Origin of the sequence: Geothrix mesophila (assembly GCF_022808835.1) — a bacterium.
Taxonomy (GTDB): domain Bacteria; phylum Acidobacteriota; class Holophagae; order Holophagales; family Holophagaceae; genus Geothrix; species Geothrix paludis.
The window spans coordinates 210,201-267,871 of record NZ_JAKZLD010000004.1 but is presented as its reverse complement, the minus strand read 5'-3'; the positions used below and the strand labels follow the sequence as shown (position 1 = coordinate 267,871).

General features: G+C 61.8%; 49 protein-coding genes (2 of these 49 cut by a window edge). 18 read left to right on the top strand and 31 right to left on the bottom strand.

The features are described 5' to 3' along the window. The 8 genes from MLG87_RS13575 to MLG87_RS13540 form a co-directional block, all read left to right on the top strand. Positions 1–143: the end of a polysaccharide biosynthesis protein gene (locus MLG87_RS13575; protein ID WP_243295682.1), read on the top strand. It extends 1,792 nt beyond the left edge of the window; the window shows 143 of its 1,935 coding nt (coding positions 1,793–1,935); the start codon falls outside the window, past its left edge; the stop codon is at positions 141–143. Between the two features lie 104 nt (positions 144–247). Continuing rightward, on the top strand, positions 248–1,444 hold the full coding sequence (locus MLG87_RS13570) for a DegT/DnrJ/EryC1/StrS family aminotransferase (protein WP_243295681.1): 1,197 nt from the start codon (positions 248–250) through the stop codon (positions 1,442–1,444). Between the two features lie 2 nt (positions 1,445–1,446). Next, positions 1,447–2,094, top strand: coding sequence for a sugar transferase (locus tag MLG87_RS13565; RefSeq protein WP_243295680.1), 648 nt, complete (start codon positions 1,447–1,449; stop codon positions 2,092–2,094). Further along, a complete protein-coding gene (locus MLG87_RS13560) occupies positions 2,091–2,744 on the top strand; it encodes a PglD-related sugar-binding protein (RefSeq protein WP_243295679.1) in 654 nt (217 codons plus the stop codon). Before MLG87_RS13565 ends, MLG87_RS13560 begins: the two co-directional genes overlap by 4 nt. 12 nt (positions 2,745–2,756) lie before the next feature. Then, positions 2,757–3,704, top strand: coding sequence for an SDR family oxidoreductase (locus MLG87_RS13555; RefSeq protein ID WP_243295678.1), 948 nt, complete (start codon positions 2,757–2,759; stop codon positions 3,702–3,704). Then, entirely contained in the window at positions 3,701–4,963 is a 1,263-nt protein-coding gene (tviB, locus tag MLG87_RS13550) for a Vi polysaccharide biosynthesis UDP-N-acetylglucosamine C-6 dehydrogenase TviB (RefSeq protein ID WP_279341292.1), read from the top strand. The genes MLG87_RS13555 and tviB overlap by 4 nt, the downstream gene beginning before the upstream one ends. A 589-nt stretch (positions 4,964–5,552) precedes the next feature. Further along, entirely contained in the window at positions 5,553–6,341 is a 789-nt protein-coding gene (locus MLG87_RS13545; protein WP_243295677.1) for a glycosyltransferase family 4 protein, read from the top strand. Continuing rightward, the gene (locus MLG87_RS13540; RefSeq protein ID WP_243295676.1) at positions 6,341–7,501 is read left to right on the top strand and encodes a glycosyltransferase family 4 protein; all 1,161 of its coding nucleotides are present in this window, start codon (positions 6,341–6,343) and stop codon (positions 7,499–7,501) included. Before MLG87_RS13545 ends, MLG87_RS13540 begins: the two co-directional genes overlap by 1 nt. Positions 7,502–7,830: 329 nt before the next feature. Here the strand turns inward: MLG87_RS13540 and wzy are convergent, their stop codons facing one another. The 6 genes from wzy to MLG87_RS13510 all read right to left on the bottom strand — a co-directional run bounded on the left by wzy (position 7,831) and on the right by MLG87_RS13510 (position 15,669). Beyond that, complete coding sequence (gene wzy / locus MLG87_RS13535; RefSeq protein WP_243295675.1) at positions 7,831–9,189, bottom strand: O-antigen polysaccharide polymerase Wzy; 1,359 nt, start codon at positions 9,187–9,189, stop codon at positions 7,831–7,833. Beyond that, positions 9,176–10,345, bottom strand: a complete 1,170-nt coding sequence (locus MLG87_RS13530; RefSeq protein WP_243295674.1) for a glycosyltransferase — start codon at positions 10,343–10,345, stop codon at positions 9,176–9,178. Before MLG87_RS13530 ends, wzy begins: the two co-directional genes overlap by 14 nt. Next, entirely contained in the window at positions 10,345–11,691 is a 1,347-nt protein-coding gene (locus MLG87_RS13525; RefSeq protein ID WP_243295673.1) for an oligosaccharide flippase family protein, read from the bottom strand. Before MLG87_RS13525 ends, MLG87_RS13530 begins: the two co-directional genes overlap by 1 nt. A gap of 163 nt (positions 11,692–11,854) precedes the next feature. Then, positions 11,855–14,041 carry a polysaccharide biosynthesis tyrosine autokinase gene (locus tag MLG87_RS13520; protein WP_243295672.1) on the bottom strand — a complete coding sequence of 729 codons (2,187 nt, stop codon included), beginning with the start codon at positions 14,039–14,041 and terminating at the stop codon, positions 11,855–11,857. Next, a complete protein-coding gene (locus MLG87_RS13515; protein ID WP_243295671.1) occupies positions 14,038–14,514 on the bottom strand; it encodes a low molecular weight protein-tyrosine-phosphatase in 477 nt (158 codons plus the stop codon). The genes MLG87_RS13520 and MLG87_RS13515 overlap by 4 nt, the downstream gene beginning before the upstream one ends. A 3-nt stretch (positions 14,515–14,517) precedes the next feature. Continuing rightward, entirely contained in the window at positions 14,518–15,669 is a 1,152-nt protein-coding gene (locus MLG87_RS13510) for a polysaccharide biosynthesis/export family protein (protein ID WP_243295670.1), read from the bottom strand. A gap of 402 nt (positions 15,670–16,071) precedes the next feature. On the opposite strand from MLG87_RS13510, the gene panB reads away from it, so the two are divergent. The 7 genes from panB to MLG87_RS13475 all read left to right on the top strand — a co-directional run bounded on the left by panB (position 16,072) and on the right by MLG87_RS13475 (position 23,281). Beyond that, a complete protein-coding gene (gene panB / locus MLG87_RS13505) occupies positions 16,072–16,935 on the top strand; it encodes a 3-methyl-2-oxobutanoate hydroxymethyltransferase (RefSeq protein ID WP_243295669.1) in 864 nt (287 codons plus the stop codon). A gap of 52 nt (positions 16,936–16,987) precedes the next feature. Then, on the top strand, positions 16,988–17,869 hold the full coding sequence (panC, locus tag MLG87_RS13500; RefSeq protein ID WP_243295668.1) for a pantoate--beta-alanine ligase: 882 nt from the start codon (positions 16,988–16,990) through the stop codon (positions 17,867–17,869). A gap of 320 nt (positions 17,870–18,189) precedes the next feature. Next, positions 18,190–18,570 carry a hypothetical protein gene (locus MLG87_RS13495; protein ID WP_243295667.1) on the top strand — a complete coding sequence of 127 codons (381 nt, stop codon included), beginning with the start codon at positions 18,190–18,192 and terminating at the stop codon, positions 18,568–18,570. 12 nt (positions 18,571–18,582) lie between these two features. After that, positions 18,583–19,128 carry a hypothetical protein gene (locus MLG87_RS13490; protein WP_243295666.1) on the top strand — a complete coding sequence of 182 codons (546 nt, stop codon included), beginning with the start codon at positions 18,583–18,585 and terminating at the stop codon, positions 19,126–19,128. A 93-nt stretch (positions 19,129–19,221) separates the two neighbouring features. After that, entirely contained in the window at positions 19,222–19,620 is a 399-nt protein-coding gene (gene panD / locus MLG87_RS13485; protein WP_243295665.1) for an aspartate 1-decarboxylase, read from the top strand. 244 nt (positions 19,621–19,864) lie between these two features. Next, positions 19,865–21,391: an Rne/Rng family ribonuclease gene (locus MLG87_RS13480; RefSeq protein WP_243295664.1), complete on the top strand. Its 1,527-nt coding sequence runs from the start codon at positions 19,865–19,867 to the stop codon at positions 21,389–21,391. Between the two features lie 267 nt (positions 21,392–21,658). Beyond that, the gene (locus MLG87_RS13475) at positions 21,659–23,281 is read left to right on the top strand and encodes a capsule assembly Wzi family protein (protein WP_243295663.1); all 1,623 of its coding nucleotides are present in this window, start codon (positions 21,659–21,661) and stop codon (positions 23,279–23,281) included. A gap of 334 nt (positions 23,282–23,615) precedes the next feature. On the opposite strand, the gene MLG87_RS13470 is transcribed toward MLG87_RS13475, so the two are convergent. The 5 genes from MLG87_RS13470 to MLG87_RS13450 all read right to left on the bottom strand — a co-directional run bounded on the left by MLG87_RS13470 (position 23,616) and on the right by MLG87_RS13450 (position 29,246). Beyond that, positions 23,616–24,296 carry an HAD family hydrolase gene (locus MLG87_RS13470; protein WP_243295662.1) on the bottom strand — a complete coding sequence of 227 codons (681 nt, stop codon included), beginning with the start codon at positions 24,294–24,296 and terminating at the stop codon, positions 23,616–23,618. A gap of 13 nt (positions 24,297–24,309) precedes the next feature. After that, positions 24,310–24,810, bottom strand: coding sequence for a hypothetical protein (locus MLG87_RS13465; RefSeq protein WP_243295661.1), 501 nt, complete (start codon positions 24,808–24,810; stop codon positions 24,310–24,312). Position 24,811: 1 nt separating this feature from the next. After that, positions 24,812–25,159: a 6-carboxytetrahydropterin synthase QueD gene (queD, locus tag MLG87_RS13460; RefSeq protein ID WP_243295660.1), complete on the bottom strand. Its 348-nt coding sequence runs from the start codon at positions 25,157–25,159 to the stop codon at positions 24,812–24,814. Positions 25,160–25,219: 60 nt separating this feature from the next. After that, positions 25,220–28,144 carry a polysaccharide biosynthesis/export family protein gene (locus MLG87_RS13455; protein ID WP_243295659.1) on the bottom strand — a complete coding sequence of 975 codons (2,925 nt, stop codon included), beginning with the start codon at positions 28,142–28,144 and terminating at the stop codon, positions 25,220–25,222. A 118-nt stretch (positions 28,145–28,262) separates the two neighbouring features. Beyond that, complete coding sequence (locus MLG87_RS13450; protein WP_243295658.1) at positions 28,263–29,246, bottom strand: MraY family glycosyltransferase; 984 nt, start codon at positions 29,244–29,246, stop codon at positions 28,263–28,265. A gap of 454 nt (positions 29,247–29,700) precedes the next feature. Between MLG87_RS13450 and pnp the strand changes: the two genes are divergently transcribed. From pnp to MLG87_RS13435, 3 genes are all read left to right on the top strand, one after another. Further along, on the top strand, positions 29,701–31,875 hold the full coding sequence (gene pnp / locus MLG87_RS13445; protein ID WP_243295657.1) for a polyribonucleotide nucleotidyltransferase: 2,175 nt from the start codon (positions 29,701–29,703) through the stop codon (positions 31,873–31,875). Between the two features lie 139 nt (positions 31,876–32,014). Further along, on the top strand, positions 32,015–32,986 hold the full coding sequence (locus tag MLG87_RS13440) for an NAD-dependent epimerase/dehydratase family protein (RefSeq protein WP_243295656.1): 972 nt from the start codon (positions 32,015–32,017) through the stop codon (positions 32,984–32,986). A 54-nt stretch (positions 32,987–33,040) separates the two neighbouring features. Then, positions 33,041–34,171, top strand: a complete 1,131-nt coding sequence (locus MLG87_RS13435) for a glycosyltransferase (protein WP_243295655.1) — start codon at positions 33,041–33,043, stop codon at positions 34,169–34,171. Positions 34,172–34,181: 10 nt separating this feature from the next. Here MLG87_RS13435 and MLG87_RS13430 read toward each other — a convergent pair whose 3' ends face one another. The 20 genes from MLG87_RS13430 to nusG all read right to left on the bottom strand — a co-directional run. Continuing rightward, positions 34,182–35,144: a glycosyltransferase family protein gene (locus tag MLG87_RS13430; protein ID WP_243295654.1), complete on the bottom strand. Its 963-nt coding sequence runs from the start codon at positions 35,142–35,144 to the stop codon at positions 34,182–34,184. Positions 35,145–35,221: 77 nt separating this feature from the next. After that, positions 35,222–36,544, bottom strand: coding sequence for an O-antigen ligase family protein (locus tag MLG87_RS13425; protein ID WP_243295653.1), 1,323 nt, complete (start codon positions 36,542–36,544; stop codon positions 35,222–35,224). A 40-nt stretch (positions 36,545–36,584) separates the two neighbouring features. Beyond that, positions 36,585–37,481 (bottom strand): glycosyltransferase family 2 protein, encoded by an 897-nt coding sequence (locus MLG87_RS13420; RefSeq protein WP_243295652.1) that lies wholly within the window; start codon positions 37,479–37,481, stop codon positions 36,585–36,587. Continuing rightward, entirely contained in the window at positions 37,474–38,601 is a 1,128-nt protein-coding gene (locus MLG87_RS13415; protein WP_243295651.1) for an SDR family NAD(P)-dependent oxidoreductase, read from the bottom strand. Before MLG87_RS13415 ends, MLG87_RS13420 begins: the two co-directional genes overlap by 8 nt. Then, positions 38,592–39,236 carry an acyltransferase gene (locus MLG87_RS13410; protein ID WP_243295650.1) on the bottom strand — a complete coding sequence of 215 codons (645 nt, stop codon included), beginning with the start codon at positions 39,234–39,236 and terminating at the stop codon, positions 38,592–38,594. Before MLG87_RS13410 ends, MLG87_RS13415 begins: the two co-directional genes overlap by 10 nt. Next, entirely contained in the window at positions 39,229–39,852 is a 624-nt protein-coding gene (locus MLG87_RS13405) for an acyltransferase (RefSeq protein WP_243295649.1), read from the bottom strand. The genes MLG87_RS13410 and MLG87_RS13405 overlap by 8 nt, the downstream gene beginning before the upstream one ends. Before the next feature lie 20 nt (positions 39,853–39,872). Then, a complete protein-coding gene (locus MLG87_RS13400; RefSeq protein ID WP_243295648.1) occupies positions 39,873–41,390 on the bottom strand; it encodes a lipopolysaccharide biosynthesis protein in 1,518 nt (505 codons plus the stop codon). Next, entirely contained in the window at positions 41,391–42,368 is a 978-nt protein-coding gene (rfbB, locus tag MLG87_RS13395) for a dTDP-glucose 4,6-dehydratase (RefSeq protein ID WP_243295647.1), read from the bottom strand. It lies immediately after the preceding gene. Positions 42,369–42,421: 53 nt separating this feature from the next. Further along, positions 42,422–43,258: a dTDP-4-dehydrorhamnose reductase gene (rfbD, locus tag MLG87_RS13390; protein WP_243295646.1), complete on the bottom strand. Its 837-nt coding sequence runs from the start codon at positions 43,256–43,258 to the stop codon at positions 42,422–42,424. Then, complete coding sequence (locus MLG87_RS13385; protein WP_243295645.1) at positions 43,258–43,758, bottom strand: dTDP-4-dehydrorhamnose 3,5-epimerase family protein; 501 nt, start codon at positions 43,756–43,758, stop codon at positions 43,258–43,260. Before MLG87_RS13385 ends, rfbD begins: the two co-directional genes overlap by 1 nt. 2 nt (positions 43,759–43,760) lie before the next feature. After that, on the bottom strand, positions 43,761–44,504 hold the full coding sequence (locus MLG87_RS13380; protein WP_243295644.1) for a sugar phosphate nucleotidyltransferase: 744 nt from the start codon (positions 44,502–44,504) through the stop codon (positions 43,761–43,763). 2 nt (positions 44,505–44,506) lie between these two features. Continuing rightward, positions 44,507–45,487, bottom strand: a complete 981-nt coding sequence (locus MLG87_RS13375; protein WP_243295643.1) for a GumC domain-containing protein — start codon at positions 45,485–45,487, stop codon at positions 44,507–44,509. A gap of 114 nt (positions 45,488–45,601) precedes the next feature. Further along, positions 45,602–49,825, bottom strand: a complete 4,224-nt coding sequence (gene rpoC, locus MLG87_RS13370) for a DNA-directed RNA polymerase subunit beta' (protein ID WP_243295642.1) — start codon at positions 49,823–49,825, stop codon at positions 45,602–45,604. A 77-nt stretch (positions 49,826–49,902) separates the two neighbouring features. Then, a complete protein-coding gene (locus MLG87_RS13365; protein WP_243295641.1) occupies positions 49,903–50,286 on the bottom strand; it encodes a GxxExxY protein in 384 nt (127 codons plus the stop codon). Positions 50,287–50,322: 36 nt separating this feature from the next. Then, a complete protein-coding gene (rpoB, locus tag MLG87_RS13360; protein ID WP_243295640.1) occupies positions 50,323–54,717 on the bottom strand; it encodes a DNA-directed RNA polymerase subunit beta in 4,395 nt (1,464 codons plus the stop codon). Between the two features lie 373 nt (positions 54,718–55,090). Then, a complete protein-coding gene (gene rplL, locus MLG87_RS13355) occupies positions 55,091–55,468 on the bottom strand; it encodes a 50S ribosomal protein L7/L12 (protein WP_243288282.1) in 378 nt (125 codons plus the stop codon). Positions 55,469–55,515: 47 nt separating this feature from the next. Then, positions 55,516–56,004, bottom strand: a complete 489-nt coding sequence (gene rplJ, locus MLG87_RS13350; protein WP_243295639.1) for a 50S ribosomal protein L10 — start codon at positions 56,002–56,004, stop codon at positions 55,516–55,518. A gap of 10 nt (positions 56,005–56,014) precedes the next feature. Next, positions 56,015–56,707 carry a 50S ribosomal protein L1 gene (gene rplA, locus MLG87_RS13345; RefSeq protein WP_243288284.1) on the bottom strand — a complete coding sequence of 231 codons (693 nt, stop codon included), beginning with the start codon at positions 56,705–56,707 and terminating at the stop codon, positions 56,015–56,017. A 123-nt stretch (positions 56,708–56,830) separates the two neighbouring features. Then, on the bottom strand, positions 56,831–57,262 hold the full coding sequence (rplK, locus tag MLG87_RS13340; protein ID WP_243295638.1) for a 50S ribosomal protein L11: 432 nt from the start codon (positions 57,260–57,262) through the stop codon (positions 56,831–56,833). A gap of 166 nt (positions 57,263–57,428) precedes the next feature. Continuing rightward, positions 57,429–57,671 carry the final stretch of a transcription termination/antitermination protein NusG gene (nusG, locus tag MLG87_RS13335; RefSeq protein WP_243295637.1) on the bottom strand. It continues 396 nt past the right edge of the window, so the window shows 243 of its 639 coding nt (coding positions 397–639); its start codon lies off the right edge, out of view; it ends in the stop codon at positions 57,429–57,431.

Sequence of the window (57,671 nt, the reverse complement as noted above, 5' to 3'; positions counted from 1 at the left end):
GGCAGGCCCAGATGCTGCGCTGGCTGCGCCGCCTGGTGCCCACCTACACCCCCTCCGCCCTGGGCCTCGGCCGGTTCGCCGAAGAGAACCGCGACCGCCGCCACTCCGGCGCCAACCCCGTCTACCTCCCGGATGGCGCCTAGCCCCGGCCCTCTTGGCCATCCGCCCGGCCCCCTGAATTTGCCCACCCGATTCGCATTTGCTTGACCTCCCCGCCGCACCTACGGCCCTTTGCCGGAGACCTCCCATGCCCCACACCTTTCCTCCCTGGCCCGCCTACGCCGAAGATGAAGTTGAAGCCGCCACCCGCGTCCTCCGCAGCGGCAAGGTGAACTACTGGACCGGCCAGGAGGGCCGGGCCTTCGAGCAGGAGTACGCCGAGGCCTCCGGCTGCACGTACGGCGTGGCCCTCATGAACGGCACCGCGGCCCTGGAGCTGGCCATCCGCGCCCTGGACCTGCCCGCCGGCTCGGAGATCATCACCACCCCCCGCACCTTCATCGCCAGCGCCAGCGCCGCCGTGGCCCAGGGCTGCATCCCCGTGCTGGCGGATGTGGATCCCGACAGCGGGAACCTCACCGCCGAGTCCATCGCCCAGGTGATCACCCCGCGGACCCGCGCCATCATCGCCGTGCACCTGGCGGGCTGGCCCTGCGACATGGATCCCATCCTGGAGCTGGCCGAGCGGCACGGGCTGAAGGTCATCGAGGACTGCGCCCAGGCCAACGGCGCCACCTACAAGGGCCGCCCCGTGGGCGGGCTCGGCCACGTGGGGTGCTTCTCCTTCTGCCAGGACAAGATCATCACCACCGGCGGCGAAGGGGGTCTGCTCACCACCAACGACGAGCAGGTGTGGCGCCGGGCCTGGGAATACAAGGACCACGGCAAGAGCTTCGACGCGGTCTACCACCGCGAGCACGCCCCCGGGTTCCGCTGGCTGCACGAGTCCTTCGGCACCAACTGGCGCATGACGGAAGTCCAGGCCGCCATCGGACGCCTCCAGCTCCGCAAGCTGGCGGAGTGGACCCGCCTCCGCCGCCAGAACATGGCCTACCTCCTCGATGGCCTGGAAGGCCACCCGGCCCTGCGGGTGCCCCGCCCCGGCCCCGACTTCGGCCACGCCGCCTACAAGGCCTACGTCTACGTCCGCCCCGAGCAGCTGCAGGAAGGCTGGACCCGCGACCGCATCATGATCGAGGTCGCCAACCAGGGCGTCCCCTGCTTCAGCGGCAGCTGCGGCGAGATCTACCGGGAGAAGGCCTTCACCGGGGCCGGCCTGGGCCCCGCGACCCCTCTGCCCGTGGCCCAGCAGCTGGGCGAGACCAGCCTGATGTTCCAGGTCCACCCCGGCCTGAAGGAGGCCCACCACGACCGGCTGCTCCGGACCCTCCGGGGCGCCCTGGAGGCCGCCATGGGTGACAGCTTCTCCGAGGCCGCCGGCTGATCATGTACCCCTTTCTGAAACGCGCCCTGGACCTGGGCATCGCCCTGGTCCTCCTGCTCCTCCTGGCACCCATCCTGGCCCTCACGGCCCTGCTGGTGCGCTGGAAGCTGGGAGCACCGGTCCTGTTCCGGCAGGCGCGCGCCGGGCGCTTCGGTCGCCCCTTCACCATCTTCAAGTTCCGCACCATGACCGACGCCCGGGATTCCGAAGGCCACCTCCTGCCCGACGGGGACCGGCTCACCCCCTTCGGCCAGTTCCTCCGCAGCAGCAGCCTCGACGAGCTGCCCCAGCTGCTGAACGTTCTCCGGGGCGACCTCAGCCTCGTGGGGCCGAGGCCCCTACCGATGCGCTATGTCCCGCGCTACTCCCCCGAGCAGCGCCGCCGCCTCGACTGCCCGCCCGGCATCACCGGCTGGGCCCAGGTCAACGGTCGCAATACCGTGGACTGGGACACGCGATTCGCCTTGGACACCTGGTACGTGGATCACCGGTCGATGATCCTGGATCTGCGGATCCTCACCATGACGTTCTGGCACGTGATCCGCCGCACCGGCATCAGCCAAGAGGGCCAGGCCACGATGGCCGAATTCCAGGGACCGGGGTCTGCCCCCGCCCAGAACGGTGCCCATCCTCACCAGGAGATTGCATGAAACGTGTGGCCGTCATTGGAGCCGGTGGGTTCGCCCGTGAAGTCGCGTGGCTCATCAGGGATATCAACGCCGTTACGCCAACTTTTGATCTGGTTTGCCACCTCGTCAGCGACCTGGACCAGGCCAGCGGCCCACACACGGATGGCATGGTCATGCATGATTTTTCGTGGCTGGAGGAGAACCGATCCGAAGTCGACGGCTTCGTGATGGGAATCGGCACCCCTTCCACCAAGCACCGATTGGTCACCGAGCTCAAGAGCAGGTTTCCAGAGAAGACGTGGCCGAATCTCATCCACCCCACGGTCATGTTCGATGTCGAATCCACACGGTTTGGAGTGGGTGTGGTTCTCTGCGCCGGAAGCATCGCCACCGTAAACACGTCCTTCGATGACTTCGCAATGGTCAACCTGAAATGCACCATCGGACACGAAGCCACCATTGGGGCGTATGCAGTACTCAATCCCACTGTGAATATTTCCGGAAATGTGACCGTGGGGGAGCGGGTCCTGGTGGGGACAGGCGCTCAGGTGCTCCAGAACCTCAAGATCGCCGGGGGGGCAACTGTTGGCGCAGGCTCCGTCGTCACTAAGGACGTACCGGAGGGACTCACCATGGCGGGTATCCCCGCCAAGCCCTTGCATAAAAGCTGAAGGAGCTATCTGTTGAAAATCCTCGTAACCGGCGGCGCCGGATTCATCGGCAGCAACCTCGCGGAGGCACTGCTGTCCCAAGGGCATGCGGTAAGGGTCCTGGACAACTTCTGCGCGGGGGACCGCCGCAACCTGGAGGCCCTCCAGGGCGATCTGGAGGTCATCGAAGGGGACATCACCTCTCCTGCGGATTGCGCGCGGGCCTGCGCAGGCGTGGATGCCGTGTCCCACCAGGCGGCCCTGGGGTCCGTGCCCCGGTCCATGCTGGAACCTGAGCTCTATTCCTTCAACAACCTGCACGGCTTCGTCACCCTCTGCAACCAGGCGCGACTGGCGGGTGTGACCCGCATCGTCTACGCCTCGTCCTCCTCGGTCTACGGGGATCTCGTCGTCAGCCCCAAGACCGAGGCCATGAGGGGCCGCCCCCTCTCCCCGTACGCTGCGAGCAAACAGGGCAACGAGGACTTCGCCCAGGCCTTCCACAACGCCTATGGCCTGACCATGGTCGGCTTCCGCTACTTCAACGTGTTCGGACCGAGGCAGGACCCGCGCGGGGCCTATGCCGCCGTCATTCCCCTGTTCATTTCCAAGCTGCTGAAGGGTGAGGTCCCGACCATCTTCGGAGATGGGGAGCAGAGCCGGGATTTCACCTTCGTGGGGAACGTGGTGCAGGCAAACCTGCGCGCCCTCTTCGGAGAACTGCGCCCAGGCGCCCACCTCGTGAATGTGGCCTGCGGAGAAAGCACCACCGTGAACCAGCTCTATCAGGGCATTGCCACGGAGCTGAACTCTTCTCTTTCCCCCATCCACGCCCCCGATCGCAAGGGCGATATCCGCGACTCCCTGGCAGACGTGAGCCGGGCCCAGGAGCTGCTGGGGTACACCGATTGGACCACGCTCCAGCAGGGCCTGGCGGCCACCGTAGCGTGGTACCAGCAGCATCCGGAGCGCCTGGCATGAAACCTGTCCTTGGCATCATCGGGCTTGGGTATGTGGGGCTCCCCATGGCCGTGGAATTCGGCAAAGCCTTCGACACCATTGGCTTCGATGTCAATTCGCAGCGCATCGAAGACTTGCGACAAGGTCTGGACCGGACCCTGGAAGTGGTTCCGGAGCAGTTGGCCGCGGCCACTCGCCTGAAGGTCACCACGGATCTGGAGGCCCTGCGGGCCTGCACCGTCTATATCGTGACGGTGCCCACCCCGATCGACCGCTTCAACCGTCCAGACCTCACGCCGCTAATCAAGGCCAGCGAGACTGTAGGCAAGGTGCTCAAGAAGGGCGACATCGTCATCTATGAATCCACCGTCTATCCCGGGTGCACGGAGGAGGATTGCGTGCCGGTCCTGGAGCGGGTGAGCGGCCTCGCCTTCAACCGGGATTTCTTCTGCGGCTACAGCCCCGAGCGCATCAACCCTGGCGACAAGGAACACACCCTCACGAAGATCAAGAAGGTGACCTCGGGCTCCACCCCCGAAGTAGCCGATTTCGTCGACGCCCTTTATCGGGGCATCATCACCGCCGGCACCCACAAGGCCAGCAGCATCAAGGTGGCGGAGGCGGCAAAGATCATCGAGAACAGCCAGCGGGACATCAACATCGCCTTCGTGAACGAGTTGGCCCTCATCTTCGACCGCATGGGGATCGACACCCTGGAAGTGCTGGAGGCCGCCGGCACCAAGTGGAACTTCCTTCCCTTCCGGCCAGGGTTCGTGGGGGGGCATTGCATCGGCGTGGACCCCTTCTACCTCACCCACAAGGCCGAAAGCCTGGGCTACCACCCCGAGGTCATCCTCGCCGGTCGGCGCATCAACGACAACATGCCCGTTTTTGCCGCCAACAAGCTCATCAAGCTCATGATCCGCCAGGGCCACCGGATTGAAGGGTCACGGGTCCTGGTCCTGGGCATCACCTTCAAGGAGAACTGCCCGGATATCAGGAATTCCAAGGCTGTGGACCTGGTGAAAGAGCTACAGGATTTCGGATGCGAGGTCACGGTCATCGATCCCTGGGCGGACCCGGAAGAGGTTCATCGAGAGTACGGATTGCCCACGGCGAAGTCCCTTGAGGCTGGGTGTCCCCCCTTCGAAGCCGTGGTGCTCGCTGTGGCCCACCGAGAATTCACCTCATTCGATGTTCATGCGGTGTCCACACCCGGCACCGTCATGTTTGACATCAAGGGCATCCTTCCGCGAGAAAAGGACATCACTCGACTCTGATCCGAGTGGGAAGACCCGGTCACCGCACGAGACTTGTGGCCGGGCATTTGGCAATGTTGAGGGGCTGATGGCGATTGACGGCTGTACGACGAATTCCTCCCATCCCACCCTCGAAGAGGACGGGCGATTCGCCACCGGTTCATTGGCTTCCCCTCGGCAAAGGGTTTTGGTCGCTCTCGAGTACCGGTTCGGATCCGGTCCAGGTGGCCGGGTCCTTTCGGACTCTCACTACGTTTATGCCTTCTGGCAGCGCTATCTGTCCGCCTTCCAGGAAGTGGTGATCCTGGCCAGAGTCGCCAAGGCATGCCCCCTCCCCGACTCCTGGATACCCGTCGAGGGCCCTGGGGTCCGAGTGGTGCCTCTTCCTGACTACCAAGGGCCTTGGCAGTACCTCAAAGCACGCCACCGGATCCTCCGAGCCGTGCAGGCTGCTGTTAAGCAAGTAGATTGCGGCGTTCTCCGGGTCCCTGGACAGGTGGGGAACCTGGCTGAGCCACTCCTCAGGAGCCATGGCCGGCCCATTGGGTTGGAGGTCGTGGGAAATCCCTACGACTCTCTGGCGCCAGGCAGCGTGGATGCCTTTGGAGCCATGTTATTCCGCCATCTCGCGGTCCGTCGCTTGCGGAAGCAATGTACTTCCGCTCAAGCAGTCTCCTATGTCACGGCTGAAACCCTCCAGAAGGCCTACCCCCCGCATCCGGCGGCCTACACCACGCATTACTCCTCCATTTCCCTGCCCGAGCAGGCCTATGCCACTTCCCCCCGACAGTTCGAGGTGGGATCGGCCAATACCCCCGATCTGGCCGCGCCAAGGAAACTGGTCTTCATCGGGTCGCTGGCTCAGTACTACAAGGGCCTGGATACGCTCATGCGCGCCATGACGATCTGCATCCAGCGCGGAGCCACTCTGCAACTCGAGGTCCTGGGAGATGGGTCTTTGCGTGGACACTTCGAAGCCCTGGCAAGGGACCTGCGCTTGAATGACCGCATTGCTTTCATGGGCCAACTGCCCGCGGGACCACCGGTTTGGGAACGGCTCCGTGCGGCGGACCTCTTCGTGATCCCCTCGTACGCCGAGGGCCTGCCGCGGGTCCTCATCGAGGCCATGGCGGCAGGTCTTCCCTGCATCGGCACCCATGTCGGAGGGATCCCCGAACTGATTCCCAGCGAGGATCGCGTCCCCCCCAAGGACCCGGAGCGCCTCGCCTCCCTCCTGATGGAGGTCCTGGGAGATCCAAGGCGCATGAGCGAGATGGCTTCAAGGAACCTACGGGTGGCCTCTGACTACCAAGCGTCCATCCTTCAGTCCCGCCGGGAGGCCTTCTACCGGCATCTGAGCGAGCTCATCCGGACCCCCGATCACCGCCTGGACGACTGATGCGAGTTCTCCACCTGGTCAAGACATCAGATGGGGCCACCTGGGCCGCGCTCCAAGCCGAAGAGCTGACGAAGCATGGGGTCGAAGTCCATGTGGCCCTGCCCTCCCTGGAGGGCCGCACCATCCCCGCCTGGAAACAGGCCGGAGCGATCATTCATGAGCTTGCCACCGATTTTCCCGCGCGGGCTCCGTGGACCTTGCCCCAGACCCTGAGGAGCCTCCGGGCGCTGGTGGACCGGATTCGCCCGGACATCATCCACAGCCACTTCGTGGGAACCACCCTGGTGGCCCGCTACGCCCTTGGGAAAGACCACCCCATCCCAAGGCTGTTTCAGGTCCCCGGTCCGCTGCACCTCGAACACAGCTTCTATCGGAATTGGGAGATCGGATCGGCGGGTCCGGCCGATCGGTGGATCGGCTCCAGTCGCTGCATCCTCCGACACTACGAAGCGGCGGGAATCCCCGGCGACCGCCTGTTCCTGAGCTATTACGGCACGCGAATCGAGTCGTTCAGCACCCGGCGCCCCAACATCCTGCGAGCCCGCTTCGACCTTCCCGAGTCCCAGATCCTCATTGGGAACATGAATTACATGTACCCCCCCAAACGCTACCTGGGCCAGACCCGAGGTCTGAAGGGGCACGAAGACGTCATCGACGCACTATGTGAGGTGCTGCCGGACCATCCTGACTGGACCGGAGTCCTGATCGGAGGACAGTGGGGGCAGCCCCCCGGCCAAGTGGGGTCCTACGAGGCCAAACTGAGACGCAGGGCCGCGGCCTGTGGCCCAGGACGCATCCTGATGCCGGGATTCCTTCCGTCTCATGAGGTTGCCAACCTTTGGGCGGATTTCGACTTGGCCATCCATGTCCCCTTTTCAGAGAATTGCGGAGGGGTGGTGGAGCCCATGCTGGCGGGGGTGCCGACCATTGCGTCTAATGTCGGAGGCTTGCCAGAAGTGGTGGTTGATGAGGTTACGGGATGGCTCACCCCGACTCGAAATCCTCAATCTTTATCTCGAATAATAAGAAAAGCCATGGATAGCAAACAGCTCCGGGACATCGTTGCAACTGCTGGTCAAGCGCAGGCCTCACGCATGTTTAATGTCACGCTTACCAGCAGACAAATTCACGAAATTTACGCACAGCTATTATATTCTTGACATATTCGAAATCATTATAGTCAACAACTATCCCGCTTTTGTATGGTCAATACCAATTGACCGAATGTGCAGGCACCCCAACAACCGTACTGTACGCCAGAATATTTCGCGTCACTACTGATTCAACCCCAACAAGCCCAGATGTGGTTAAATTGGGGCATTGTAACTTCAACCCGATTACAGGCATTTGAGTGAACAATGTTTTTGATATATATACGAGACCCCTCAAGACACGCAGGTGAAAATCTGCCATTCCTCTGTAAATCCTAAAGAATCAAAACGAACACATTGTTTACCAATACCGCGCCATTTCAATATGAATAAAAAACTCAATATTTATCTACTTTAATTGGGCCCACCTTTATTACAAATAATCCAACCAGTAGTCCTACAATCAATTGGGTCAATACAGGTGTAAAAGCGTTACGAATTTGAATAAATAACGGCATGAATATTATACCTGATAACAGTTGAAGATTTGGATGATTGGGCCACGCCTCAATAAGACCAATCATAAAACCAATTAATAGTAAGGCGATTATTACGCCGATAAACCCACCATTTCGGTAACCCTCTGCGATCGGTGAGAATCCATAGGGACCGTAATTCTTAAATACCCATACATTTGAAAGTCGTTGATCCTGATCAGCAGGTAATCTCTTTGCATCAGGTATCATTTTAAGTATTAATCTTTCCGCGGGTGCCCAATAAGAGGTTCCATATAAGTAGGGATTACCTTCTTCATGGGCGCGAACAACAAGAACGACTGGATAAATTGATCCACCCATTTCTGCAACTGCGTCTAAAGGTTTAGCTGTCATTGTACCGCGGCTGAAATTTTTGATACCGCCTACTCTCAGTTGTCCGACCAAAGCGATTAGACATAGAACGGCACCTGCAAGTACTAGTGTTTGCTTTTGCGTAATAAAATTCCTTCTTTTTGCCATTACAGCCATCATTGAGGTAGCAGGGAAAAGAACCTGCCCTCGAATTCCTATTGGAATGGCAACTATCGAGAAAATTATAAATACACCAAAACCAAGCTTCTGCCAATCTGATGATTCCCCTGCACCCAATAAAACGGCTCCAATCCCCAATAATGCGAAGCAATAGGCCATCACCCCGCCCTCTACCTGGGTTAAGTAATCGCCATAGGCACCTATTAATATACCAGCTGCACCGTAATGGATCGATAAAACGAACCAGCCACCTGCACCTATTAGCATTAAGCAAAATCCTGCTTTGCTGAATCTTAATCTCTTTATATAGGCATGATCATTCGAGCCACCTTGCGGTGAGACCCTTTTGCCGATAATCATTCCAATGGCACATGCAATTAACCCAAGTATGGACGCAATAATTGCTTGAATCAAATAAGGTCCATCGAACCATTGCTGAACAAAACTCATCATCTGATTTTGATAATCATATGGCGTCAAAAAAACAATAATCAATCCGAAGTGGAACAGAATAAACACACTTAGATATATCACCGTAAAGGACCACAGATTCCTACCGGTGGTGCGATATATTGCAAGCCAAGTTATAATAACGATTCCAGTGGTTAATAACGAAACGAGTCTCAGATTCAGTCTGATAAATAAACCACTTAACCCCCATACACAGATAAGCATAATAATGAGGAAATTAATTGTGATCAAATCATGCCAATCATTACCTTTCTTCATTGATTCTCCATTGCCCCCAGAGTTCTTCGTGGGCGCCAAGAAATTTTTCTAATGTAAATGGAGTCCCAATAAATTGATTCTGAATTGTCACTCGGTCGTTCGGAGAGTTTAGAATTTCATGAATTTTGTTAGCCCATTGATCATTTGACGATTGAAGAGAATTTATATAAACAGAAGGGAAATATGATGCAATTTCTTGAGATCCAGGAAGATCACTCGCTACCACTGGAATTCCTGCAGCACAGGCCTCCAAGACGACCCCGGGCAGACCTTCCCACAACGAGGGAAAGAGGAGGAGGTCCGCCGCAGCCATCCATTCGTGCACATTACTTTGTTCCCCAACAATAAAAATACGGTTTTTAAGGTTGAGTTCGGTAATCCGAGTTTGAATTCGCCTTTCAATTTCATTGCCCCCGCGGCCCAGTAAAACAAGCCGAGCCATCGGTTCCTTTTTAAAAAGTTCATAAAAAATTTCAATCAATCTCTCATGATTTTTAGGTGGGTCGAACCGACCCACATGAATCACTACACGGTGTTCTGGCGTGAGTTCTAATTTTTTTCGGAGGTCACTACTGGACATTCCTAAAAAATGAGTATGGTCACATCCGTCATAAATAATAAGTTTACGCGGATCTTTATCCCAATCATTCCCCCAACAACGAAGCATTACACCTTTACCCACTGCAATGATTTTTGTAGCATAATGATTCACCATATATCCCATGAACACATTCTGTATTTTTCGACGAAAAGACAGCGTAGATGCCAGCGTACTTCTAAAATGAGCTATTCGACCTCGCACTCCTACGCTTTTTGCCAAACCAAGTATTAACCCAGAAAAAAATGCAACATGTGAATGAATGATATCGTATTCCCCATTTTTTATTAATTTCTTGAACCTCCATGGAAATAAAATTCCAAGACGGCATGGCAAAACCTTCCCGCCGAGTGATTGAATTTCCGCATCCAACTCGCCGGCAAGACCTGATAGAACACAAAAATCTAATTGGTATACATTCGGGTCCAACCGCCGCATCAGTTCTAATGTGCGTATCTCCGCGCCGCCTCGTCCCATTCGGCCAAAGATATTCAATATCTTTACCGGACGCCGTTGCGACAAGTCGTCTAAAGAAGCTTGGGGAATCAAAATTCGCATCAATGAACCTTAACCTCAAGTGTTTTTACCCAACGCCGATACAAAGCCAACATACACGCGGTATAAGCAACAAACTCAATGACACTACCTCCGAGGCAGGCTAGAGCGCCTCCCATCAGTGCAAATCGAGGAACCAACACTTTGCTTAACAGCAATATAGTCAACGCACTAACAATATGAATCGGCAATTGAACCTTAAACTGTCGCATCGCATGAATGGCATTCCCTAAAAATGTATACACGAACAGGATCGCCACATTAAATGTCAAACAGAAAAAAATCAGAGTATGTCCGGCATATTCCGGTCCATAAAGAATTCGCAATATTTTTTGCCCAAAGGCTACAACCAAAAATACACCAATCATTCCAACCAAAGACGCAATTCCAATCATTTGACCAAGGAGACGTAGAAATTTATGCCTCTTTTGTTCCGCATAAAGAATAGCTAACCGGGGAGTAGCTGCATGTCCTAACGCCGTCAGGATAATGCCACCCGCTGCTAGAGGGGCCGCTAATGCTGCAAATATCCCGAGATACTTGGCCCCCAAATACTGCTCCACTGCATATCTCGGGATATTGACATTTAATGATCCTAGTGTTGTTACAACTCCAAGCGGTAAAGTCATCACAATAAGATTTCGAAGCCGACCCCATTCCCATAACGGACGCAGTGTCACTGCCTCATTCTCTCTTTCCAAAGTCCTCTTTCTCAGTGCACTACATTTGGGGATGTCATATATCAGAAGAACAATAAGCCAAGCTAACCCAAGTCCTACTATCCCCCAAAAAACGCTTCTAGTAGTTGCAAATATAAATCCCAACGCCATTAAAGAAAGCATACCTTTGATTATCATGGATATTGCAATTTCGCGCATCTGCTCATGTTGTTGAAGATACCCATAATAGATGTCGCTCATTGTTTCAATAAATTTAGCACACCCCACTGCAACAATGATTGATACATCCTTGCCATGCCCCGTAAGATAAATTACAACTAATACAGCGAGTAATCCCATAATGCTGGAAATGATCCGCACCCCGAGATAGTGACCGAAGCGAAATTCTCCACGAGCATCCGTGGCTTGAACAGAACGAAGTTTCAAATTCAGAAAAATAAAAATGGGTGCCGTTATAGCGAACCCCAATGAAAATTCGCCCAAAGCCGCTGGAGTCCCAAGTCTAGAAATAAGGACTATCCAGCCAAATTGACTTGCAGCATAAATCATATTGCCTAATAACGTCCAAGAAAAGTTCTCTCGGAGGGAAACCTGACGGACAGACATGCCCTTGTATTTGTCCCGAGATTCGGGCAAGAATTTGACCGCACTTTCTTGTGATATGCTCATTAGGCCAACTAAAAATATGTTGTATACCGCTGGTATTTAGCGCATTAAAAATTTAACCTTATAGCGTTCTTGTTAAATCCAAAGTGACTATGCCAAACCCTGGGATTATCGTTAATACATCTGTTAAAAATGAATCTATAGAACAATCGGATTTTCATAATATCTATTTGTTGTACCCATAATGATATGCATAGCGATAATATCGATAACCCCCATCGACTGCGGTTATATCATTAAAGATGCAACCCTTGACCTTGACTCCACCGCTTTCAAACCGCTGGAGGGCAATCTGGAGTTCCTCCAGGGAGTGCATCCGGGCCTTGGCGATGAGGAGGGTGGTGCCCACGTGCTTGGCCAGGATGACGGGGTCGGTGACGGCCAGGACGGGGGCGGCGTCGATGAGCACCAGGTCGTAGGCCCCGGACACCTGCTGGAGGAAGTCCGGCAGGCGGCTGGTCATCAGCAGCTCGGCGGGGTTGGGGGGCAGGGTGCCGGTGGTGATGAGGTCGAGGCCCGGCAGCACGCCCGAATGCAGCACCGCCTTCCAGTCCGCCTGGCCCGAGAGGATCTCGGACAGGCCTTGGCCCCGCTCCAGGAGGCCGAAGGGCCGGTGGAGGAGGCCCTTGCGCAGGTCGCCATCCACCACCAGCACCCGGGTGCCAGACTGGGCCAGCAGGGCGGCGAAGTTGGCGCTCACGAAGGTCTTGCCGATGGTGGGGGCCGGGCCGGTGATCAGCACCACGGGGTTCTTCGCGTCCATCATGGTGAAGTGGAGGCTGGTGCGCAGGCTGCGCAGGCTCTCCACGGCCAGATCCTCGGGCTGGGCCTGGGCCAGCAGGTGGAGGCCCGCCTCCCGGCGCTGCATGGCCTTGTGGATGATCCCCTGCTGGTCGCTGTGGGGCACGGTCACCACCACCGGCAGGTTCAGGCGGCTCTCGATGAGGCGGGGATCCTCCACGCCCCGGTGCAGGGCCCGGCGCAGCAGGGTCAGGCCGATCCCGCCGAAGAGGCCCAGCAGCGCGGACAGGGTGATCACCATGGGCTTCTGGGGCTTGACGGGCCGCAGGCTGGGCAGGGCATGGTCCACGATGCGGGCGTTGCCGATCTCGCCGGCCCTGGCCACCTGCAGCTGCTGGGCGTTGTTGAGCAGGGCGGTGTACATGTCCGTGTCCACCTGGACATCGCGCATGAGGCGCACCAGCTCCTGCTGGGTGCGGGGGAGGGCCCGCACCTTGCCATCGAGCTGGCGGGCCTCGCCACTCAGCTTGGCGATCTGCTGGTCCAGGGTGGCCACCACGTCCGAGCGCTCCTTGTAGGTGCGGAGCGTCTCGTCCTTCTTCTGCTTGAGCGCCAGGAGCTGGCCTTCCAGGTCCACGCTCTGCTTGAGCACCAGCCTGGCCTCCTCGGGCAGGTCCACGGAGCCAGCCTGCATGCGGTACTGGTTCAGCTGGTTCTCGGCGGCCTCCAGCTTGGCCTTGAGCTGAGGCAGCTGCTCCTGGAGGAAGGCCAGGGTCTTGGAGGCCTCCTCGGCCTTGCGCTCGATGTTCTGGCGCACGTACTGGGCGACGATCTCATTGAGGATCTCCGCCCCGCGAATGGGGCTGCGGTGCTCGAAGCTGAGGCCCAGGATGTTGGTCTGCTTGCCCTTCTCGGCCACCTGCAAGTCCCGGCGCAGGGCTTCGATGGCATCGAGGGTGGGCTGGCGGACGAGGCTGAAGCGCTGGCCCGGGGGGGCCACCAGGCGGCGCACCTGGAGGACCAGGGGCTGGCCCTGCCAGGCCGCCTTGAGCTCCTCGCCTTCGTGGCCCGTGGCCAGCACCCGGCCATCGGGATCCTCCCAGTGGAAGGCGCCGTTCTCCCCGGCGACGAGGCGGAAGGCCGTGCCCTGCAGGGGAGCGGGCACCTCGAAGCGCTCTATGCGCAGGCTGGGGGCGTCGAGGCGGCGGCGCACCAGGGCATCGCCCACCAGGGGGTTGAAGGTGGGCTGGGCCACGGTGTCGAGGGCCAGGGCCTCCACCGTGCGGCCCAGCACCAGGTTGCTCTTGAGGATCTCGATCTCGGCCTGGGCCACGGTGGGCTGGTCCAGCAGGCTGGACAGGGCCTCCATGCCCGGGCCGCCCTTGCCGCCCTTCTTGTCCTCCACCTGGAGCAGGGCGTCCACCTGGTAGATGGGGCTCTTGCGCCAGGCGTAGTAGCCCCCCAGCAGCAGGGCCAGCAGGGTGGCGCCCAGGATGAGGTGGCGGCCCTCCCACAGGTTGGCGATGAGCTCGCCCAGGGAGACCTCGTCCCCGCCTCCGGGGCCACGGAGGTCCTGGGCGACGGGACGGGAGGATGGTTCGGTGGCGCTCATGGGTTCCTTGGGGCAAGTCGGGGCAGCCAGCTCTGGATGGCGCCCTGGATGTGTTCGCAGGCGAGTCGGTGGGCGTCGGGGCCGCCCCGGATGGGGTCGGCGATCTCCTGGCTGGCGGTCCCTTCACCATCGGGGGACAGCCAGTGCCCCAGCAGGAAGACCCGGCCCCGGGCGTGGGGGGTCAGAGCCTCGCCGGCTTCCTTCTGGGCCCGGTCCATCACCAGGACCAGGTCCGAGTCCCGGATCAGCTCGGGGCTGACCTGGTGGCCCCGGTGGGCCTCGAGGTCGAGGCCCAGGCCTGCGGCCAGGCGCCGGGTCTCCTCGTGGGCAGGCTGGGCCACCAGGGCCCCGAGCCCGGCGGAGCGCACCTCGACGGCGGGGCCGAGGGCCTTGCGCAGCAGGGCCTCCGCCAGGGGGCTGCGGCAGTGGTTGCCCTCGCACAGGACGAGGATGCGGCGGATGGCGAGGGGCATGGGCTACTGGCTGAGGTACTTGACTTCGGAGGCGGTGGAGGTGAGGGCGGAGACCGTGGGCACGATGAGGCTCACGACGCGGTTCCAGCGCACCAGGGGGCCGGCGTCCACGTAGACCAGGTCCCGGGGCTGGAGGGCGAAGCGGTCCGCCAGCACCATGGCCACGGGGTTGTAGGCGTCCAGGTGGAACACGTCCACGGCGTTCTCGGTCTGGCCGCGCCGGAACACGTAGATGGACCGGGCCTCGGCGGTGGTGGTGTTGATGCCGCCCGCATCGGAGATGGCCTGGGCCAGGGACAGCTTGCCGTGGTAGGTAGGCACGGAGCGGGGGTTGCGCAGCTCGCCCAGGAGGTAGACGGGCTCCTCGTCGCGGTTCTGAACGTGCACCGAGTCGCCGTCCCGGAGGAGGATCTGGCCGATGCGGTTGCCCCGGGTCATGAGCTGGAGGAAGTCGAGGGACCAGGTCCGATCCCCGCGGGAGACCAGGACGTGGCTCTGGTCCGCCGTGGGCAGGAAGCCGCCGGCGCGGTTGACGGCCTCCGCCAGGGTGAAGGGGATGTCGGTGACGTTGTAGACGGCGGGGTTGCGCACCTCGCCGCTGATGAAGACCTTCTGGGACCGGTAGGCGATCACCTTCAGATCCACCTGGGGGCGCTGGAGCACGTCATCGAGCTTGGCGGTGAGGAGGGCGCGGGCCTCCACCACCGTGAGGCCCGCCACCTTCACCCGGCCGATGTAGGGGTAGAACAGGAAGCCGTCCTCGTCCACCACCATGCCGGTGGCGGCATCGGTGCGGTACTGGCCCAGGGGCAGGGTCAGCTCGGGGTGGTCCCAGACGGTGACCATGAGGATGTCCTGGGGGCCGATGCGGTAGGGCTCGACCTTGGCAGCCAGCAGCTCCTTGACTTCCGTGGAGGCCGGGCGGGCCCCGTAGGCCTTGAGGGTCTCGGGGTTCAGGGGATGCAGGGTGACGTCCTGGCCGTTCACCTGGGTGCGAGTCTCCCGCTCGAAGGCGCGCTCGTTGAACTTCATGCCCGGGGCCCGGCAGGCGCCCAGCAGGAGGGTCAGGCCCAGGACGGCCAGGACCGGGAGGCGCCGGCAGAGGGCCGGGGCACCCGGCATAGAGGACGGGTGGATCGGGAGAATCTCAGACATTCCATTCCTATCGGTCAGGTACGAGCTGGAGGCCAGTTTCAACAGAGCCTCATATCGTCTCATCCGCGGCCGGGGATTCACAATTCGAGACTAAGTGACAAGAGGCACAGACCGGGCGGTCCCGGCTTTCGCGCCCTGGGCAAAAGGGGGGTGCCTCGGCGAAAGGTTTTTTTTGCCACCGATTTCACCGATCGCGCTGATTGGGGCTCGGGTGCTTCCCATGCAGCCCATGCTGAGCTGAAGCCGGATATCGCTTTTAAATCACTGAAATCAGTGAAATCGGTGCCTAAACATACCTTACGATGGATGTGCCTCTGCCCCCCTGGGAAACCTGCCCCTCCGGTTCCGGCTTTTTGGTGGTTTCATGGAGGCCCACGGCTTCGACCTTCCAGCGGAGACCCCATGAGCCACCTGCCCGCGGACGCGCGCACCCGCGTCACCCTCCCCCAGCTGCACGCCTGGCACCACGCGGGACGGAAGCTCGTGATGGTCACGGCCTACGACGCCGCGACCGCGCGCATCGCCGATGCGGCGGGGGTGGACGTCATCCTCGTGGGCGACAGCGTGGGGAACGTGTGCCTGGGCTTCGAGAACACCCTGCCCGTCAGCATGGCCATGATGAACCACCACCTGGAGGCCGTGGCCCGCACCCAGCCCACGGCCATGCTGGTGGCGGACATGCCCTACCTAAGCTTCCACCTCAGCGTGGAGGACACGCTCCGGAACGCCGGGGGCTTCCTCCAGCGCGGGGCACAGGCGGTGAAGCTCGAGGGCGGGGCCAAGCGCCTGCCCATGATCCACGCCCTCATCGATGCGGAGATCCCCGTCATGGGGCACCTGGGCCTCACGCCCCAGAGCGTGAACCCCATGGGCGGCTTCAAGGTGCAGGGCAAGCACAAGGGCGACGCCATCCGCCTGCTGGAGGACGCCCAGAAACTGCAGGACGCAGGTTGCTTCAGCCTGGTGCTGGAGGGCATCCCCGCGGACCTGGCGGCCAGGGTGACGGAAACCCTGGAGATTCCCACCATCGGCATCGGGGCCGGCCCCCGCTGCTCGGGCCAGGTGCTGGTCTTCCATGACGTGCTGGGCCTGCTGCCGGGCACTTCGCCGAAATTCGTGCGCCGCTATGCCGAAGGATTCCAAGACCTGCGAGACGCCCTGGCCCTCTGGGCCGAGGATGTCCGCTCCGGAGGGTTCCCCGACGACCGGGAATCCTATACGCTTCCAGAAGCCGTTCGTCCGGTTCTGACCCAGTGGCACCCCTGATCGCGCCCTTGGTAAACTGACAGGCGCTTTCTGAAGGATCCCGCTTTTGTCCATGCGAGTCGTCCGTTCCATTGCTGATCTCCGCGCCCTCCTGAGACCCTTGCGGGACGAGGGCAAGCGCATCGGCTTCGTCCCCACCATGGGATTCCTGCACGAGGGCCACGGGGCCCTCATCCGCCAGAGCGCCGCCCGCTGCGACGCCACGGTGGTGTCCATCTTCGTGAACCCGACGCAGTTCGGCCCCGGCGAGGACCTGGCCAGCTACCCCCGGGACCTGGAGCGGGACCAGAACCTCTGCCTGGAGACCGGGGCCACGGTGCTGTTCATGCCGGAGGTCTCGGAGATCTACCCCACGGGCTTCCAGACCCATGTGGAACCCGGCCACCTGGCCGACACCCTCTGCGGCCGCTACCGGCCCGGGCACTTCCGGGGCGTGGCCACGGTGGTGGCGAAGCTCTTCAACATCGTGCAGCCGGACCTGGCCTTCTTCGGCCAGAAGGACTTCCAGCAGACGGCGGTGATCCGCCGCATGGCCCGGGACCTGAACCTCACCGTGGACGTGGTGGTGGTGCCCACGGTGCGCGAGGCGGACGGCCTGGCCCTGAGCAGCCGCAACACCTACCTGGATGAGGATGGCCGGAAGCGCGCACTGACCCTCAGCCAGGGCCTGCTGGCCGCCAAGGCCGCCTTCGAGGAGGGCGAGCGGGAGCCGGCGAAGCTGCTGGCGCTGGCGCGCTCCCTCATGACCGGGGCGGACTCCATCCAGTACCTGGAGCTGGTGGACGCCCAGACCCTGGAGCCCCTGCAGGCCCCCGTGGACCGCTCCAGCGCCCTCTGCGTGGCCGCCTACGTGGGCAGCACCCGACTCATCGACAACGTCCTCCTGACCCCTCCCACGAACGCGACGGGAACCGGCGGAGGCCAGGGCGCCTGAGCGGCCTCCGGCGAAAGGCTTTCCAGCCACCGATTTCGCCGATGGCGCGGATTGGGGCTCGGATGGATCCCGCATGGGCCGGCCAGAGGCCGCTTCCGGCGTTGCCGGAAGTCATGGGGCCCATGCTGCGCTGGGGACGGGAACCGTTTTTCATCACTGAAATCAGCGGAATCGGTGGCGAAAACATCTTTCCCAAGAATGAGCCCCACCTTTCGGACTATGCGCGTCTCATCCCATGGATCGGGGCGTTCCTCTGGGCCGGAGGTTAGAATGGCGGCGTCCTCCGGACTGCCGTTCGGGGACCCGTTCCGGGAGGTTCCATGCTCGTCCCGATCCTGATTTCCGCGGCTCTCATCGCCATGCCCCAGGGGCGCGGCCATGGGAAGCACGGCAACGATGGCCCTCCGGGGCATGCCCGCGGAGGGGATGGCGTGCCTCCGGGCCTGGCCAAGAAGGGCGGCATGCCCCCGGGCCTGGCCAAGAAGTTCGGCGCCCGGTTGCCCGAGCGCCCCTACATCGCCGTGGACCCCCGCTACACCGACCGGGCCTATTTCCTGATCGATGGCCGCTGGGAGCTGCGCAAGGGCTTCAATGTGGGCCTCCAGGCCGAGGTGCGCGACGTCCTCCGCATGCCCTCCGCGCCTCCCCCGGTGCCCCTGCCCCGGGTGGGCGTGGACCTCCACGTCGCCCTGTTCAACTAGCCAGGAGGTTTGATGCTTCGCCACGTGATGAGCGCCGCCCTCCTGGCGGCCGTTTTCCTGACTGCGCCGCCCGCCACGGCCCGGCCCGACGACCACCGGGGCTGGCGCGGCGAACGGGAGGAACGGCGCGATGATCGCCGGGATGACCGCAGGGACGATCGCCGGGATGATCGCGAAGACCGGAAGTACTGGAAGGAGCGCGACAAGGCCGAGCGCAAGTACTGGAAGGAGCGGGACAAGGAGGCGCGCAAGTACGAGCGCCACCGCTACGAGCGCGATGATGACGACGACCGGGGCGAGCACCGCTACCGCCACTACCGGGCCCCCGTCTGGATGGACAGCTACTGGCGCCCCGGCGACGACCGGCGCTACGTGGCCCTGGTGCCCGGCGACCCCTCCCGGTGCTACGTCTTCATCGAAGGCCGGTGGGTGCTCCGCCAGATCCGCGATCCCCGGGCCCGTCTGGACCTGGAGGGAGCCTTCCGCCTGCCCGTGGCGCCTCCCCCGGTGGCTCCGCCCCGCCTGGGCGTGGACCTTCACGTGGTACTGTTCAACTAGACCAGGTAAAAATCGAGGATGGACCCAGGGTACACCTGGGTCCATCCTTATGCGTTGGCCGGGACTCCCCTGAGAGCCTGGACCGGAGGATGCATGCTGCGCCACTTCCTGCTCGGTAAGATCCATCGCGCCACCGTGACGAGGGCCGATCTGGACTACGTGGGATCGATCACGCTCGATCCGCTCCTGATCGAGGCCGCCGGCTTCATGGAGAACGAGAAGATCGACATCTATGACGTGACCAACGGGTCGCGCCTGTCCACCTATGTGATCCCGGGGATCCCGGGCTCCGGCGAGGTGGGCATCAACGGGGCCGCCGCCCACCTGGTGCAGAAGGGCGACCTGGTGATCATCGCCGCCTACGGCTGGATGACCGCCGAGGAGGCCGAGACCGTGGCGCCCAAGGTGGTCTTCGTGGACGAGCGCAACCGCATCACCGAACGCCGCCGCCAGGAGCGCACCCCGCTTTGCGTCAGCGCCTTCACGGACTGAAAAGCAGGCGCAGGATTAACAGGATGAAAGAAAAGATTAAATCCTTTCAATCCACCTGTTAATCCTGCCCCTCCCGTTCAAGCCTTTCGCGTTCCAAAGAATTCGCACCGACCTAGGAACCTCCCTCGGTTGGCGCGGCATCCTAGGGTCATGGTAGAAATGACCTACCCTTCGGCCTGGCACGGCCCTGGGGCCCGCAGTCGGGGCATGGCGACCTCCTGCACGATTCTGAAAGGTTGGTTCCATGGAAGTCCGCAAGTCCCTGGTGGTCAATTCGACCCCCCTGGAGACGCGCATCGCCCTGCTTGAGAACGGCCAGCTCTGCGAGCTGTTCCTCGAGCGGACGATGAACAAGAGCCAGGTGGGGGATGTGTACAAGGGCCGGGTGGCCAAGCTGCTCCCGGGCATGCAGAGCGCCTTCGTGGGCATCGGCGGGGCCAAGGACGGCTTCCTGTACCTGGACGACCCCATGGCCCAGCGCCTGGGCGCCGACCTGTCCGCCGAGGAGGATGGCGAGGAGGTCGCCGAGGATCTGCCGCCCCCGCCGCCGCCCCTGCCCCCCGTCAAGGAGGGCGAGGAGACGCTCGTCCAGGTGGTGAAGGACCCCATCGGCTCCAAGGGGCCCCGGCTTTCGCGCCACCTGAGCTTCCCCGGCCGCTTCCTGGTGTTCATGCCGGGCATCGACCACATCGGCATCTCCCGCAAGATCACCGATCCCGAGGAGCGCGAGCGGCTTCGCGAGCTGATCCGCAGCCACGCCCAGCCCGGCGAGGGCTTCATCGTCCGCACCGCCGCCATCGGCGAGAAGGACGAGGACCTGGTGGGCGACGTGGCCTTCCTGCGCCAGATGTGGGCGGAGATCCAGGCCAAGGCCGAGACCGTGCCCGCCCCGGGCCTGGTCTGGCACGACCTGCGCCTGCTGCAGAAGGTGCTGCGGGACATCTTCCGCGAAGAGGTGGCCAGCTTCTGGGTGGACGACCCCGAGGCCCATCGCGAGGTGCTGACCTTCGTGGAGAAGCTGCACCCCGAGTGGGCCAACCGGGTGAAGCACTTCACTTCGGACCTGCCCATCTTCGAGGCCTTCGGCATCGAGTCCGAGATCGAGGCGGCGCGCCAGCCCAAGGTCTTCCTCAAGCACGGCGGCTCCATCGTGCTGAACCAGACGGAGGCTCTGGTCAGCGTCGATGTGAACACGGGCAAGTTCGTGGGGAAGAAGGATCTGGAGGAGACGGTCTACCTCACCAACCTGGAGGCCATCCCCGAGATCGTGCGCCAGCTGCGCCTGCGCAACCTGGGCGGCATCGTGGTCATCGACTTCATCGACATGGTGGACCCGGCCCACCGCGACGAGGTGCTGGCGCGGCTCCAGGAGGAGCTGAAGCGCGACCGCAACCACGCCCGGGCCGGCGGCATCTCCGAGTTCGGCCTGGTGGAGCTCACGCGCAAGCGAACAGGCCCCTCCCTGGAACGCCAGCTCACCCAGCCCTGCCCCGCCTGCAACGGCACCGGCCGCCACCAGAGCCCTGAGACGTCGCTGCTCAAGGCCTACCGTGAGCTGGTGCGCCTGGGCGAACGCCTGCGCGGCGCGGACGTGCGCCTGACCCTGCATCCGGACCTCTCCGGCGCCCTGCACCAGGAGGCCCGCGAGGGCCTGCTGCAGCTGGCCCGCCTCCTTGGCGCCCGCGTGCAGTGGATCGAGCGCCCGGACACCCCGCGGCACTCCGTGGTGATGGACGTGCAGCTGCCCGGCCAGGACAGCGCCACCGCCTGATCCGGGGCCAATCAAAAAACCTTTCAGCCACCGATTTCGCCGATGGCGCTGATTGGAGCCCGGGTGGGTTCCGCATGGCTCGGCCAGAGGCCGCTTCCGGCGTGGCCGGAGGGTATGGCGAGCGCCCCTTCCACATCGCCCCAACCTCGATCTTCCATGTCTGATGACCCGGGAATCCCGTATAGACTGGCGGATGCGGAGCCGGAACTCCGCCTGCGGGCGGCCAGGCCTTCGACTTCCCGGGCGCCACCAACCATGGATTCCCGAGTGAGATACGATCGACTGGCGCTGAATCTGTCCTGCCTTCTGGCCGGCCTGCCCCTGGCGGCCCAGATGCCACCCGGCTGGTCCCGTCAGGAAATCCTTGGCGCGGGACGGCAGGGCGCCTGGTACGGGGGAGGCGTCTGGGCCGGGGACAAGCACAGCGCGCCGGCCACTTTCGTGGACAGCCTCGGCCTCGGAAACGCCCTCACCGGCCAGGGCACGCACCTGGAGGCCGGATGGAGCGGCGCCCGCTGGGACCTGGCTGGGCAGATCAACGCCTGGCGGGATGCCGAGGGCCAGTCCCGGATCATCGTCCAGCGCTTCCACATCGCCTACGCCTCCGCGGGCGGATGGCGCACCGCGCTTGAACAGGAACCCCTCGTGTGGGGCTACGGGCTCAACGGCGGCTACGTCCTGGGCGAGGCCGCCCGACCCTTCCCCCGGTTCCGGGTGGAAAGCCCGTTCACGGACATCCGCGTGTTCGGCGTGCCGCTCGGCACCTGGAAGGGGCAGATCTTCCTGGGCCAAGTGGAAGGCCACAAGGTGATCGGGGAAAACAGCCAGGATCCCTCGTATCGGCGGCGAGCCATCGCCGACGCGGGAGATCCGCAGCGGCCCTTCCTCTCCGGCCTCCGGCTGGAGTCCCAGCTGGGCGAGAGCACCGAGCTGTACATCAACTACATCAACCTGTTCGGCGGCAGCGTCCAGGGGAGATCCCTCACCGAGGGGTACCAGACCCGCCATTGGATCGCCTCCTTCTTCGGCTTGAAGGACTCCTATGCCGAGGGAGGGCTCGGCCTCGATGGCTCCTCCTCCTTCCTGAGCACGGGCCGCGTCAAGAGCGCCTCCACGTCCGATGTCGGTGTGCGGATCCGCCTGAATCCTCTCGAGCGCCTGTTCGACGCCGAGGACGTCCGCTTCTACGTATCCCGCGGCTCCAAGGCGGTGAACACGCGGATGCAGTGGCTGATCCATCGACCGGGCACGGCCTTCCGCACGGACCTCCGCAACGACTGGATCAGCCTCACCCAGGCGCCGTTCAGGCCCTGGAACCAGCGATCCCGCTACGTCCTCCCCAGCCCCGCTGTTCCCAACGACGCGGTCGGCCTTCTGATCAACTGGGGCAGAGTCCGGCTCGGCATGGAGTACCTCGACACGGCCAACAGCCTGCTGAACCCTGACAATCCAGGTCTTTCGAACCACCGCACCTTCGAGCAGAACGTCTACCTGTCCGGCTTCTATCAAGAGGGAGATCCCCTGGGCAATGCCACCGCCGGCGAGGCGCGGACGGTCACCCTGCGTGCCGAGGTCGACTGGACCCCCCGATGGGCGACGAGGACCTGGCTGCTCGGGGGCGACCGCCCCTTCCGGGAGTCCTTTTACGGAACGGATCAGCCTTATCAGGACGGCCTGGCCGACTGGCTCCTGGACCATCCCGGTGCCACGCCGGTGCGCAACCGGTTCCTGGGCCTCCAGCAGGTCGTGGCGTGGCGGCCGGACCCGGTGCTGCGCGTCCAGGCCGGGGTCAGCGCCCAGCGCCAGAACGCCTACCTCAACGTGAAGGGCGACGCGCGCACCGGCTTCCGTTGGTTCATCGATCTGGGCTGGACCTGGCCGGGGCGCTGACACACCTCGGCAGCCACCGAACCACGCACGTCGAGGAAGCCTTCAGGAGAGCGTCCGCGCGCGGCCGCATCGTTCGGCAACTCTCGGCGAAAGGATTTTTAGCCACCGATTTCGCCGATGGCGCTGATTGCACCCCGGATGCTTCCCGCATGGGCCCGCCGCAGGCGGCTTCCGGCGGCGCCGGAAGTCATGGGGGGTGGCAGGGCCGCGCCTTTTGAGAGCGCGGCCCTGCCACCCCCCATGAGCCCATGCTGCGCTGGGGCATGGAATCGCTTTTCATCACTGAAATCGGCGAAATCGGTGGCGAAAAACGTTTTTTGCTTCGAGCTGAAGGCTACCCCAGGCACGTCGGGCAGCGCATCCCCAGCTGGAGGTTCTCGATGAGTTCAGGCACGCGGTCCAGGCTGCGCACTTCGTAGAGGGGTGCATCGGGATCGTGGTGGGGCCGAGGCTTGGCCTCGCGGTTCACCCAGATGGCCGTCCAGCCCGCCGCCAGAGCGCCCTCCACGTCGTCGGTCCAGCTGTCGCCCACCATGGCGAGGTTGCCCGGGAAGAGCCCCAGGCGCCGCTGCACGGCCTCGTAGGCCGCGGCCTCGGGCTTGAGGGCGCCCAGGTCCGCGCTCCGATGCTGCAGGCGGATGCGCTCGGAGATGCCCAGGCGATCCAGCAGCTCCAGGCCGAAGCTCTGGGTGTTCGAGAGCAGCGCCACCCGCGCCAGGTCGCGGACCGCGGCCACCACTTCCGGCGCGCCGGGGAAGCACTCCGCCTGGTCACCCGCCTCGCGGAAGGCCTGGACCATGGCGTCCATCTGCCCGGGCTCCAGCCCCGCGGGCTCCCGCCAGGCCTCCAGGAAGGCCTCCACGGACGCGTAGGGTCGGATCATGCCATCCCGCATGAGGGCGGGGTGCAGGTGCTCCTGCTCGGGCCGCAGCAGGCCCTTCAGCCGCTGGAACGGGCTGCCCGCCGGGCTGAAGACCAGCGTGTTCCAGAGGTCGAAGACGACGGCGCGGATCATGCGGCTCCGAAGGTCAGCGTCCGGTGCCCTTCGACGTGCGGAAGGGCACGCCGAACTCGATGCCCATGACCTCGAAGCGGGCCTCGCCGGCCAGGCTCCAGGTGGCGGACTCGCGGCGGGTGGCGGCGGCCGTGATCGGTCCCCAGGCATTCTTGAGGTCCGCGTAGGTCATCACCACCTCGGCGTGCAGGGTGCTCCGCCCCTGCGGGGCCAGGTCCATGCCTTCGGGAAAGCCGATGGCGCCCAGGGCATGGTCCCCGCCCTGGGCCGCCAGCCGCAGGTTCCCGCTCACGCGCCGGGTGCGGAGGCGCATGTCCGACGCGTTGTCCACGCCCACGTCCAGGCGCAGCCGCAGCCGCGACTGCTCCAGGGGAAAGGCCAGCTCCACCTGGGGTTCCACGCGGTCCAGCGAGAAGCGGAGCTGACGGGCGGCCTCCTGGTAGCGCAGGGCCGGATTGATGGCGTCGCAGCCGGCGAGGATCACGAGGGCCGAGAGGGCGAGGGCGCGCTTCATGTCAGGCTCCGCGGTAGATCACGCAGTTGTCGGTGGTCTCGTACACCTCGATCTGGCAGAGCTGCGGCAGGGCCGGCTTGAGCTGCTCCCAGATCCAGACCGAGATGTTCTCGGCCGTGGACAGGGGGATCAGGTCGTTGAGGAAGCGGTGGTCCAGCTTCGCGATGACCTTCTCGGTCACCACCTTCGAGAGGTCGTCGAAATCGATGATCATGCCCGTCTCCGGGTTCACCTGCCCCTCCAGCGAGACGAACAGCTTGTAGCTGTGGCCGTGCAGGTTCCGGCACTTGCCAGGGTGGTTGTAGATGAAATGGGCCGCTTCGAACCAGTACTCTTTGCGCAGGATCATGGCACTCACGAAGAAAAGGCCCCGCAGTCGCGGGGCCCTTCATTCTAGCAGCGGCCGGCCCTACTTGATGGCATTCAGGACCAGCGCCAGCGGCGTCAGGGCCTGGAGGTTCTCCTGCCAGCTGGTGTCGCGGCGGAAGCGCTGGGGCACCAGCACCGTATCGCCAGGCTCCACGGCGCGGCCCTGCACCCAGCTGTCGAGGATGCGGCCGTCGGCCTTGAGCAGCCTCACGCCCCAGTAGTCCGCATTGTGCGTGAGCCCGCCGGCCAGCTTCAGCATGTCGGAGACCTTCATGCCCTTCTGGACCTTGTAGGTGGCGAAGGGGCTGGCCGTCTCGCCCACCACGTAGGCTGCGTCCGTGGCCCGGGGGATGACGATCTCGTCCCCGTCCTGCAGCTCCACATCGGCCTGGGCGTTCCCCTTGAGGGCCGCCTCGAAGTCCACCACCATGCGGTTGAGGGAACCCGTGATCAGCCCGTGCATGAGCGGCCCCCGCAGCAGCTGGCCGGTGGTGCCCTGTCGGCGCGTCTCGTTCAGGCGCTCCAGGATGTCATTCACCCCCTTGCTGCTGGGATCCTGGGCCTGCTGCACGAGCCGCTTCGACGGAGGGAGCTCCTGGCCGGATGCGCCCAGGACGGCGCCTGCCTGGGCGCGCGGGTCCGGTTTCTTCAGCGCCTCCAGCAGCTTCATGGGGTCCTCCAGCTCGGGGGTCTCGCCGCCCATGCTGCGCAGGAAGATCCCCGCCTTCGGCATGGCCTCCCTCGTCAGCCCGCCGGCCCGCTGGATGAGCTGGGCCAGCGTGGGCCGCTCCGTATCCATGGTGTAGCTGCCCGGCCGGGCCACCTGGCCCAGGATCCGGACAGTGCGATGGACGCGGTAGTCCGGCTTCTCGAACAGGCTGATCTGGTCGTCAGGCTGCAACCGGGGATTCTGGGCATCATCCTGGACGCCCACGGGACTCCCCGCCTCCGTGGACAGCAGCCGGGCAAGGTCCAGCCGAACCACTTCGCTGGGTTTGCCATCCCGGCTGCGCGCCAGCTCCGCCGTCAGGCGATCGGCGGATTTGAGGGGCAGGCCGGCCCGGAAGATCAGGTCCGAGGCCCGCATCCCTTCATGGAAGGGGAAGAGGCCCGGCCGGGTCACAGGACCCAGCAGCTTGACCGTCTGCGGCAACCGCAGGTCCTGGATGCGGTACAGCTCCACCCGGTCCCGGTCCTCCAGCAGCAGGTTGTGGGACGGATCCTTCTGGAGCGCCTTGGCCAGATCGAAGCTCAGGAAGCGCGTGGTGCCGTCGGGCAGCTGGCGGACGATCTCGCCCCGCGCCATGTAGGTGTCCGGCAGCACTTGGGACTCGCGGGCCAGCAGATCACCCACCCGCAGCCCCTCGGTCCGGGCGAAGGAGCCGGGCACCCGCGCCCAGCCCTGCACGGTGACGGCACGCTCCTGGGGCCCGCGCCGCGGCAGGGCCGACAGCACGTCGCCCCAGCCCAGGACTGCGGGGGCTCCGACCAGGGGCACGTCCACGGCCTGGAGCGCGCCATCGGGCCCTCGGCGCCGCAAGGTCAGGGAGGCCGGGGAGGACTCGGGCAGCAGCCCGCCGGCGTAGCGCAATGCGTCCGCCGTGGTCTCGCCGGGCTTCATCTCGAAGATCATCCGCGGGGCCACGCCCTTGAGATCCCACAGGCGCCGCCATTCGGGAAGGCTCTCATCCACGGGTTCCTGGCCCGCCACGGGTTCCTTCAGGATCCGGTGGTCGCCGCGGGCCCGCAGCTTCAGCGCCGCCAGCACCCGGCGAAGCTGCGCCAGACGGGCTTCCACGGCCAGGCGCTCCTCGAGGGCCAGAGGTTCCGCCCCGTTCGCGGACCTGGTCTTGGTGTCGGTTCCTTGGTTCCGGGCCGCCGGCACCTTCGGCACGAGACCCAGCCAAAGCTCCTGGGAGGAGGAGCGATCCGCCGGTTCGGTGCCGTTCCGCACCAGCTTTTCATCCTGGACCTGCTCACGGGGAGCCTGGGCCAGCTGGTACTCCAGGCGGAGGATCTCCTGCTCGAGCAGGGCCTCGTCCTCATCCCCGCCCTGCAGCGCTCCCAGCTGGAGCAGCTGCTCATCGGCCCGGTCCTGCACCGGGGCCAGGGCGACCCGGGCGAAGGTCCCCTCGAGCGTCACCTGGTTCTGGGCCATGGGCACGAAGAGGGTGTCGCCGTTCTGGAGCGCCACGTTGGGATTCCCCAGGCCCTCGGCCCGCAGGGGATACAGATCCAGGCCAGCCACCTTCTGGCCTCCGCGCATCACCCGGATGTCGCGGTAGCTGCCCACGGCCGTGGGACCGCCGGCCAGGCTGAGCACATTGACCAGGGAGCTGAGGCTCGACACCAGGTAGCTGCCGGGCTTGTAGACCTCGCCCAGCACGAAGACCCGCACCTCGCGGAGCTTGATCACCTGCAAATCCACGGAGGAACGCGAGAAGTTGCGGCCCACCACCCCCTGCACCACCTGCTTGGCCTTGCCCAGCGTGAGCCCGCCCACCTTGGCCGTGCCCACCTTGGGGATGACAATCTCGCCGCGACCATCCACCTGCACGGGCAGGTCGAAGGTGGCGCTGCCGAAGACGTTGAGGTTGAGTCGGTCGCCGGTGCCCAGCACGTAGTCCTCGGCGATGCCGCCTTCCGTGGCCGCCGAGCCGCGCTGGCGCACGTCGAACAGGTCCGCTGCGAACCGGCGGGGCCCTTTCTCCCGGCGCTTGAGGGCCCGGATCTCGCGATCCAGCTTTTCGTCGGCATCCAGCTGGCGCGCAGCCTCCTCCGGCGTGGTCGAGCTGGCCGGAAGGGCCGCGGACTTGGTGGGCACGGAATCCGCCGCCGCCCCGCCCACACCCTGGGCCGAGGCCGCCTGCTTCAGGGCCTGCAGGTCCAGGCCCTGGGGCAGCTGGGCGGAGAGGGTCGTGGCGACCGCCAGGGCCAGGATGGTACGGGAGATCGGGACGCGCATCAGGACAGTCCTATCGGTGTGGATTCCGGCGGGATCCATCCCACCGGCGGAGCAGAAGGCATGATGATCCAGTATGCCCGACCCGCGGCGGACATCGGCCTCCTGGGCGGCCGATCGGTCAAAGCCTCGTGTGGGATCCGGAGACCTCACGGACGTTGCCGGACACCATGAAGGGGATCTCCCGGCGCACCTGGGCGGTCGCGGGCTGATCCTTCGCCGTCACGCGGTCCCTGAAGGCCTTGAGGGCCAGGATCGCCAGGATCACCACGCCCATGCGCGACATGGCCTCGTGCCCGGGAAGATTCGTGGCGTGCAGCATGGGCAGAGCCGCGATGCACAACAAGGTCGGCGTGGCGAACCAGGAGCGCCCGTTCATGCGATCCATCATCCAGTGGTGGAGGTGGCTGCGATCGGCGCCGCCGAGGGGAAGTCCCTTCCAGGCCCGGATGCCCACCACCAGCAGGACATCCACGGTGGGATAGGCGAAGACCCACAGCAGGAGGTTGGGATTCCTCAGCGCGAAGGCCTCCACCCCGAGGATGGCGAAGAGCGTGCCCAGCATGAGAGCTCCGCAATCGCCCAGGAAGTGCCGGGCCTTCGGGAAATTCAGGACCAGGACCGCCGCCAGCCCCCCCCAGAAGAGGCCGGACTGGGCCCCGAGGTTCCAACCCAGCACACCCAGCGCCAGGGCGGCAAACCCCATGGCCAGGCCGTTGATGCCATCGATGAGGTTGTAGGCCTGAGGCAGGGCCCAGAACCACAGGGTGAGCAGGGGCACGAGCACGGCGGGGTGGCTGGACAAGGTGAAGTCCAGGAAGGACACCTCTTCGAGCTGCCGCCCGAGCGTTCCGGTCACATGGAACGCCAGCATCAGCGCCACCCCGAAACCCGCCATGGCCTTGTACCGCGGGCGGAGGTTGAAGCGGTCATCCAGCATGCCGATGAAGGCCATGGCGTACACGCCCGCCCAGTCGGCGAGATCCAGATGGAAGCGCCACTGGCCCGTGGCATGGGCTGCCATGAGCACCAGCCACAGCACCAGCCCTCCTGTCCGCGCCGTGGGCCGCCCATGCTTCTTCCGCGCGGCGTCCGGGAGATCCATCCACCCGAGCGGCCCCACCCAACGGATCAGCGCCCCGGAGAGCGCCAGCCCAAGGGCGAATCCGAGCGCAGGTTGGGTCCATGAAGATGCCACGACGTCCTCGGCAACAGAGGTTCAGAGAAAAGGGAGGTCGCTGGTCGGGTCAAGGTTTAGAAAATCGCTAGGATGCAATAATTGCATCACATTCGGCGTTTTGCAAGATTCAACCGGGTACCTTCTCCCCGCGATGCGGGACCAGGGATAATGTGCAGCCAGGAGCCTTCCCCGGGGATCTGCTATGCTGATCCTGCCGATTTCCACCTGCTCCCCTTCGGCGGCGACCTCTGCAGGAAGCCCACCTCCCCAGGCCAACCAAAGCCCCCGGCGGACGGGTTTCATGGAGCGATCGCTGGAGCCCCGGCCGGTGCCCGGGCTCAGGGGGAGCCCCCAAAGGGCCGCACGGCCCGGAGACCGCATGAACGCACTCAAGTTCAATCCCACGACCGTCTCGGTCGACCTGGGCGGCACGCCCATCAGCCTCGAGACCGGCCGCATCGCCAAGCAGGCCCACGGCGCCGTCGTCGTCCGCCAGGGCGACACCATGGTCCTCGTGGCCGTATGCTACGGCACGCCCCGGGAAGGCATCGACTTCTTCCCGCTGACCGTGGACTACCGCGAGCCCGTGCTGGCGGCCGGCAAGATCCCCGGCGGCTGGTTCAAGCGCGAGGGCCGCCCCACCACCAAGGAGACGCTGACCTCCCGCCTCATCGACCGTCCCCTGCGGCCCCTGTTCGAAGAGGGCTACAACGGCGACACCATGATCACCGCCCAGGTGCTCAGCTACGACGGCCAGCACGCCCCTGAGACGCTCGCCATGGTGGGCGCCTCCGCGGCGCTGATCATCAGCGAGATCCCCTTCGTGAACCCCGTGGGTGGCGTCCGCGTGGGCCGCGTGAACGGCCAGCTCATCGTGAACCCCACCGTGGATCAGCGCGCTGACAGCGACATCGACCTGCTGGTGGCCGGCACCGCCGACGCCCTGGTGATGGTGGAGTGCGGCGCCAAGGAAGTGCTGGAAGCCGACATGGTGAAGGCCCTGGCCTTCGGCCACGACCAGATCAAGACCCTCGTGAAGCTGCAGAAGGACCTGCAGGCCAAGGTGGGCAAGCCCAAGGTCGCCGCCGCCAAGGCCGCGCGCAACGAAGCCATCTACCAGGACGTCGCCGCCGCCTTCGCCGAGAAGCTCTTCGCGGCGCTGACCATGAAGGTGAAGATCGAGAGCTACAAGGCCATCGACGCCCTGAAGAAGGAGGCCGTGGCACAGTTCACGACGGACAAGCCCGAGCTGAAGAAGGACGTGGTCGCCTGCTTCGACGAGCTGAAGGAAACCCTCTTCCGCAACGCCATCCTCAAGCAGGGCGTGCGCCTGGACGGCCGCAAGTTCGACCAGATCCGCCCCCTCAACATCGAGGTCGGCGTCCTCCCCGCGGCCCACGGCAGCTGCCTCTTCACCCGCGGCGAGACCCAGGCGCTCGTCACCGCGACGCTGGGCACCATCAACAACATCCAGATCATTGACGGCCTGGAGGAGGAGTACAAGAAGAAGTTCTACCTCCACTACAACTTCCCCGGCTACAGCGTGGGCGAGTGCAAGCCCAACCGCGGGCCCGGCCGCCGCGAGATCGGTCATGGCATGCTGGCCGAGCGCTCCATCTTCGCCGTGCTGCCTCCCGCCGAGGAGAATCCCTACACCGTGCGCGTGGTGAGTGACATCACCGAGAGCAACGGCTCGTCCTCCATGGCCACCATCTGCGGCGGCACGCTGGCCCTGATGGATGCCGGCATCAAGCTCAAGGCCCCCGTGGCCGGCGTGGCCATGGGCCTCGTCAGCGACGGCGACAAGTTCGTGGTGCTCTCCGACATCGCCGGCCAGGAGGACCACTACGGCGACATGGACTTCAAGGTCGCCGGCACCGAGAAGGGCATCACCGCCCTCCAGATGGACATCAAGATCGGCGGCATCACCACCGAGATCCTCACCAAGGCCCTCGACCAGGCCAAGGCCGGCCGCCTGCACCTGCTGGATGCCATGGGCAAGGTGCTCGCCATGCCCCGCGCCGAGTACGCCAGCAACGCCCCGCAGATGCACAGCCTCCAGCTCCCCAAGGAGAAGATCCGCGACGTCATCGGCAAGGGTGGCGCCACCATCCGCAACATCATCGAGGTCAGCGGCTGCGAGGTGAACATCGACGACGACGGCCTCTGCCAGGTCGCCGGCCCCACCCAGGAGAAGCTGCAGATCGCCCTCAAGATGATCGGCGAGCTCATCCAGACCGCCGAGGTCGGCAAGACCTATCTCGGCAAGGTGGCCAAGGTCGTCGAATTCGGCGCCTTCGTGACCATCCTCCCCGGCCTGGACGGCCTCCTGCACGTCAGCGAGATCGCCCACCACCGCGTGAAGGACCCCGCCGACGAGCTGAGCGAAGGCCAGGAAGTCATGGTCAAGTGCATCGGCATCGACGAGAAGAACGGCAAGATCAAGCTCAGCCGCAAGGCCCTCATCCCCAAGCCCGAAGGCATGGAAGAAGAGCCCGCCAGCGAAGGCGGCGACGAGCCCCGCCGCGAGCGGCGGCCCCGGCCCCGGCGGTAGCCAAACCGAGTTCCAATGGAAGGGGCCCCACACCGGGGCTCTTTCCATGGGTATCAGCACCTCCACAATTTGATCCGCATCATGAACGCCTGCGGCACACTGAACGCTTGCACCAACGCCATCGAAGGAAAGGCCATTCATGCCCACTGCCACGCCCATTGTCGTTCTCGGAGGTTCCGGATTCATCGGTACGCGTCTGGCGTCCCGGATAAACGAGCTTGGCTATGAGGTCCGGATCGGCGATCTGAACCCCAGTTCAGTCCACCCGAATCTCCACACGACCTGCGACGTTCGCGAGGCAGCTTCCATGCGGGGGATCCTCGCCGGGGCTGGGGCCATCATCAACCTGGCCGCCGAGCACCGCGACGATGTGCGGCCGATTTCCCGGTACTACGAAACCAATGTGGAAGGCGCACGCCAGGTTTGCGAGGCAGCCCGGAAAGCTGGTATCCAGCGACTGATCTTCACCAGCAGTGCGGCCGTGTACGGATTCCAGCCCATTCCTGTGGGCGAGGAAGGCCCGTTTGAGCCCTTCAACCCCTACGGACAGACGAAACTCGAAGCTGAAGGGATCTACCGGTCCTGGGCCGAAGAAGATCCCACCCGTAGCCTCGCGATCATCCGGCCCACTGTCGTCTTCGGCGAAGGGAACCGGGGCAACGTCTACAACCTGCTTCGGCAAATCGCCTCCGGCCGGTTCATGATGGTGGGCCCTGGCACCAATAAGAAGTCCATGGCCTACGTAGGCAACGTCGCTGAAGCCCTGATTTATGGCCTTTCCCTGGGCCCTGGGGTCCATATCTTCAACTACGCCGACGGACCGGATATGGACATGAACGAGTTGGTGGCCCTGGTCTACCGGAGCCTGGGCCGCCCCCTACCCAGCCAGTGGCGCATCCCACTCCCGCTCGCCATGGCAGGGGGGCACGCTCTGGATGCCCTGGCCCGGATCACCGGACGAACCTTCCCCATCAGCGCCATCCGGGTACAGAAGTTCTGCGAGAACACCCAATTCAAGGCTGATCGCCTGAAGGCTATCGCATTTGCTCCTTCGACCACCCTTCAAGATGCTCTTTCGCGAACCATTCAAAACGAGTTCAAGGCTCTATAACGCCGACTGTACATAACCCAACGACCAGAAGGACTCTTTGTTCCGGGGCCCGAATTGAGAATTACGCTGACCAACAAGGCATTTTTCCCTCCATTTGGTGGCGTGGAGACTATTGTCCGATCACTTGCATCCGGTCTTGCCTCCAGAGACGGTTTGCAGGTCAACGTGGTGGTTCCCAATCGTGAGGGCTTCCGCCAGAGGCGGTCCGGCGACTTTGAAGGTGCCAAGGTTCTAGAGACTGCAACCTTTGCAACCGTTGCAAATACACCCATCGCACCGACCTTGATGTGGCAGATCCGAAAATCGAACCCAGATCTGGTCCATTACCACTTTCCCTATCCCTGGGTCGAAGCAATGGAAGTGCTCCTTGGATCAGGCCGTCCCTATATCGTGAGTTATCATGCGGACATTGGGCGATTCAAGGCTCTATTCAGAATGTATCAACCGCTGATGACCCGATTTCTACGCAATGCCAAACGAATCGTAGTGGCAACTCATAATCACATATCTTCCTCTCCTTTTCTCTCGGTACTCCCACCCGAAATTTTCGAAATCATTCCCTTCGGATTGGACCTTGAGCCATACCGTGATTCAATCCAGTTAAGAACCAAAGCCGCCGAATTCCGTGGAAGGTTGGCAGAAAATGGGCCATGCATTTTATTTGCAGGAAGATTGGTTGCATACAAGGGCATTCCGACCTTATTACGCGCCATGCAACATATTCCAGGCACCTTAATTATGGTCGGGGACGGCCCGCTTCGAGAGGAACTTCAAAGCTTGGCCCAAGGTTTGGGAGTCTCTAACCGCATTCGGTGGGAAGGTTTTGTCAAAGCAGAGGATTTGCCGGCCTATCATCATGCCGCAGATATTTTTGTGCTGCCTTCCGATCGGCCGGAGGAAGCCTTCGGCTTGGTCCAAGTTGAGGCCCATGCATCAGGTCGTCCTGTGGTTTGTTGCGCCTTGCCCACAGGCGTTACCGAAGTAAACCTGGATGGAAAAACTGGCTTAGTGGTGCCCCTTCGCGACCCTATGGCCATGGCTGAAGCCATTAATAGTTTGCTTAGCAACCCAACTCTACGCTCAGAGCTAGGAAACAACGCGCGAGATCGTGCCCTTCGAGAATTCACCATAGGGACTATGTGCGACCATTATCAGAATCTGTACCGCAAAATACTTGATAAGTAAGGTAATCCAACTAGATAATTTCGGTGGGTTTATGTGATTGGACGATCATTTGATATCTGAAATAATGTTTTTGAGCAATTTCAGGCCATAATCTAGAGGCAAGATATTGATTAGATTTAAGATTTATAGATCCTTCAAGAATTTGCGGAATCAAGTTTAGAGTGCGGGTGACCGCCTCTTCCACATCGTCAACCCGAATAATACACTCCTTTAATCCTTCTTCAGTATCGCGATTACACGGAGCCAATACTAGTAATCCAGCCATTAGCGAGGCCAGGACAGTCCCGTTACGCCCCTCCACACCTCCAGGAACAGGAAGATAAGCTACATCTGCTGTCGACAATAAGCATGAAATCTGTTCTGGGCTTTTCGACATGTACCAAGTCACGGGGATTTTTTGTGAGGTTTTCTGGAGCTCTTCTATATAATTTATATATGGATTTAGTACGTGACCGATAATTCCAAACTCAATCGCTAAGTTGAATTCAGTTAATTTCCTGGCAAAATTTAGAAAATCCTCTAGCCCACGATTTGGACGTAGCAGACCAAAGAAGATGATCTTAATATTCCCTCGAATCTGTGCTCTCTCGCGAGGAGTTACTGGTATATTACTTCCAATCGGTATAATTTCCGATTTAGATCGTAACCCAGGGAAATATTCTGAGGCAGAAGTGGCATCGCCTTCGTTTGTAAAAATTATTCTGTCAGCACATTCCATTAAAGGGATAATGGCCCACTTTCTTAATGGATGAGCTCGCTTAAATTCGTGCACGGTCAGCACCGTCTTTGAATGAATCGAGCCGAGAAAAAAAGCTAAATGTGGCAACAAGCTGTAACCGAAACCCAATGAAGGGTATTGAAGGTGCAAAATACTGCTCTCATTTTTGTCGTATAAATGTATCCAACACCATTGCAACAAATTACTCCAACGAGGTTTCAAATTTACCACTTCAGTCTTAACTACTTTCTTCAATTCTGAGCATAGCCTAAAGGTATAATCTCCTACGCCACAGATCTCCGGGGGCTGACTTCCGACTATCATTTGAACTCTCATCTCTGGACCGCCGAAAAAATGGATTTAGCATGCTGGATAGAATGACAGACCATCCCTGTCATTAGTCCAAATAGGACCCAGAAATCGCCATAGGCCGGGAAAAATCCCACAATTGCCATCTGGAATAGCTCCAGCAAAAATGCAACAACCAAAGCGCGAAGAATAATGCTATTCCTATCCTGTGGCCTTATTGCGATCACCTTCGATGCGCCCTGAACAACTGAATAATTAAAATAGCCAAATACCAACAGCCCAAATATTCCAGTACTTGCCATTATTTTTATTATCATGTCCCAACCTTCAAAATTGCCCCAGCCGATTCCAAAGAAGGGATATTCATGAAAAACGTTCCAGCCCGCGACTATAGAACCCATCCTTTCCATAAAGGAATAGGTGTACATTTTTGAAAAAATAATCTCATCTAGAACGTCTGGAAACCGCATGGCGAGCGCCGCAAATAACAGCACTATGCCAAGAAACCCAATTGACACCATCTTCCGACGGAAGAGAAGACGCATTCTTGACATAACGAGTAGGAGAATGAGAAACACACCGATATATCCGCCTGATGAAGTCGATATAAGGACAGCAGTTAATACTACCAAAATTTTCCAATGAATCTTCCTATCAATTGAATTCCACGAATCCAGCATAATACTCACCATAGCCCCCAATATTGGGATCAGATACTTAGTGAGCATGGAGGGCTCTGTTGCCACAGACGAGATGCGAAAGAATCCTAATCCTTCTGATACCGCATCAAAAGCGAGTGAATTTTTACTGCTTGTATTATTAAACAAATAATCCGGGTAAGTAGCTCCCGTATAATGCAAAGTGAACTGTAATAGGCCCCACATTGACACAAACATGGCACCAACGAATAGAATATTCAGCAATTTTTTCATACTATGATGTGATTGAGAATAATAGGCGATCACAAAAAAAGCCATGCCACCAAAGACAAGGTGGAAGAACTGAGTAATGGCTGTTGAACTCGCCCCAACCCCTCCTAAAAGCACTCCTGTTATATCTATGGCTAAGAATAACAAATAGAATTTCGATATCTTGAATAGGATGGCTGGTAAAGGAGGTTTAGCGGGAAATCGCCCCAAAACACCAAACAGTAGCATCCTGGTCAGCAAAAAGATAACCGCGAGTTGGTACGCCTGGATGCCAAATCTAATATCAATCAAATTGATTACAGCTGTTGCACTAAAACCACAAAAGAACAACGTCGAGTATAGTAGCCAGTCTGGCCGGCACACCAAGCAATAGCAATAGACCGGAATCAGGATCCAGCCGAGCCAAGTGATTTCCATCCAACGCCCCTCCGCCCGGACTGCAAACAGCCAATGTCAACTAGCCATTGAGGCTAAGTGGAAATCCTGCAAAAAATCCCCTCTGTCGCGCTCTAAACATCTTCCAATTCATCCCCTGATAAATTGGAGAAATTAATAGATAGAACCAATATGCGGTCAGTTGCAAACATGCTTCTATCTTAGGTCGGTTTTTCAACAAGAAATACACCTTATTTCGAGTACCATAATATAGCGAAAAATCTGAAAATCCGCCTCCTGTAAGAGAACTCACTTTATGCCAGAGTTTTACACTTGGTTCATAATAAGTGATTAATCCGGATTTCATGGCCCGGTAACAGAAATCAGAATCATCCCAGTATACAAAATATTTCTCATCCATCAGGCCGATTTTTTCGAATACTTCCTTTTTGATCAACGTACAACAGGTTGGGCAATATTCCACAGCTCGCGCAGTATTATATTGTCCATGATCCAACTCCCCTTCCCCAAAGTGGCATGAAGAATAGCCGCGTAATCGAAAGAAGGCACCCCCGGCACACCAGATTCGGTTGGGATCATCAAAGTAATACATTTTAGGGACAACCATATCACACTGGTGAGACTCGAATGCCTTCAGCATGTCTCCAACAAGCGTGGAGGGGAATTCCGTATCATTATTGATCAAGAGCACATGCGAGCATCTATTTGATAGGGCAGCTCGGATGCCTTGATTGTTGCCTGCAGCGACACCAGTATTTTGTTCGTTTGGAATGACAATGATGCGAGGGTCCTGAAATAACCTGACCCTCTCTAGCGTATTATCTTTGGATGCATTATCTATTAAATATAAGGTGAATGCCAAGTGTTCCTGTGATAATAGTGAGTGAAGGAATGGCTCAATCACTTGGGCACTATTATATGTAACTGTGACAATACCGACGTGAAAATTCTTATCCATTCATCAACCCTCTCTGTCTCAACTCCGCCAGGGACTGCTCATAGCCTCCAGTCATAGCCTGCTCCTCGGCTGCCCAATCCAGGAAGCTGTGAAGCCCTTCGGCGAATGAGATGGATGGCTTGTAACCGAGAATCTTCTCGGCTAGTGTCAAATCGGCCGTATTGTGGCGGATATCGCCGATCCGGAATTCCCCGGTGATCTGAATGGATGACTTGCTCTTGAAATACTTGATGATTTCTTGAGCGACTTGAAGGACTGTCGTGGCCACTCCACTTCCAACATTCAGGGCAAACGAGCCTTTGACCGCCGGGCCCAAGGCCCGCCGGGTGGCTTCCACCACATCGAGCACATGCACAAAATCCCGGGATTCCTGGCCATCCTCAAAAATGCGAACGTCTTTGCCCGACCTCGCCAACCCCGAGAAGATCGCGAGGATCCCCGTATAAGGATTCTGCAGGGACTGCCCTTGACCAAATACATTCTGGTAACGCAATGCATAGGCCGAAATGCCTAGGGTGCGCCCAAACATTAAGCACATCTGCTCTTGAACTTGCTTTGAGAGCCCATAGAAAGAAGTTGGCGAAAAGGGGGTGTCTTCCGTTGTAGGAAGGCTTCGACAGGGGGCGCGGCAAAGAGGGCACTCCGGTTCGAACTGCCCCTGAAGCAGGGCTTCTTGGCACCGTGCACCGGGAAAGACGACCCCATGTTGCGAACATTGGTAGCGGCCCTCTCCATAAGTCGCGCGAGAGGAAGCTACGACCACTTTTTGGACCTTCATGTTCCGGTCGTTCACCAGGAGGTCCATGAGTATGGCTGTGCCCTGGATATTCACATCTGAATAGCGGGCGACTTCGTACATGGATTGCCCGGTGCCTGTCTCGGCCGCGAGATGTACCACCGCATCCGCGGCTGCTAATGCCTCACGGAGCGCTTCACGATCACGCACATCTCCCCGTACAAGGCGGACATGCCCCTGTAGATCCATGGCCAGATCCTGGTTCGATCCGTGGATCTGTGGACTGAATGAATCCAGGACCACGACCTCATTGCCCTCGGCGATAAGGCGACGGGAGAGATGTGTGCCAATGAATCCTGCACCGCCCGTAATAACTACTCGCATGACGACTCCCTGGCCCCTTCCTGGGGTTCCTCCGTTCGGTACATCCGCAACACTTTCGCAGGGGCTCCGGCCGCAATTGCGAAAGGCGGGATGTCCTTTGTGACGACAGAGTTGGCCCCGATGACTGCACCTTTCCCAATTCGCACATTGGGTAGGACTACCGTCCCAATCCCAAGGAAAACCCCATCTTCAATATAGACCCACGAGTCTTCGTCAAGGATTTGGCCACCAATTTTGGCATCAGGATCTAACGGATTGACCGGGTGGGTCACATCTACAATGGCGCAATTTGCTGTAATGGAGACATTCGATCCAATAATCACCGCAGAGTGACATACAATATGAACATTCTGTTCGATATTACACCCATCTCCAATCTCCAGCAAGGGCGCCCTTGCTGGATTGGATTGAATGACTTCAAGTCTTACACCTTGGCGAATCCCTACACGGTTTCCTATATATATTCTGTCAGGACGGGTGATTAAAATTGGAGCAGAGATAAAACTTTTTATCCCAAAATTACCAAAAAATGGACGATATAGGCAATTCGATTTGACTCTCCACAGCACAACTCGCAAAATATTAATTTGATCAAATGGCCTAAGTTTTACAAAACGCAATAAGAGATCAATCATTTAGATTTACCCCCTTTGCGTTCACCTTGACCCAATTGCCCGATTCAGGATCATAACGTTTTACTAGTCTTGCCGGATTACCCGCCAACATCGAGTAGTCAGGGTAAGACTGAGTTACGACCGCGCTACTGGCGACGATACAATGCGAACCAAGTTCGACTCCCGGCATGATGGCCGCGCGCAATCCAATGAAACATCCCTTCCCTATTAAAACAGGACCCTTGCTAATTAGTGACTGTTCCATAATCAACCCACTCTTGGGATCTAGTCCATGGGCCACATCTGATATATATACTTCTTCACTTAGCACACAACCATCCTGTATTTGAATTCGTGATACGGCAGCAATATAGCATTTTGGGCCGATATAGACATCATTACCGATCAGGATTTCAGGTCGGAAGAATTGGTTTCTGTATTTTTCTATTGCGTGTAAATATGAATATTTACCTATATTGACTCGATCTCCGATATAAATCTTCTTTCCACCAATAATATTATGTGGGAATGGAACATAGGAATTCACGCCAATGTTTCCAAATCGAACGGGAAGATACAGTTTCGCTTCAGATAATAGATTGGAGATCACTTTTTTTAATTTCCATACCGTATTCATTGCTGACCTCCGAATGGGCTCTATCCCCCAGAAAGTTTCATAATTATAGTGTGACGATCTTCCTTGGTTAGGATAAGCATCCATGTCATTATTAGAGATAACATGGCTCCTAAAAATATTAGTATCAATCTGAGCTGAAGCCCTATATATAGACCATGAGCAATCCAATACAAAAACAAAAGTGGCATTGCTATACTTAAAGGAACTAATAACCCATGGATCAGATAAATTTTTATATCAACAGTGATTAACCTAGTGCGCGGGAAATTATAAAATAAATTACAAATAATTCCAACCATCGCACCAATAACCGTGCCAATGGCCACGCCAGCTGCTCCGATACGCAATCCAAGAACAATGCTCAGAACTAGGTTAATAGAACCTTCGACAAATGGAGTAATTAATACGACTCGCTGCTGCCCAGTCGCGATTAGCAAGGCTGCATAAGGAGTAGCTGTCAATCGGATCAAATTGCCAATCACGAGCAGCCGAAGCAAAGGCAGCGTAATCGTAGCCAGTTCTATTCCCACATAATGCCGGAGCAGGAATTCCCCTCCTAAAAGGAGCGGGAGACTGGAGGTCAAGAGTAACAGCACCCCGTATCGGGTGGCATTGAGAAGCATCCGCTGCAGCCGGGCCGCATCCTCCTCCGCCCCCAGGACCGCCCCGGCCGGAATAAGGACATTGAATACCGCATTCTGGAGGCCCGCCACAAAGGTGACGAGCCCCGTAGCGATGGCATAGGCGGGAACCGCCTTGAAATCCACCCGGCCAACGATCACCAAATCCAAGCCCGTAACCATGAGCATGGCCACATTCCATACGCTCAGGCTGAAGCTGTATTCCCAAAGTTCCTTGGCGGCCGTCAGGGCTGCCCGGCCCGGGTGGATGCGGCAGGAAGCCGCCCATAGGCGGTGCGCCACATACTGGGCCCCGTAGGTAAGTAGATTGATGCCCGCGAAGGCTTGGGCCATAGAGACGAGTGTTCCGCGATGGAATGCGATCCAGACCAGCACCACACCGGTGAGCAATCTGCTTCCAATCTGAATGAGGCCCGGCACTTCGTATCGCTGTCTTCCGACAAATACCCCCATAAAGACCGAAAATGGAAGACCGATGGCCATGGATAGCCCGACCCAGGCCATGGCCACCTGTGCTTCCCCACGTAGCTGAGCGGGAATTTTCGGAAACAAGTGGGGGAATGCTATGGATACAGCAATCATCCCCAAGGCCGCCACCAGGCCGGCCAGTGCCAAGCTCACCCAGGCGGTCGAAACCAGGGCATCGCGCCGATCGGTCTCCCCCGTGGTCTCGTAATGCGCCACAAAGCGCCCCACGGCCACCTGAAGGCCGAAATTCAGGAGGCCGGTGTAGGCTCCAACCTGAAGAATGAGAGCCCAGACCGCGTAGATGTCCCGGGATAGGTACTTCAGGAGAATGGGGGGAAGCACCACCGCCAAGAGGGCCGCCGAGGTGCCGCTCGCCACATTGGCAACGGCGTTCTTGAGCAGCACCCTCCGACTAATGGTTGGGCTCATCTAGGCCCTCCCGAGATACCAAGCCACCGTCTGCTGCAACCCCTCGGCGAAGGTGGCTTCGGCCCTCCACATTAGCTCGGTATGGATCTTGGTGGCATCAATGGCGTACCGCCGGTCATGCCCGGCTCGGTCTTGGACGAAGGTCTTGAGCTTGCGGCCGGTGCCCTGGGGGCGGCCCAGGTGCTGGTCCACGAGGTCGCAGAGCAGGTCGATCAGGGCCAGGTTGGTCTGCTCGTTGTCGCCACCCACGCAGTAGGTTTCGCCGGCGACGCCCTTCAGCATGACGGTTTCCAGGGCGGCGCAGTGGTCCTCGACATAGAGCCAGTCGCGGATGTTCAGGCCATCGCCGTAGATGGGGATCGGCTCGCCCTTGGCCATGCGGGTGATGGCCAGGGGGATGAGCTTCTCGGGGTGCTGGCGGGGGCCGTAGTTGTTGGAGCAGTTGGTCGTCACCACGTTCAGGCCGTAGGTGTGGTGGTAGGCGCGCACCAGGTGGTCGCTGCCGGCCTTGCTGGCGCTGTAGGGGCTGTTCGGCGCGTAAGCCATCTCTTCATGAAACTTCCCTGTGTCACCCAGGGAGCCATAGACTTCGTCCGTGCTGATGTGCAGGAAGCGGCAGTCCTTCTGACCGGCCCATGCCTGGCGGGCGGCCTCCAGCATGGCGAAGGTGCCGCCCAGGTTGGTCTGGATGAAGGCCGCGGGGCCCGTGATGCTGCGGTCCACGTGGCTTTCCGCCGCCAGGTGGAAGACCTTCTGCACGCGGTTCTTCTCGATGAGGTGGCGGGCCAGCTCCAGGTTCTGGATGTCGCCCACCACCAGCTCCACCCGGTCCAGGCCTTCGATCTGTTTTGGATCGGCCGCATAGGTGAGCTTGTCCAGCACGAGGATGCGGTCGCCCGGATGGTTCCGGTGCCAGCGATGGACCAGGTTGCTGCCGATGAAGCCGGCGCCGCCGGTGATGAGGATGGTTTCAGGCATGGAGGTTCACCACGGAGGACACAGAAGAAACGGTGGGGGGAGATCGGGGGCGCTCACAGCGCGGGCTGTTGGATCACTTCCAGGAGGGCACCACGCCAGTCGGGCATGCGGTCGGGGCCGAGGCTGCGGCGGCGGCTCCCGTCGAGGACGGAATAGGCCGGGCGCTTGGCAGGGGTGGGGTAGTCGGCCGTCGTGCAGGGGCAGAGGTCGGCGGCGATGCCCTTGGCCTCGAAGATGGCCTTCGCGAAGTCATGCCAGGTGGTCTCGCCGGCGCAGGTGGTGTGCACGAGGCCCTGCCATCCCTGCTCGGCGGCCACCTTGAGCTGGCGGGCCAGGGCACGGCATGTGGTGGGGGCGCCCCGCTGGTCGTCCACCACCCGAAGGGACCGGCCCTGGGCGGCAGCGTTCAGCATGGTGTTGAGGAAGTTCTTGCCCCAGGCATCGTAGAGCCAGCTGGTGCGGGCGATGAGGTGCCGGGAGCAGCGGGCGGCCTGGCGCTCGCCTTCGAGCTTGGTGCGGCCGTAGACGGACACGGGGTTCGTGGGATCGTCCTCCCGGTAAGGGCGGGTGCCCGTGCCGTCGAAGACGTAGTCCGTGCTGACCTGGATCAGCATGGCCTTCTGGGCCTCGCAGGCTTCGGCCAGCCAGCCCACGGCGGTGGCGTTGATCTTCTGGGCCAGCTCCGGCTCGGACTCGCAGCGGTCCACCTGGGTGAAGGCACCGCAGTTGACGACCACGTCGGGATGAACGCCGGAAATCACCGAATGGATGGCTTCCTCCCTGGAGAGGTCCAGCACCGATTCCTCGGGAAGCACGAGCTCGTGGTCCGCCCAGATGAGGCGGATGGCGTGGGCCAGCTGCCCCGAGGCGCCGGTGACGAGGACGCGCATCAGGCGTGCACCCGGCGTGCGCGCTCGTCCTTCACGAACGGGTTCTCGGGATCGTCCTCGTGGCGGATCTCGTCGATGGGCTCGGCCTTGCCCTGCCCCATGAACAGGCGGTCGGGGCAGTTGATGACGAAGCCGGGCTCGGCGCTGATGCAGCGGTAGCAGTGGACGACACCCTTGGGGATGATGGCGGAACCGGGGTTGTTGGCGCCCATGGCCACTTCCATGCGGTTCTGATAGGTGGGGCTGTCCGGGCGGTTGTCCCAGAGGGTGAGCTTGAAGTCGCCGGGGCCCACCCAGCAGAAGAGGTCCGCCTGGTCCACGTGCTCGTGGGGTCCCCGCAGCACGCCGGGGTTGGTGACGCTCACGTACGACATCTCGGGCCGGAACCAGGCGGGCAGCTCGTCGTGGCGGAAGATCTCCGCCAGCCACCCGCGCTCATCCACGAACTTGCGGAAGGAGGTGATCACCACGCCCTCGATGGGGCCTTTCTGGAATGCCATGGCTACTTCCCTCCGTTGGCCTGGGGGAACGGCGTCGCCTCCTGGATGGCCAGTTCGTTCGCGTGAGCCAGGCTCGGGAAGGTGCCCGCGTCGGTCCACCAGCCCTGGAAGGTGCCGAAGCTGAGCTGGCCCTTGGCGATGTAGGCGTTGTTCACGTCCGTGATCTCCATCTCGCCGCGGCCCGAGGGCTTCACGGTGCGGATGATGTCGAACACGGTGGCGTCGTAGAAGTAGATGCCCGTCACGGAGAGATTGGACTTCGGCGCCTTGGGCTTCTCCTCGATGCCCAGCACCTGGCCGTCCTTCACCTCGGCCACGCCGTAGCGCTGGGGATCTTCCACGGGCTTCAGCAGGATGCGGGCGCCCCTCCCCTGCTGGTCGAAGGCCTCGACCTCGGGCTTCAGGCTGTCCTGGAAGATGTTGTCGCCCAGGATCACGCAGATGGGCGAGCCGCCCGCGAAGTTCTCCGCCAGCCCCAGGGCCTGGGCGATGCCGCCGGCCTCGTCCTGGACCTTGTAGGTGAACCGGCAGCCGAAGTCCTTCCCGGAGCCCATCAGGGCGACCACGTCACCCATGTGCTCGGTGCCCGTGACGATGAGGATCTCCTCGATCCCGGCCTCGCGAAGCTTCCAGAGCGGATGCCAGATCATGGGGGCCATCCCCACCGGCAGCAGGTGCTTGTTCGTCACCTTGGTCAGCGGGAACAGGCGGGAGCCGGTGCCCCCGGCGAGAACAACGCCTTTCATGATCACTCCTGGACGGGGGTTGCAGGTTCGTCTTCATCCGCCAGCAGGCGGGCGCGCACCCACTCGCGGTTGAGCCAAGTCCATCCGCCAGCGCCCACCAGGAGCGCCACCAGGATGATGATCACCGACCGCGCCGGCTTGCTTTTGTCGATGGGCAGGTTGCCGGGATCCAGCAGGTTGAGAATGGGGATATCGTTCTTCTCTTCCAGCAGGGCCTGCTCGCGGTTCATGGCGAGGGTGGTGACGAGCTGCTGGCGGAGGCGGAGCTCGTTCTCCAAGCGGGTGCCCTTGAGGCGGACAGCGGGATCGGCGCTGCTCTGGTAGTTCCGGTTGCCTTCGAGGAAGCGGCGGAAGGCGTCCTCGGCCTGGTCCATCTCGTGGCGGGCATCGGCCAGGCGGGCCTCGGCGAAGAGGGCTTTCGCGCCGCCGCGGGTGTGGCCCTTTTCCTGGAGGAAGGTTTCCAGCAGCTTCCCGGCCCGCTGCACCACCTGCTGGGAAAGCTCGGGGGACTTGGTTTCGGCGCTGAGGGTGATGACCTTGGACTTCAGGTCGCGGGTGGCGGAGAGGACCTTGCCCAGCTCCTTCACGGCCCGGTCCATGTTCTTCTCGTCCACGTAGGCGTAGAGGGTGCCTTTTTCGAGGCGCTCGGCGCCGAAGCGCCAGGACCTCGCATGGTATTGGAACTCGGTCTGGAGCAGCTGCTCCCGCAGCCAGCGGCTGTTGAGGATGTCCACGAAGTTGGCGTCGTTGCCCTCGCCCCCGGGCACACTGACGCCGAAGGCCGCGGCGGCGGTGGCCAGGCCGCCGAGGCTGCCGCCCAGCCCCTTGGATTCCACCGGCAGGAGCCGGGCCTCGGAGCGGTAGTAGTTCGGCAGGAAGAGGGTGATGACCGCCGCCGCCAGACCGGCTGCCAGGGCCCATTGGAGGGGCTTCTTCAGGCTGGCTTTGAGGTCCAGGATCGGGATTGTGGACGAATTGGGCATAAGGGCATAGGTTACCAGAACCCCGGCAGGGACTGCCTCGCAGATCCTGTGCTGGACGCCACAAAAACAAGGGCGGGATCGCTCCCGCCCTTGCCGGTGCTGTGAAGATTGCGGCTACAGGTCTTCGCCGTCGATCTCGGTCATGCCCTGGAGCTCTTCGACGTGCTGGGCCATGCGGGCGTATTCGTCATCGAAGTCCTCGCCGCCCTGGAACTCGTTGGGGGTGGGCTCGGGGTACTCGCCTTCCTCGATCTCCAGGTTGCGGTAGTGGGCCATGCCGGTGCCGGCGGGGATGAGCCGGCCCAGGATGACGTTCTCCTTGAGGCCTCGGAGGTAGTCCACACGGCCTTCCAGGGCGGCCTCGGTGAGGACGCGGGTGGTCTCCTGGAAGCTGGCGGCGGAGATGAAGCTCTCGGAGGTGAGCGCGGCCTTGGTGATGCCGAGCAGCAGGGGCTCGCAGGTGGCGGGCTGGCCGCCCTCCTTCATGACCTGCTCGTTGATCTCCTTGAAGCGGTGCTTGTCCACCTTCTCCTCGACGATGAGCGGGGTGTCGCCCACGTCGGTGATGAGGACCCAGCGCATCATCTGGCGGATGATCACCTCGATGTGCTTGTCGTTGATCACCACGCCCTGGGCGCGGTAGACCTCCTGGACCTCGTTGACGAGGAAGGCCTGGAGGGCGCGGTCGCCCTGGACCTTGAGCAGATCATGGGGGCTGACGGCGCCCTCGGTGAGCTTCTCGCCGGCGCGGATCTCGTCGCCGTCCTGCACCTGGATGTGCTTGCCGCGGGGGATGAGGTACTCGCCCTTCTCCCCGGTCTCGGCCTCGACGATGACCTTCTGGTTGCCACGGACGCGGTTGCCGTACTTCGCGATGCCGGAGACCTCGCTGATGATGGCGGGTTCCTTGGGCTTGCGGCCCTCGAACAGCTCGGTGACGCGCGGCAGGCCGCCCGTGATGTCGGAGGTCTTGGCCTGCTGGCGGCTGGTCTTGGCGATGACGTCGCCGGGCAGCAGCTCCTGGCCCTCCTCCACCTCGATGTAGGCGCCGGTGGGGATGTTGTAGCGCTTGAGGACCTTGTGGTTGTCCCCCTTCACGTTGATGTGGGGGTGGATCTTGTCGTCGGTGGGATCGATGACCTTCTTGCGGAAGTTGCCGGAGATCGGGTCCTTCTCTTCCTGGTAGGAGACGTTGACTTCGAATTCCTTGAAGTCCGCGACGCCGCCCACTTCGGTGAGGAGCACGTCGTTGTAGGGATCCCACTCGGCGAGCACGGTGCGGGGCTCGACGGCCTCCTTGTCCTTCACCTTGAGGATGGCGCCGGAGGTGATCTTGTAGCGCTCGCGCTCGTTGCCGTCCGCGTCGGTCACCAGGAGGTAGCCGTTGCGGGTGAGGGCCACGGTCTCGCCCTTGCGGTTGACCACGGTCTTGCCCTGGAGGCCTTCGTACTTCACGATGCCGGCGATCTGGGCCTCGTGGGTGCTCTTCTCGGAGGTGCGGCTCGCGGCGCCGCCCACGTGGAAGGTGCGCATGGTGAGCTGGGTGCCGGGTTCGCCGATGGACTGGGCGGCGATGACGCCCACGGCCTCGCCGAGGTCCACCAGGCGGCCGGTGCTCAGGTTCAGGCCGTAGCACTTGGCGCAGATGCCGCGCCGGGCCTCGCAGGTGAGGGCGGAGCGGATCTTGACCTTGGCGATGCCGCTGGTCTCGATCTTGAACGCCAGTTCCTCGGAGATGAGGGTGCCCGCGGGGGCCCGCACGATGGACGGATCGTAGGGATCCACGATGTCCTCGAGGCAGACGCGGCCCATGATGCGGTCGCGCAGGCGGGAGCGGATGGTGCCGTCGCTGTTGACGATGGCTTCCACCTCGATGCCGCCCAGGGTTTCGCAGTCGTCCTCGTTGACGATGACGTCCTGCGCCACGTCCACCAGCTTGCGGGTGAGGTAGCCGGAGTCGGCCGTCTTCAGCGCGGTGTCCGCGAGGCCCTTGCGAGCACCATGGGTCGAGATGAAGTACTGCAGAACCGAGAGGCCTTCCTTGAAGTTCGCGGTGATGGGCGTCTCGATGATGTCGCCGCTGGGCTTGGCCATGAGGCCGCGCATGCCGGCCACCTGGCGGATCTGCGTCTTGGAACCGCGGGCGCCGGAGTCGGCCAGGATGTAGATGGAGTTGAGGAACGTGTCGTTCTCGTTCCGCTTCTCCAGCTCCTTCATCATGTCGCTGGCCACCTGGTCGCTGGTCTTGGACCAGACTTCCAGGATGCGGTTGTAGCGCGTGGAGGAGTCGAGGCGGCCCTCGTAGGCTTCCTTCTCAATGGCGCGGACGTCCTCGGTGGCGCTCTTGAGGAGCTTGCCCTTGGTGTCAGGCACGACCAGGTCGTCGATACCCACGGACACGCCGGCGCGCATGGCCCACTGGAAGCCGGTGTCCTTCATGGCGTCCAGCATGCGGATGGTGACCTCGGGGCCGTTCAGCTTGTAGGCGCGGTTCACGAGGGAGAGCAGGCCCTCCTTCTTGAGCAGGCCGTTGATGAAGGGCAGCTCGGCAGGCAGGGCGCGGTTGAAGAGCACGCGGCCCACGGTGGTGGTCTTGAGCTGGTTCTTCACGGTCTCGGCGGGCGCCTCGAAGACCTCCTGCTCGGAGTTCTTCTTGGGGTCCTTCGCATGCCAGGCCTCGGTATCCACCCACTCGCCGGTGTAGCGCAGCTGGATGATGGCATGGGTGTCCACGACGCCGGCATAGTGGGCAGCCACCACGTCGTTGACGCTGCTGAAGACCATGCCCTCGCCCTTGCGGCCGGTGCGCTTCTTGGTGAGGTAGTAGCCGCCGAGCACGATGTCCTGGCTGGGCACCACGTTCGGACGGCCGTTGGCGGGGTTGAGGATGTTCTGGGTGGACATCATCAGCACCTTGGCCTCGATCTGGGCCATGGGGCTGAGGGGCACGTGCACGGCCATCTGGTCGCCGTCGAAGTCGGCGTTGAAGGCGGTGCAGACCAGGGGATGCAGGCGGATGGCCTTGCCTTCCACCAGCACGGGCTGGAAGGCCTGGATGCCGAGGCGGTGGAGGGTCGGGGCGCGGTTCAGCAGGACCGGGTGGTCCTTGATGACCTCTTCCAGCACGTCCCAGACCTCGGGACGGCCCTCTTCCACCATCTCCTTGGCCTGGCGGATGGTGGCGGCGAAGCCCTTGTGCTCGAGCCGGTTGAAGATGAAGGGCTTGAACAGCTCGAGCGCCATCTTCTTGGGCAGGCCGCACTGGTGCAGCTTGAGATCGGGACCCACCACGATGACGGAGCGGCCCGAGTAGTCCACGCGCTTGCCGAGCAGGTTCTGGCGGAACCGGCCCTGCTTGCCCTTGAGGGCGTCGCTGAGGGACTTCAGGGGGCGGTTGCTGACGCCTCGCAGGAGGCGGCCGCGCTTGCCGTTCTCGAAGAGGGCGTCCACGGCCTCCTGCAGCATGCGCTTCTCGTTGCGCACGATGACGTCGGGGGCCTTGAGCTCCAGCAGCTTCTTGAGGCGGTTGTTGCGGTTGATGACGCGGCGGTAGAGGTCGTTGAGGTCGGAGGTGGCGAAGCGGCCGCCGTCGAGGGGCACCAGGGGGCGCAGCTCGGGGGGCAGCACGGGCACCACGTCGAGGATCATCCACTCGGGCTTGTTGCCGGAGCGGTGGAAGGATTCCGCCACCTTGAGGCGCTTGGCGATCTTGCTGCGCTTCTGGCTGGAGGTCTCCTTCTTCATGAGGTCGCGGAGCTCGATGGTGAGCGCCTCGATGTCCACCTGCTTGAGCAGCCCCTTGATGGCCTCGGCCCCCATCTGGGCCTTGAAGCCCTCGCCGTGGAGGCTGCGGGCCTCGCGGAACTTGTCCTCGTTGAGGATCTCGCCTTCCTTCATGCCCGTGCCGCCGGACTCGGTGACGGCATAGGCCTCGAAGTAGAGCACCCGCTCAAGATCCTTCAGGGGGATGTCCAGCAGGTAGCCGATGCGGCTGGGCACGCCCTTGAAGAACCACACGTGGCTGACCGGGCTGGCCAGCGCGATGTGGCCCATGCGCTCGCGGCGCACGGACTTCTTGGTGACTTCGACGCCGCACTTGTCGCAGGTGACGCCCTTGAACTTCTGCCGCTTGTACTTGCCGCAGAGGCATTCCCAGTCGTTGACGGGCCCGAAGATGCGGGCGCAGAAGAGGCCGTCGCGCTCGGGCTTCAGGCTGCGGTAGTTGATGGTCTCGGGCTTGGTGACCTCGCCCTTGGACCAGGAGCGCATCTTGTCCGGGCTGGCCAGGGACACCCGGATGCACTCGTAGGCGTTGATGTTCTGCTGCTCAGGATACATGGGGGCCTCTCTAAAGATTCACCACGGAGACACGGAGGGCACGGAGGAAAAACACGGAGTAGAGCACGGAGGAAGGGCTACAGGACACGGCGGACGATGCCATCTTTCATGATCGGGACGTTAAAGTTCAGCAACAGGCCCACACGTGTGCCAGTCAATCTCATGTAGGTCATCAACTGGGCTTCGTGGACGGGGAGGATGCCTTCCTGGCTCTTCAGTTCGACGATGATCTTGCCTTCGATCAGGAGATCCAGACGGAAGGCGGCTTCGACATGCAGGCCCTTGTAATCCAGGGGCAGCGTGACCTGTCGCTGGAAGGAAAGGCCACGGATCTGTAGTTCGTGGCAGAGGCAGGACTCGTACGTCGATTCAAGCAGGCCAGGGCCAAGGTGCTTGTGGACCTCGATGGCGGCCCCAAGCACCTTCTCCGTGATCTCTCCGTGAATCAGTTCTCCGTGCACTCCGTGCCTCCGTGGTGGATCGTTCGACCGGTACGGTCAGCCTTCGATGGTGAAGACCGCGGGTTCCTCTTCCGTCAGGCCTGGATCCAGCTCCTCGCGGGTGAGCATCTCGACATCGATGCACAGCGCGTTGAGTTCCTTCTTCACGACGTTGAAGCTCTCGGGGAGGCCGGGATCCTTGATGGTCTCGCCCTTGATGATGGCCTGGTAGATCTGGGTGCGGCCGTGCATGTCGTCGGACTTGTAGGTGAGCAGCTCCTGCAGCACGTGGGCGGCGCCGTAGGCCTCGAGGGCCCACACTTCCATCTCGCCGAAGCGCTGGCCGCCGAACTGGGCCTTGCCGCCGAGGGGCTGCTGGGTGATGAGGCTGTAGGGCCCGATGCTCCGGGCGTGGATTTTGTTGTCCACCAGGTGGTGCAGCTTGAGCATGTAGACGCAGCCCACGTTCACGGGCTGCTCGAAGGCCTCGCCGGTCATGCCGTCGAAGAGCATGGTCTTGCCGGTGATGTCCGGGCCCAGCTTGCCGTTCTTCTCCCAGGCCTGGGTGAGGAAGCCCTTGATGTCCGCCTCGCGGGCGCCGTCGAAGACGGGCGTGGAGAAGTGGACGCCGAGGGTCTTGCCGGCCCAGCCCAGGTGGCACTCGAGCACCTGGCCGATGTTCATGCGGGAAGGCACGCCGAGGGGGTTCAGCACGATGTCCACCGGGCGGCCATCGGGCAGGTAGGGCATGTCCTCCACGGGGAGGATGCGGCTGACCACGCCCTTGTTGCCGTGGCGGCCGGCCATCTTGTCGCCGACCTGCAGCTTGCGCTTCACGGCCACGTAGCACTTCACGGTCTTGAGGACGCCGGGCATGAGCTCGTCGCCCTTGAGCAGGCGCTCCATGCGCTCGTCGAGGATGTTGCGCAGGACCTTGAGCTGGCTCTCGGTCTTGTCGAGGATGTCCAGCACCTCGGTCTCGATGCGGTTCTTGCCGGCGGCCACGGAGATCTGCCGGAAGCGGTGGTAGGGCACGGCTTCGAGCATGTTCTGGGTGAGCTTCTTGCCCTTGGGCAGCAGCTCCTTCTGGCCCTTGTCGTCCGTGAGGGTCTCGGAGAGCTCCTTGCCCTTCAGCAGGGCCACGATCTTCTTCTTGGCCTCGGCGCGGATGATGCGCTCCTCGTCGGAGAGGTCCTTCTCCCACTTGGCGATCTGGTCGCGCTCGATCTGCTGGGTGCGGAGGTCCTTCTCCTGGCCCTTGCGGGTGAACACCTTGATGTCCACCACGGTGCCCTCGATGCCCGGGGGCACCGTGAGGCTGGCGTCCTTCACGTCGCTGGCCTTCTCGCCGAAGATGGCGCGAAGCAGCTTCTCCTCGGGGCTGAGGATGGTCTCGCCCTTGGGTGTGACCTTGCCCACCAGGATGTCGCCGTGGCGCACGGTGGCGCCGGTGCGGATGATGCCCGACTCGTCGAGGTTCTTGAGGGCCTCCTCGCGCACCTGGGGGATGTCGCGGGTGATCTCTTCGGGGCCCAGCTTGGTGTCGCGGGCGTGGACCTCGAACTCCTCGATGTGAATGGTGGTGTAGAGGTCTTCCTTCACCACGCGCTCGGAGATCAGGATCGCGTCCTCGAAGTTGTAACCGCGCCAGGGCATGTAGGCCACGACCAGGTTGCGGCCCAGGGCCAGCTCGCCGTGGTCCGTGCAGGGACCGTCAGCCAGGATCTGGCCCTCGGTGACGTACTCGCCCTTCTTCACGAGGGGCATCTGGTTGAGGCAGGTGTTCTGGTTGCTGCGGGCGAACTTCACCAGGGTGTAGATGTCCACCCCGGACTCGACGCCCTCGGTCTCAGGGTCATCCTCGACGCGGACCACGATGCGGTTGGCGTCCACGGTCTCCACGATGCCGGAGCGGCGGCAGACCACGCAGGCGCCGGAATCCTTGGCGGCCACGTATTCCATGCCGGTGCCCACGATGGGGGCCTCGGTGCGGATGAGGGGCACCGCCTGGCGCTGCATGTTGGCGCCCATGAGGGCTCGGTTGGCGTCGTCGTTCTCGAGGAAGGGGATGAGGCTGGCAGCGACGGAGACCACCTGCTTGGGACTCACATCCATGAGGGTGACCTTGTCCCGGGCGACGATCTTCGTCTCGCCGGCGACACGGACGGTCACGTCCTCGTCGAGGATGGCGCCGTCGGCGTCCACGGGAACGTTGGCCTGCGCGATGACGTGCTCGTCCTCCTCCCAGGCGGAGAGGTAGAAGGCATGCATCTCGAACTTGGCGGCGCGCTTGCCGGCCTTGGTCAGCTTCTTGTTCTCGGCTTCCAGGTCTTCGAGGCGGACCACGTCCATATAGCCGAACTTGGAGTCGCCCACGCTGGTGACCTTGGCGAAGTGGACGATGCGGCCGTTCTCCACCTTCAGGTAGGGGCTCTCGATGAAGCCGAACTCGTTGATGCGGGCGTAGCAGGAGAGCGAGCTGATGAGGCCGATGTTCGGGCCTTCAGGCGTCTCGATGGGGCAGATGCGGCCGTAGTGGGAGGTGTGCACGTCGCGCACCTCGAACCCCGCGCGGTCGCGGCTGAGGCCGCCCGGTCCGAGGGCCGAGAGGCGGCGCTTGTGGGTGATCTCGGACAGCGGGTTGGTCTGGTCCATGAACTGGGAGAGCTGGCTGCTGCCGAAGAACTCCTTCATGGCCGCGATGACGGGCTTGCTGTTGATCAGGTCGTGCGCCTGCAGGGGGCTGTTGGGATCCTGCGCGATGCTGAACTTCTCCTTGATGGCGCGCTGCACGCGCACCAGGCCCACGCGGAAGCCGTTCTCCAGGAGCTCGCCCACGGACCGCACGCGGCGGTTGCCCAGGTGGTCGATGTCGTCGGCGCGCACGGGGGCGATCTCACCGATGTCCTGGCGGGTGGTGTCGTACTTCTTCAGGCGCAGGAGGTAGTGGACGGTCTGGACGAAGTCGTCCGTGCCGAGGGTGCGGAAGTCCAGGTCGGTGCTGAGGCCCAGCTTGGCGTTGATCTTGTGCCGGCCCACCTTGCTGAGGTCGTACTTCTGGGGGTCGAAGAACATGCCGTAGAGCAGCTTCTTGCTGGATTCCAGCGTGGCGGGCTCGCCGGGCCGGATCTTCTTGAAGAGCTCCTTGGCGGCTTCCTCGCTGTCCTCGGTGTGATCCTTGGCCAGGGTCTCGGAGAAGATCTTGCCGGTGAGGTCGGCCTCGGGGAAGCAGACGTCGAAGGACTGCACGTCGTTGGCCAGGAACATCTCCAGGTGGGTCTGGAGGAAGGGCTCGTTGGCCTCCATGAGCACTTCGCCGGTGCCCATGTTCACGATGTCCTGCAGCAGCACGGCGCCGTCGAGCATCTCCCGCTCCACGGGCACGTCCTTGATGCCCGCCTTCTCCATCTGCTCGAGGACGCGGCGGGTGATCTTCTTGTCCTTGGCGAGGATCTCTTCCTTCGTCTTGGGGTGCTTCACGGCCTCGCCGAGCTTGCGACCCACCAGCAGCTCGCTCACGGCCACGCTCAGCTTGCCCTTCTTGAGGAAGAAGGTGGCGGGGGCGTAGAAGTGGCGGAGCATGGTCTCGTTGGAGCCGAGGTCCTCACTGAACAGGCCCAGGGCGCGCATGAAGGTGGCGCCGAGGAACTTGCGCTTGCGGTCGATGCGGGCGTAGAGCAGGCCCTTGGAATCGAGCTCGAACTCGATCCAGGAGCCGCGGTAGGGGATGATCTGGGAGCTGTAGAGGCTCTTGTCCGGCGCGATGCTGAAGAAGACGCCGGGGCTGCGATGCAGCTGGCTCACGATCACGCGCTCGGTGCCGTTGATGATGAAGGTGCCGCGGTCGGTCATGATCGGCAGGTCGCCGAAGTAGACTTCCGAATCCTGGCTCTGCTTGAAGCGCCGGTTGCCCTTGTCGTCCTTGTCGAACTGGTTGAGGCGCACGCGGATCTTCAGGGGGGCGGCCATGGTGGCGCCGCGCTCGACGCACTCGTCCATGCCCATCTTCTGCTTCATCGAGACGGGCTCCTGGCACACGTCACAGATGGTCGCGGCGTTCTTGTTGCGGGTGCCGCACTTGGGACAGTCCACCGTGGGATCCTTCGGGTGGTCCGACACGATGCTGTGGCCGCACTGCTTGCAGCTCGTGCGGAGGTGTTCCAGGCCCAGGTACTTCTCGCACTTGCAGGCCCAGTGGCCCACGGTGTAGTCGAGGAACTCGACTTCGAGGGTGGCGTCCGTGCCATCGGCGTTCTTGCCGTTGTGCACGGGGAACATCGACTCGAACACGGCCTTGAGGCCGCGGGACTCCCGCTCGCTGTGGAGCAGGTTCATCTGGAGGAACTCGTCGTAGCTCCGCTTCTGGATGTCGATCAGGTTCGGGATGGGGACCAGGGACCGGATCTTCGAGAAGTTGTGGCGCTGGCGGTAGATGTTCTGCTGAACACTCATGGTTCGCTCCAGATGAAGTTGGCGGAACCTTCGATGAACGGCGCGCGACGCAGTGGGGCGGTGTCGCGGGCCTTGAGCAAAGACGGCGATGCCCCCGGAGCCGCGGCCCCGGGGAAGGGATCAGAAGTCGGCGACGCGGACCACGCAGACAACACACGCACCGAAGGCCACCCCGCCACCCATCGGTGGAGGGAGCGGCCCAGCAAGGTGATTGGCGCTGCGGCGGAAGGCGTTTCGCAACCAGGGGCCTTTGAAGGTGGCGGGACCGCCCGAGGGACCGGGCGGAAGGAATAATCGTACCATGTCCAGACAAAACCGCAAAGCGCAAGGTGCAGGAGGCACCCCACGCTTTGCGTTAGTGCAGGAAAAGGAACTACTTGATCTCGACCTTGGCGCCAGCGGCTTCGAGCTTTTCCTTGATCTTCTGAGCTTCGTCCTTGGCCACGCCTTCCTTGACGGGCTTGGGGGCGCCGTCAACGAGGTCCTTGGCCTCCTTGAGGCCCAGGCCGGCGACGATCTCGCGGACGGCCTTGATGACGTTCAGCTTGTTGGCGCCGGCGTCAGCCAGGATGACGTTGAATTCCGTCTGCTCTTCGGCAGCGGCGGCCGGGGCGGCGCCGCCGGCGGCGGGAGCGGCCATGGCGGCGGCGGAGACGCCGAAGCGCTCCTCAAGGGCCTTGACCAGGTTCGCCAGGTCAAGGACGGTCATGGTTTCGATCTCAGCGATGAGCTGGTCGGCGGTGAGAGCCATGATGGCCTCCTACATGCGATGAAAGGTTTTGGATTCGGGGTTGGGAGCTACTCGCCGGCCTTCTGCTTGCGGATGCCATCGAGGGCGACCGCCAGACCGGAGATGGGGTACTGCATGAGGTAGAGCAGCTTGGCGATGAGCACATCGCGGCTCGGCAGCTCGGCCAGGGTCTGCAGCTGGGCGGCGTTGATGGCCTTGCCGTCCATGATGCCGGCCTTGAAGGTGGCAGCCGGGTTGTCCTTCAGGAAGCCGTTGATGGCCTTCGCAAGGGCGACGACGTCGTCCTTGGTGGTGGCCACGGCGCTGTTGCCCTTGAAGGAACCGCCGAGGCCCTCGAAGGTGGTGTCCTTCACGGCCAGGCGGAGCAGCGTGTTCTTGCCGACGCGGTAGTGACCCTTGCTCTCGCGGATGTTCTTGCGGAACGCGGTGTCCTTCTCGACCCCGAGGCCCTTGAATTCGATCACGACGGCCGAGGTGGCCGTGGCGAAGGTCTCCTTGAGCTCGGCGACTTCAGCGATCTTCTGATTCTTTTCCATGGTCGGCCTCCTACTTCTCAACGCTTGTGGTGTTGAGGGTGACCGAGGGGCCCATCGTGGAGGCGATGTACATCGTCTTCACGTACTTGCCCTTCGCCGTGGCGGGCTTGGCCTTGTTCACGGCATCGATGAGCGCCTTGGCGTTCTCTTCCAGCTTCTCGACGCCGAAGGAGAGCTTGCCCACGGGCGCGTGGATGATGCCGGTCTTGTCGACGCGGTACTCCACCTTGCCGGCCTTGATCTCCTTGATGGCCTGGGCCACGTTGAAGGTCACGGTGCCGGTCTTGGGGTTGGGCATGAGGCCGCGGGGGCCCAGCACCTTACCGAGACGGCCGACGCCCTTCATCATGTCGGGGGTCGCGACCAGGGCATCGAAGTCGAGGAACCCGCCGGCGATCTTCTCGACCAGCTCGTCCCCGCCCACGATCTCGGCGCCCGCCGCTTCCGCTTCCTTGATCTTCTCGCCACCCGCGATCACCGCCACGCGCATCGTCTTGCCCGTTCCGTGGGGCAGGACGATGGTGCCGCGGACCATCTGGTCCGCGTGGCGGGGATCCACGCCGAGCCGCATGTGCACTTCAACCGTCTCGTCGAACTTGGCGTAGGCCGTGTCCTTCACGACGGTGAGCGCATCCTTGAGCTCGTAGGGGCGATCTTCGATCTTGGCCGCGGCAGCCCGGTACTTCTTTCCAGGTTTTGCCATATTGGCTCCTACTCGAACGATCTCCCGCGATGACGGTCGCGGTGGCCGGGATCACTGCACGACGCAGTTCTCCAACAGGTGAATCGAAACGCTCGCGTGGGCTTGGGACCCACGCGGAAAAAATCAATCGATGACTTCGACGCCCATGGAGCGCGCGGAGCCGGCGATGGAACGGACGGCGGCCTCGAGGCTGCCGGCGGTGAGGTCGGGCATCTTCACCTTGGCGATCTCGGCGAGCTGCGCCTTGGTGATCTTGCCGACCTTCTGCTTGTTGGGCGTGGGGCTGCCCTTGTCCAGGCCGATCTTCTTCTTGATCAGCACGGCGGCGGGCGGGGTCTTGAGGATGAAGCTGAAGCTGCGGTCGGCGTAGACGGTGATGACGACGGGGAGGGTGGTGCCCTTCTCCACCGCGCCCACGGACTTCGCGTTGAACTGCTTCACGAACTCCATGATGTTGACGCCGTGCTGGCCCAGCGCGGGACCGACGGGAGGGGCCGGCGTGGCCTCGCCCGCGGGCAGCTGCAGCTTGATGTAGCCGGTGATCTTCTTTGCCATGGGTGTGCTCCCGCGGGGGATTCCGGCGCATGCCGGCGACGCCCGCCTTGTAGGGTGGCGTGTCCCGAGAGGCCGCCAACCGGGTGAAAAAGGTCCCGGTCAAAAGAGACCGGGACTGGAAAGTGTAATCGAAATGGCCCGAAAAGTCTTCCAGGAAAAGGGGGAACTACCTCTTTTCCACCTGGATGAAGTCCAGTTCCACCGGCGTGGACCGTCCGAAGACCGTGACCATGACCTTGATGGTGGAGCGCTCCTCGTGGACTTCCTCCACGTCGCCCTCGAAGTTGGCGAAGGGGCCATCGATGATGCGCACCTTCTCGCCCCGCTCGAAGTGGTACTTCGGTTTGGGCTTCTCCTGGGTCTCTTCCGTGTGGTGCATGATCTGGCGGACTTCCTCGTCCGTCAGGGG

What these genes read in the sequence shown, in the direction of transcription:
- rfbD (WP_243295646.1), bottom strand. Translation starts at nt 43,258, where the DNA reads ATGCGCGTCCTCGTCACCGGCGCCTCGGGGCAGCTGGCCCACGCCATC.
- MLG87_RS13565 (WP_243295680.1), top strand. Translation starts at nt 1,447, where the DNA reads ATGTACCCCTTTCTGAAACGCGCCCTGGACCTGGGCATCGCCCTGGTC.
- panB (WP_243295669.1), top strand. Translation starts at nt 16,072, where the DNA reads ATGAGCCACCTGCCCGCGGACGCGCGCACCCGCGTCACCCTCCCCCAG.
- wzy (WP_243295675.1), bottom strand. Translation starts at nt 9,189, where the DNA reads ATGAAGAAAGGTAATGATTGGCATGATTTGATCACAATTAATTTCCTC.
- rplJ (WP_243295639.1), bottom strand. Translation starts at nt 56,004, where the DNA reads ATGGAAAAGAATCAGAAGATCGCTGAAGTCGCCGAGCTCAAGGAGACC.
- MLG87_RS13490 (WP_243295666.1), top strand. Translation starts at nt 18,583, where the DNA reads ATGCTTCGCCACGTGATGAGCGCCGCCCTCCTGGCGGCCGTTTTCCTG.
- MLG87_RS13570 (WP_243295681.1), top strand. Translation starts at nt 248, where the DNA reads ATGCCCCACACCTTTCCTCCCTGGCCCGCCTACGCCGAAGATGAAGTT.
- MLG87_RS13385 (WP_243295645.1), bottom strand. Translation starts at nt 43,758, where the DNA reads ATGGCATTCCAGAAAGGCCCCATCGAGGGCGTGGTGATCACCTCCTTC.
- MLG87_RS13495 (WP_243295667.1), top strand. Translation starts at nt 18,190, where the DNA reads ATGCTCGTCCCGATCCTGATTTCCGCGGCTCTCATCGCCATGCCCCAG.
- panC (WP_243295668.1), top strand. Translation starts at nt 16,988, where the DNA reads ATGCGAGTCGTCCGTTCCATTGCTGATCTCCGCGCCCTCCTGAGACCC.
- MLG87_RS13375 (WP_243295643.1), bottom strand. Translation starts at nt 45,487, where the DNA reads ATGCCCAATTCGTCCACAATCCCGATCCTGGACCTCAAAGCCAGCCTG.
- MLG87_RS13545 (WP_243295677.1), top strand. Translation starts at nt 5,553, where the DNA reads ATGTTATTCCGCCATCTCGCGGTCCGTCGCTTGCGGAAGCAATGTACT.
- MLG87_RS13520 (WP_243295672.1), bottom strand. Translation starts at nt 14,041, where the DNA reads ATGAGCGCCACCGAACCATCCTCCCGTCCCGTCGCCCAGGACCTCCGT.
- rplL (WP_243288282.1), bottom strand. Translation starts at nt 55,468, where the DNA reads ATGGCTCTCACCGCCGACCAGCTCATCGCTGAGATCGAAACCATGACC.
- rpoC (WP_243295642.1), bottom strand. Translation starts at nt 49,825, where the DNA reads ATGTATCCTGAGCAGCAGAACATCAACGCCTACGAGTGCATCCGGGTG.
- MLG87_RS13470 (WP_243295662.1), bottom strand. Translation starts at nt 24,296, where the DNA reads ATGATCCGCGCCGTCGTCTTCGACCTCTGGAACACGCTGGTCTTCAGC.
- rpoB (WP_243295640.1), bottom strand. Translation starts at nt 54,717, where the DNA reads ATGAGTGTTCAGCAGAACATCTACCGCCAGCGCCACAACTTCTCGAAG.
- panD (WP_243295665.1), top strand. Translation starts at nt 19,222, where the DNA reads ATGCTGCGCCACTTCCTGCTCGGTAAGATCCATCGCGCCACCGTGACG.
- MLG87_RS13480 (WP_243295664.1), top strand. Translation starts at nt 19,865, where the DNA reads ATGGAAGTCCGCAAGTCCCTGGTGGTCAATTCGACCCCCCTGGAGACG.
- MLG87_RS13420 (WP_243295652.1), bottom strand. Translation starts at nt 37,481, where the DNA reads ATGGATAAGAATTTTCACGTCGGTATTGTCACAGTTACATATAATAGT.
- MLG87_RS13510 (WP_243295670.1), bottom strand. Translation starts at nt 15,669, where the DNA reads ATGTCTGAGATTCTCCCGATCCACCCGTCCTCTATGCCGGGTGCCCCG.
- rfbB (WP_243295647.1), bottom strand. Translation starts at nt 42,368, where the DNA reads ATGCCTGAAACCATCCTCATCACCGGCGGCGCCGGCTTCATCGGCAGC.
- MLG87_RS13515 (WP_243295671.1), bottom strand. Translation starts at nt 14,514, where the DNA reads ATGCCCCTCGCCATCCGCCGCATCCTCGTCCTGTGCGAGGGCAACCAC.
- MLG87_RS13540 (WP_243295676.1), top strand. Translation starts at nt 6,341, where the DNA reads ATGCGAGTTCTCCACCTGGTCAAGACATCAGATGGGGCCACCTGGGCC.
- MLG87_RS13410 (WP_243295650.1), bottom strand. Translation starts at nt 39,236, where the DNA reads ATGATTGATCTCTTATTGCGTTTTGTAAAACTTAGGCCATTTGATCAA.
- queD (WP_243295660.1), bottom strand. Translation starts at nt 25,159, where the DNA reads ATGATCCTGCGCAAAGAGTACTGGTTCGAAGCGGCCCATTTCATCTAC.
- MLG87_RS13425 (WP_243295653.1), bottom strand. Translation starts at nt 36,544, where the DNA reads ATGGAAATCACTTGGCTCGGCTGGATCCTGATTCCGGTCTATTGCTAT.
- MLG87_RS13380 (WP_243295644.1), bottom strand. Translation starts at nt 44,504, where the DNA reads ATGAAAGGCGTTGTTCTCGCCGGGGGCACCGGCTCCCGCCTGTTCCCG.
- MLG87_RS13560 (WP_243295679.1), top strand. Translation starts at nt 2,091, where the DNA reads ATGAAACGTGTGGCCGTCATTGGAGCCGGTGGGTTCGCCCGTGAAGTC.
- rplK (WP_243295638.1), bottom strand. Translation starts at nt 57,262, where the DNA reads ATGGCAAAGAAGATCACCGGCTACATCAAGCTGCAGCTGCCCGCGGGC.
- MLG87_RS13450 (WP_243295658.1), bottom strand. Translation starts at nt 29,246, where the DNA reads ATGGATCTCCCGGACGCCGCGCGGAAGAAGCATGGGCGGCCCACGGCG.
- MLG87_RS13405 (WP_243295649.1), bottom strand. Translation starts at nt 39,852, where the DNA reads ATGAATACGGTATGGAAATTAAAAAAAGTGATCTCCAATCTATTATCT.
- MLG87_RS13465 (WP_243295661.1), bottom strand. Translation starts at nt 24,810, where the DNA reads ATGAAGCGCGCCCTCGCCCTCTCGGCCCTCGTGATCCTCGCCGGCTGC.
- rplA (WP_243288284.1), bottom strand. Translation starts at nt 56,707, where the DNA reads ATGGCAAAACCTGGAAAGAAGTACCGGGCTGCCGCGGCCAAGATCGAA.
- MLG87_RS13400 (WP_243295648.1), bottom strand. Translation starts at nt 41,390, where the DNA reads ATGAGCCCAACCATTAGTCGGAGGGTGCTGCTCAAGAACGCCGTTGCC.
- MLG87_RS13415 (WP_243295651.1), bottom strand. Translation starts at nt 38,601, where the DNA reads ATGCGAGTAGTTATTACGGGCGGTGCAGGATTCATTGGCACACATCTC.
- MLG87_RS13525 (WP_243295673.1), bottom strand. Translation starts at nt 11,691, where the DNA reads ATGAGCATATCACAAGAAAGTGCGGTCAAATTCTTGCCCGAATCTCGG.
- MLG87_RS13440 (WP_243295656.1), top strand. Translation starts at nt 32,015, where the DNA reads ATGCCCACTGCCACGCCCATTGTCGTTCTCGGAGGTTCCGGATTCATC.
- pnp (WP_243295657.1), top strand. Translation starts at nt 29,701, where the DNA reads ATGAACGCACTCAAGTTCAATCCCACGACCGTCTCGGTCGACCTGGGC.
- MLG87_RS13530 (WP_243295674.1), bottom strand. Translation starts at nt 10,345, where the DNA reads ATGCGAATTTTGATTCCCCAAGCTTCTTTAGACGACTTGTCGCAACGG.
- tviB (WP_279341292.1), top strand. Translation starts at nt 3,701, where the DNA reads ATGAAACCTGTCCTTGGCATCATCGGGCTTGGGTATGTGGGGCTCCCC.
- MLG87_RS13455 (WP_243295659.1), bottom strand. Translation starts at nt 28,144, where the DNA reads ATGCGCGTCCCGATCTCCCGTACCATCCTGGCCCTGGCGGTCGCCACG.